Origin of the sequence: Brevibacillus sp. BC25, assembly GCF_000282075.1 — a bacterium.
Taxonomy (GTDB): Bacteria; Bacillota; Bacilli; order Brevibacillales; family Brevibacillaceae; genus Brevibacillus.
Genome location: NZ_AKIX01000003.1, coordinates 1 through 56,989 on the forward strand (window position 1 = coordinate 1; position 56,989 = coordinate 56,989).

Annotated in this window: 55 protein-coding genes and 2 riboswitches; of the genes, 38 read left to right on the forward strand and 17 right to left on the reverse strand. The window is 48.1% G+C overall.

Annotation, left to right across the window (positions count from 1 at the left end):
* Window positions 1-198 precede the first annotated feature (198 nt).
* Window positions 199-993 (forward strand): hypothetical protein, encoded by a 795-nt coding sequence (locus PMI05_RS00040; protein WP_007715584.1) that lies wholly within the window; start codon window positions 199-201, stop codon window positions 991-993.
* A gap of 620 nt (window positions 994-1,613) precedes the next feature.
* On the opposite strand, the gene PMI05_RS00050 is transcribed toward PMI05_RS00040, so the two are convergent.
* Window positions 1,614-1,982 carry a hypothetical protein gene (locus PMI05_RS00050; protein WP_007715586.1) on the reverse strand — a complete coding sequence of 123 codons (369 nt, stop codon included), beginning with the start codon at window positions 1,980-1,982 and terminating at the stop codon, window positions 1,614-1,616.
* Window positions 1,983-3,486: 1,504 nt separating this feature from the next.
* Between PMI05_RS00050 and PMI05_RS00060 the strand changes: the two genes are divergently transcribed.
* Together PMI05_RS00060 and PMI05_RS00065 are read left to right on the forward strand one after the other, a co-directional pair.
* On the forward strand, window positions 3,487-4,023 hold the full coding sequence (locus PMI05_RS00060; protein ID WP_039959865.1) for a suppressor of fused domain protein: 537 nt from the start codon (window positions 3,487-3,489) through the stop codon (window positions 4,021-4,023).
* A 17-nt stretch (window positions 4,024-4,040) separates the two neighbouring features.
* Complete coding sequence (locus PMI05_RS00065) at window positions 4,041-4,505, forward strand: NUDIX domain-containing protein (protein ID WP_007715608.1); 465 nt, start codon at window positions 4,041-4,043, stop codon at window positions 4,503-4,505.
* A 51-nt stretch (window positions 4,506-4,556) separates the two neighbouring features.
* Here the strand turns inward: PMI05_RS00065 and PMI05_RS00070 are convergent, their stop codons facing one another.
* Window positions 4,557-5,498, reverse strand: a complete 942-nt coding sequence (locus PMI05_RS00070) for a DMT family transporter (RefSeq protein WP_007715610.1) — start codon at window positions 5,496-5,498, stop codon at window positions 4,557-4,559.
* A gap of 146 nt (window positions 5,499-5,644) precedes the next feature.
* On the opposite strand from PMI05_RS00070, the gene PMI05_RS00075 reads away from it, so the two are divergent.
* The 3 genes from PMI05_RS00075 (at window position 5,645) to PMI05_RS00085 (ending at window position 9,249) form a co-directional block, all read left to right on the forward strand.
* The gene (locus tag PMI05_RS00075; protein WP_007715614.1) at window positions 5,645-7,081 is read left to right on the forward strand and encodes a PLP-dependent aminotransferase family protein; all 1,437 of its coding nucleotides are present in this window, start codon (window positions 5,645-5,647) and stop codon (window positions 7,079-7,081) included.
* 87 nt (window positions 7,082-7,168) lie between these two features.
* Window positions 7,169-7,708: an NfeD family protein gene (locus PMI05_RS00080; protein WP_007715617.1), complete on the forward strand. Its 540-nt coding sequence runs from the start codon at window positions 7,169-7,171 to the stop codon at window positions 7,706-7,708.
* Complete coding sequence (locus PMI05_RS00085; RefSeq protein ID WP_039959883.1) at window positions 7,708-9,249, forward strand: flotillin family protein; 1,542 nt, start codon at window positions 7,708-7,710, stop codon at window positions 9,247-9,249. Before PMI05_RS00080 ends, PMI05_RS00085 begins: the two co-directional genes overlap by 1 nt.
* 63 nt (window positions 9,250-9,312) lie before the next feature.
* Here PMI05_RS00085 and PMI05_RS00090 read toward each other — a convergent pair whose 3' ends face one another.
* Window positions 9,313-10,065 (reverse strand): polysaccharide deacetylase family protein, encoded by a 753-nt coding sequence (locus tag PMI05_RS00090; RefSeq protein WP_007715623.1) that lies wholly within the window; start codon window positions 10,063-10,065, stop codon window positions 9,313-9,315.
* Between the two features lie 188 nt (window positions 10,066-10,253).
* On the opposite strand from PMI05_RS00090, the gene PMI05_RS00095 reads away from it, so the two are divergent.
* Complete coding sequence (locus PMI05_RS00095; protein ID WP_007715626.1) at window positions 10,254-11,657, forward strand: aspartate kinase; 1,404 nt, start codon at window positions 10,254-10,256, stop codon at window positions 11,655-11,657.
* On the opposite strand, the gene PMI05_RS00100 is transcribed toward PMI05_RS00095, so the two are convergent.
* Complete coding sequence (locus PMI05_RS00100) at window positions 11,588-12,094, reverse strand: M67 family metallopeptidase (RefSeq protein ID WP_007715634.1); 507 nt, start codon at window positions 12,092-12,094, stop codon at window positions 11,588-11,590. The genes PMI05_RS00095 and PMI05_RS00100 overlap by 70 nt on opposite strands.
* Before the next feature lie 51 nt (window positions 12,095-12,145).
* Between PMI05_RS00100 and PMI05_RS00105 the strand changes: the two genes are divergently transcribed.
* The 5 genes from PMI05_RS00105 (at window position 12,146) to PMI05_RS00125 (ending at window position 16,067) form a co-directional block, all read left to right on the forward strand.
* The gene (locus PMI05_RS00105; protein ID WP_007715636.1) at window positions 12,146-13,003 is read left to right on the forward strand and encodes a DUF72 domain-containing protein; all 858 of its coding nucleotides are present in this window, start codon (window positions 12,146-12,148) and stop codon (window positions 13,001-13,003) included.
* Between the two features lie 19 nt (window positions 13,004-13,022).
* The gene (locus PMI05_RS00110; protein WP_007715638.1) at window positions 13,023-13,847 is read left to right on the forward strand and encodes a sulfite exporter TauE/SafE family protein; all 825 of its coding nucleotides are present in this window, start codon (window positions 13,023-13,025) and stop codon (window positions 13,845-13,847) included.
* Window positions 13,848-13,871: 24 nt separating this feature from the next.
* Complete coding sequence (locus tag PMI05_RS00115; RefSeq protein ID WP_007715643.1) at window positions 13,872-15,326, forward strand: bifunctional UDP-sugar hydrolase/5'-nucleotidase; 1,455 nt, start codon at window positions 13,872-13,874, stop codon at window positions 15,324-15,326.
* A 47-nt stretch (window positions 15,327-15,373) separates the two neighbouring features.
* Complete coding sequence (locus PMI05_RS00120; protein WP_007715645.1) at window positions 15,374-15,613, forward strand: DUF6154 family protein; 240 nt, start codon at window positions 15,374-15,376, stop codon at window positions 15,611-15,613.
* A gap of 151 nt (window positions 15,614-15,764) precedes the next feature.
* Window positions 15,765-16,067: a YunC family protein gene (locus PMI05_RS00125; RefSeq protein WP_007715663.1), complete on the forward strand. Its 303-nt coding sequence runs from the start codon at window positions 15,765-15,767 to the stop codon at window positions 16,065-16,067.
* Between the two features lie 72 nt (window positions 16,068-16,139).
* Here PMI05_RS00125 and PMI05_RS00130 read toward each other — a convergent pair whose 3' ends face one another.
* Window positions 16,140-17,153 carry a DUF2804 domain-containing protein gene (locus PMI05_RS00130; RefSeq protein ID WP_007715666.1) on the reverse strand — a complete coding sequence of 338 codons (1,014 nt, stop codon included), beginning with the start codon at window positions 17,151-17,153 and terminating at the stop codon, window positions 16,140-16,142.
* A gap of 158 nt (window positions 17,154-17,311) precedes the next feature.
* On the opposite strand from PMI05_RS00130, the gene PMI05_RS00135 reads away from it, so the two are divergent.
* The gene (locus PMI05_RS00135) at window positions 17,312-18,406 is read left to right on the forward strand and encodes an HD-GYP domain-containing protein (RefSeq protein ID WP_007715669.1); all 1,095 of its coding nucleotides are present in this window, start codon (window positions 17,312-17,314) and stop codon (window positions 18,404-18,406) included.
* On the opposite strand, the gene corA is transcribed toward PMI05_RS00135, so the two are convergent.
* From corA to PMI05_RS00145, 3 genes are read right to left on the reverse strand one after another with little or no spacing between them, the layout of a single operon-like run.
* The gene (gene corA / locus PMI05_RS00140; protein WP_007715672.1) at window positions 18,407-19,342 is read right to left on the reverse strand and encodes a magnesium/cobalt transporter CorA; all 936 of its coding nucleotides are present in this window, start codon (window positions 19,340-19,342) and stop codon (window positions 18,407-18,409) included.
* Window positions 19,305-19,481: a hypothetical protein gene (locus PMI05_RS30600; RefSeq protein WP_007715675.1), complete on the reverse strand. Its 177-nt coding sequence runs from the start codon at window positions 19,479-19,481 to the stop codon at window positions 19,305-19,307. The genes corA and PMI05_RS30600 overlap by 38 nt, the downstream gene beginning before the upstream one ends.
* Window positions 19,482-19,528: 47 nt before the next feature.
* Window positions 19,529-20,209: an NAD(P)H-binding protein gene (locus tag PMI05_RS00145; protein ID WP_007715677.1), complete on the reverse strand. Its 681-nt coding sequence runs from the start codon at window positions 20,207-20,209 to the stop codon at window positions 19,529-19,531.
* 118 nt (window positions 20,210-20,327) lie between these two features.
* Between PMI05_RS00145 and PMI05_RS00150 the strand changes: the two genes are divergently transcribed.
* Entirely contained in the window at window positions 20,328-21,119 is a 792-nt protein-coding gene (locus PMI05_RS00150; RefSeq protein WP_007715679.1) for a hypothetical protein, read from the forward strand.
* 123 nt (window positions 21,120-21,242) lie between these two features.
* Complete coding sequence (locus PMI05_RS00155) at window positions 21,243-22,559, forward strand: globin-coupled sensor protein (RefSeq protein WP_007715684.1); 1,317 nt, start codon at window positions 21,243-21,245, stop codon at window positions 22,557-22,559.
* 30 nt (window positions 22,560-22,589) lie between these two features.
* Here PMI05_RS00155 and PMI05_RS00160 read toward each other — a convergent pair whose 3' ends face one another.
* The gene (locus tag PMI05_RS00160) at window positions 22,590-23,057 is read right to left on the reverse strand and encodes a cysteine dioxygenase family protein (protein ID WP_007715697.1); all 468 of its coding nucleotides are present in this window, start codon (window positions 23,055-23,057) and stop codon (window positions 22,590-22,592) included.
* Between the two features lie 401 nt (window positions 23,058-23,458).
* On the opposite strand from PMI05_RS00160, the gene PMI05_RS00165 reads away from it, so the two are divergent.
* The 4 genes from PMI05_RS00165 (at window position 23,459) to PMI05_RS00180 (ending at window position 27,301) form a co-directional block, all read left to right on the forward strand.
* Window positions 23,459-24,601, forward strand: a complete 1,143-nt coding sequence (locus tag PMI05_RS00165) for an MFS transporter (RefSeq protein ID WP_007715699.1) — start codon at window positions 23,459-23,461, stop codon at window positions 24,599-24,601.
* 70 nt (window positions 24,602-24,671) lie between these two features.
* A complete protein-coding gene (gene yunB, locus PMI05_RS00170) occupies window positions 24,672-25,397 on the forward strand; it encodes a sporulation protein YunB (RefSeq protein WP_039959870.1) in 726 nt (241 codons plus the stop codon).
* Between the two features lie 213 nt (window positions 25,398-25,610).
* On the forward strand, window positions 25,611-26,255 hold the full coding sequence (locus PMI05_RS00175; protein ID WP_007715705.1) for a hypothetical protein: 645 nt from the start codon (window positions 25,611-25,613) through the stop codon (window positions 26,253-26,255).
* A 164-nt stretch (window positions 26,256-26,419) separates the two neighbouring features.
* Window positions 26,420-27,301 (forward strand): LysR substrate-binding domain-containing protein, encoded by an 882-nt coding sequence (locus PMI05_RS00180; protein WP_007715708.1) that lies wholly within the window; start codon window positions 26,420-26,422, stop codon window positions 27,299-27,301.
* On the opposite strand, the gene PMI05_RS00185 is transcribed toward PMI05_RS00180, so the two are convergent.
* A complete protein-coding gene (locus PMI05_RS00185; protein WP_007715711.1) occupies window positions 27,298-28,287 on the reverse strand; it encodes an aldo/keto reductase family protein in 990 nt (329 codons plus the stop codon). The genes PMI05_RS00180 and PMI05_RS00185 overlap by 4 nt on opposite strands.
* A gap of 192 nt (window positions 28,288-28,479) precedes the next feature.
* On the opposite strand from PMI05_RS00185, the gene PMI05_RS00190 reads away from it, so the two are divergent.
* The 12 genes from PMI05_RS00190 (at window position 28,480) to PMI05_RS00245 (ending at window position 42,874) form a co-directional block, all read left to right on the forward strand.
* On the forward strand, window positions 28,480-29,475 hold the full coding sequence (locus PMI05_RS00190; protein WP_007715713.1) for an ABC transporter substrate-binding protein: 996 nt from the start codon (window positions 28,480-28,482) through the stop codon (window positions 29,473-29,475).
* On the forward strand, window positions 29,472-31,658 hold the full coding sequence (locus PMI05_RS00195; RefSeq protein WP_007715716.1) for an ATP-binding protein: 2,187 nt from the start codon (window positions 29,472-29,474) through the stop codon (window positions 31,656-31,658). Before PMI05_RS00190 ends, PMI05_RS00195 begins: the two co-directional genes overlap by 4 nt.
* A gap of 7 nt (window positions 31,659-31,665) precedes the next feature.
* Window positions 31,666-33,045, forward strand: coding sequence for a sigma-54 dependent transcriptional regulator (locus tag PMI05_RS00200; RefSeq protein WP_007715719.1), 1,380 nt, complete (start codon window positions 31,666-31,668; stop codon window positions 33,043-33,045).
* Window positions 33,046-33,203: 158 nt separating this feature from the next.
* On the forward strand, window positions 33,204-34,136 hold the full coding sequence (locus PMI05_RS00205) for a c-type cytochrome (RefSeq protein ID WP_007715722.1): 933 nt from the start codon (window positions 33,204-33,206) through the stop codon (window positions 34,134-34,136).
* Window positions 34,137-34,283: 147 nt separating this feature from the next.
* Window positions 34,284-34,943, forward strand: coding sequence for an HAD family hydrolase (locus PMI05_RS00210; RefSeq protein ID WP_007715723.1), 660 nt, complete (start codon window positions 34,284-34,286; stop codon window positions 34,941-34,943).
* 76 nt (window positions 34,944-35,019) lie between these two features.
* A riboswitch (FMN riboswitch) is annotated at window positions 35,020-35,168 on the forward strand.
* A 112-nt stretch (window positions 35,169-35,280) separates the two neighbouring features.
* A riboswitch (FMN riboswitch) is annotated at window positions 35,281-35,425 on the forward strand.
* A gap of 133 nt (window positions 35,426-35,558) precedes the next feature.
* Window positions 35,559-36,665, forward strand: a complete 1,107-nt coding sequence (gene ribD / locus PMI05_RS00215) for a bifunctional diaminohydroxyphosphoribosylaminopyrimidine deaminase/5-amino-6-(5-phosphoribosylamino)uracil reductase RibD (RefSeq protein WP_007715725.1) — start codon at window positions 35,559-35,561, stop codon at window positions 36,663-36,665.
* 19 nt (window positions 36,666-36,684) lie between these two features.
* Window positions 36,685-37,341 (forward strand): riboflavin synthase, encoded by a 657-nt coding sequence (locus tag PMI05_RS00220; protein WP_007715726.1) that lies wholly within the window; start codon window positions 36,685-36,687, stop codon window positions 37,339-37,341.
* A gap of 16 nt (window positions 37,342-37,357) precedes the next feature.
* Window positions 37,358-38,557 carry a bifunctional 3,4-dihydroxy-2-butanone-4-phosphate synthase/GTP cyclohydrolase II gene (locus tag PMI05_RS00225; protein WP_007715729.1) on the forward strand — a complete coding sequence of 400 codons (1,200 nt, stop codon included), beginning with the start codon at window positions 37,358-37,360 and terminating at the stop codon, window positions 38,555-38,557.
* 15 nt (window positions 38,558-38,572) lie between these two features.
* On the forward strand, window positions 38,573-39,037 hold the full coding sequence (ribE, locus tag PMI05_RS00230; protein WP_039959874.1) for a 6,7-dimethyl-8-ribityllumazine synthase: 465 nt from the start codon (window positions 38,573-38,575) through the stop codon (window positions 39,035-39,037).
* A 126-nt stretch (window positions 39,038-39,163) separates the two neighbouring features.
* Entirely contained in the window at window positions 39,164-40,666 is a 1,503-nt protein-coding gene (locus tag PMI05_RS00235) for a spore germination protein (RefSeq protein ID WP_007715733.1), read from the forward strand.
* A gap of 4 nt (window positions 40,667-40,670) precedes the next feature.
* Window positions 40,671-41,759, forward strand: a complete 1,089-nt coding sequence (locus tag PMI05_RS00240) for a GerAB/ArcD/ProY family transporter (RefSeq protein WP_007715735.1) — start codon at window positions 40,671-40,673, stop codon at window positions 41,757-41,759.
* A complete protein-coding gene (locus PMI05_RS00245) occupies window positions 41,756-42,874 on the forward strand; it encodes a Ger(x)C family spore germination protein (RefSeq protein WP_007715737.1) in 1,119 nt (372 codons plus the stop codon). The genes PMI05_RS00240 and PMI05_RS00245 overlap by 4 nt, the downstream gene beginning before the upstream one ends.
* Before the next feature lie 22 nt (window positions 42,875-42,896).
* Here PMI05_RS00245 and PMI05_RS00250 read toward each other — a convergent pair whose 3' ends face one another.
* From PMI05_RS00250 to PMI05_RS00260, 3 genes are all read right to left on the reverse strand, one after another.
* Window positions 42,897-44,429, reverse strand: coding sequence for an aldehyde dehydrogenase family protein (locus tag PMI05_RS00250; RefSeq protein WP_039959876.1), 1,533 nt, complete (start codon window positions 44,427-44,429; stop codon window positions 42,897-42,899).
* Between the two features lie 21 nt (window positions 44,430-44,450).
* The gene (locus PMI05_RS00255; RefSeq protein ID WP_007715741.1) at window positions 44,451-45,059 is read right to left on the reverse strand and encodes a TetR/AcrR family transcriptional regulator; all 609 of its coding nucleotides are present in this window, start codon (window positions 45,057-45,059) and stop codon (window positions 44,451-44,453) included.
* 104 nt (window positions 45,060-45,163) lie between these two features.
* Window positions 45,164-46,171, reverse strand: coding sequence for a M23 family metallopeptidase (locus tag PMI05_RS00260; protein ID WP_007715743.1), 1,008 nt, complete (start codon window positions 46,169-46,171; stop codon window positions 45,164-45,166).
* 205 nt (window positions 46,172-46,376) lie between these two features.
* Between PMI05_RS00260 and PMI05_RS00265 the strand changes: the two genes are divergently transcribed.
* From PMI05_RS00265 to lipA, 4 genes are all read left to right on the forward strand, one after another.
* Window positions 46,377-46,928 (forward strand): DJ-1/PfpI family protein, encoded by a 552-nt coding sequence (locus PMI05_RS00265; protein ID WP_007715747.1) that lies wholly within the window; start codon window positions 46,377-46,379, stop codon window positions 46,926-46,928.
* A 136-nt stretch (window positions 46,929-47,064) separates the two neighbouring features.
* Complete coding sequence (locus tag PMI05_RS00270) at window positions 47,065-48,192, forward strand: DNA repair exonuclease (RefSeq protein ID WP_007715750.1); 1,128 nt, start codon at window positions 47,065-47,067, stop codon at window positions 48,190-48,192.
* Window positions 48,189-50,384 (forward strand): ATP-binding protein, encoded by a 2,196-nt coding sequence (locus PMI05_RS00275; protein ID WP_007715753.1) that lies wholly within the window; start codon window positions 48,189-48,191, stop codon window positions 50,382-50,384. Before PMI05_RS00270 ends, PMI05_RS00275 begins: the two co-directional genes overlap by 4 nt.
* 101 nt (window positions 50,385-50,485) lie before the next feature.
* Window positions 50,486-51,388, forward strand: a complete 903-nt coding sequence (gene lipA, locus PMI05_RS00280) for a lipoyl synthase (protein ID WP_007715756.1) — start codon at window positions 50,486-50,488, stop codon at window positions 51,386-51,388.
* A gap of 70 nt (window positions 51,389-51,458) precedes the next feature.
* Here lipA and PMI05_RS00285 read toward each other — a convergent pair whose 3' ends face one another.
* Window positions 51,459-52,466: a YhcN/YlaJ family sporulation lipoprotein gene (locus PMI05_RS00285; RefSeq protein ID WP_052006399.1), complete on the reverse strand. Its 1,008-nt coding sequence runs from the start codon at window positions 52,464-52,466 to the stop codon at window positions 51,459-51,461.
* A gap of 79 nt (window positions 52,467-52,545) precedes the next feature.
* Here PMI05_RS00285 and PMI05_RS00290 point away from each other — a divergent pair, with 79 nt between their 5' ends.
* Entirely contained in the window at window positions 52,546-53,211 is a 666-nt protein-coding gene (locus PMI05_RS00290) for a YutD family protein (protein ID WP_052006400.1), read from the forward strand.
* 68 nt (window positions 53,212-53,279) lie between these two features.
* On the opposite strand, the gene PMI05_RS00295 is transcribed toward PMI05_RS00290, so the two are convergent.
* The 3 genes from PMI05_RS00295 to glpX all read right to left on the reverse strand — a co-directional run bounded on the left by PMI05_RS00295 (window position 53,280) and on the right by glpX (window position 55,130).
* Entirely contained in the window at window positions 53,280-53,720 is a 441-nt protein-coding gene (locus PMI05_RS00295) for a hypothetical protein (RefSeq protein ID WP_007715763.1), read from the reverse strand.
* A gap of 153 nt (window positions 53,721-53,873) precedes the next feature.
* Window positions 53,874-54,143, reverse strand: coding sequence for a DUF3055 domain-containing protein (locus PMI05_RS00300; protein ID WP_007715766.1), 270 nt, complete (start codon window positions 54,141-54,143; stop codon window positions 53,874-53,876).
* Between the two features lie 12 nt (window positions 54,144-54,155).
* Complete coding sequence (gene glpX / locus PMI05_RS00305; RefSeq protein ID WP_007715768.1) at window positions 54,156-55,130, reverse strand: class II fructose-bisphosphatase; 975 nt, start codon at window positions 55,128-55,130, stop codon at window positions 54,156-54,158.
* 395 nt (window positions 55,131-55,525) lie between these two features.
* Here glpX and PMI05_RS00315 point away from each other — a divergent pair, with 395 nt between their 5' ends.
* Both PMI05_RS00315 and PMI05_RS00320 read left to right on the forward strand, forming a co-directional pair.
* Window positions 55,526-55,960: a DUF86 domain-containing protein gene (locus tag PMI05_RS00315; protein ID WP_007715770.1), complete on the forward strand. Its 435-nt coding sequence runs from the start codon at window positions 55,526-55,528 to the stop codon at window positions 55,958-55,960.
* 111 nt (window positions 55,961-56,071) lie between these two features.
* Window positions 56,072-56,701 (forward strand): metalloregulator ArsR/SmtB family transcription factor, encoded by a 630-nt coding sequence (locus PMI05_RS00320; protein WP_007715773.1) that lies wholly within the window; start codon window positions 56,072-56,074, stop codon window positions 56,699-56,701.
* Window positions 56,702-56,989 lie beyond the last annotated feature (288 nt).

Here is a 56,989-nt window from a genome sequence, read left to right on the forward strand (position 1 = left end):
AGTTATTGGCCAATAGCGGCGACTGCCGCACGTCGGAGCAGCCGCTTGCGGATCTCCGAATGTCTGTCTTTTCTTTATAGAATTTACAACTTAGAGACAACTGAAAGATACTTTTAACATATGACCGCTATATTCTATTAACTGTAACAAGGGGTTCATGCACAAACCAAAAACAAAAAATTTTAGGAGGCATTAATTATGAATAAGAAAAGTATTCTCGTTTTTTCAATGGCACTAACAATTGTAGGCGGTGCTACAGCAGCTGTATTTGCAAGCGAAAACGCGGTTAATTCTACTAAAAACAAGGTCGTAGCAGTGGCAAGCAAAGCAGGAAATGGCACAAATCAAACCAACACAAATCTTGTAGCCAAAGCAGCAAATGGAAAGATTAGTGATGAAGAAGCGGTAAAAATTGCAACCAAAGCGCTAAAAGACTATATGGGGCTTGACGCGAAATCATTTGGTGAGGCGCGTGTTAATAGAACGAACGCGCAAGAGGATTTTAAGTTCTTTATGGATTTATATTCAAAAGAAGATGCAGCTGTATTAAAAGAAAACGCCAAAAAAGATACTGCAAATGTTATCGTGGTACAGTTTGTTCGTGCTGAAGACTTAAATCAGACAATGGCCGCTTCTAATCGTATTGTCATAAATGAAAAAACAGGGGAAATTGTTTCTTTAACTGCTTTCACTAATGAAGATCGAAGCTCAGAGACAACCATCGATGATGCTAAAGTTAAAGCTGCGGTTATCAACTTTTTTGATAAACAACAGAAAAATGTTGACGAAAATACGATGAAGGTTAGTAAGACTGCTAGTTCCGGAACCGTACGTGTTCTTTGCAATCTGGAAGATGGAAGGGATGTCGATATGACAATTAGTCTGAAGAATTATTCAGTATCAAGTTATGATATTAATTATGATAGACTAATCACTCTACCTTCCGTAGAACAAGATTACCGTGAGAATTTCAGAGATTTGAAAGTGAACTAAAAATTATAAGATGGATAAGATGGAGTAAGTGCCCGAAATGGTACTTACTCCATCTAACCAGTTCCCCTCTCCTGACTAGGTCCTTTGAGTTGAATCGTATATAATAGAGCACATTTCACCGTACTCATCCTCGTCTATAAATGCCCCTTCAACAAGTCCCCGCTCCGACAAGAGGTACAATTCGTAACCAGCGATTTTGCTACTTCCGATTATCTTCGAGAAGAAGTGAATATTCTAAACCCATAAAACTAGCTACAGAGAGCTCTTCTTCGTTTATGACCTGAAATCGGTAATTAGCAGGAGACAATAGCGCCTGATTATCAGCTTCTGTCAAATTTTCTTTTAGCTTTAGCTGTTGTGAAATCGTATACCGATTCTCTTTACAGTGTTGTGCGTGAATATGATCGAGATAAGAAGCATGATAATTTTTGGCCAATGTAAAAAGCCCCGACACATAAATGCCGGAGCAGTCTTCTTCTCTTTTTCAAAGCTAGAAGCATTTCCTTTGCTCCTTTATTTTATTGTCTCGTAAACATTCAAAAATGCAGAAAAAGAAAAAATAATAAAGAGAGAAGCTTGAAAACTTAAAGCTTCTCCCTGCCTCCTATTATTTACCTGCGTTAGTCATCATCTGCATTTTCATTGGCAGTTGGAGTCAACAAGATAAACAATACGAAGATAATCAGGAACACAACAGCCCATCTAGAAAATGATTCTGTAGGTCCAGTTCCTAGTTCTCTTACTTCTTGAGGCGGATTAGTTGCAGCGTTTAATAGAGCTGTTGGGTCCGTTACATCAATAGTTGGAATATTAGGTGGCACTACATTTTGAAAGGCACCTGAGTTTAAAAATCCACCTTCATTTAAGGTCTCATTAGCAGCATTTACTAAAGCAAAAAAAACAGCCTCTTGATTGTTTTCATTTGCTATAAATTTTTGAAATCTTTTTTGTGTTTGCTTAAAATTTGGTTTTAGTTTTTTCTTTGACATGATTTTTACACCCCCTTTAGTTTGTTTCGATATATCGTATGTTTAAGAAAATAGCTTGGTCAATTATATAAACCTATTTATGATTGAGAGAAAAGCACAAATATTAACTATTAACCTTGCCGAAACAAGAGCTGATAAAGACAGAATACATTGGAAAATTTGTGAAAGCCGAATAGATCGAAAAGCGCTCCAGAAAGTCGGTTTTTTCCGCAGTCGAGTCCTTAACTGGCACCTTTAGAGGATCTGCCGGGTTCTTCTCCAATACTCCCAACTCGTGAACAGCGTAATGAAAAATGCTCTTCATCACGGACTGGTATTTCAGACAAGATCCGAGTGAATATTTTGGGTGGCCACTTTTGTCCGTTTGGTCCACATAATCCTGTATCCATCACGGAACAAAAAAAGCCCCACCCTATAGCACATTCATTAAGGGTGGGAGTGGGAAGCGTTACTCTGCCTACGGCTCACTCTTTAGGGATTCAATCCAATCAGCATGACAGGTATCGCATAATAGTTCATCGCGATCCTGCTTACCTTGGAAAAACGTGATTTGGCGGATGCTGTCGGTTTCACGTTCACAGTAATAACAGCGATATTTCCCCAATTCGTTTCCTCCTTGAAGAGTTTTCAAGAGTAACGATAAATATCTTCCCCATCTAAGTTGTTATCTAACACACTAAGTAATTTTCAAGTTAGCAAAAGCTCAATTATGAAAAATGGGGGATAAAAATGGAAACTTGATTAAACTTGAGTCTAACGTAATGCTTAATAGGGCACCTGACAAATGTGATCACAAATCTCGTGAGATCTCCACCGACGGCAACGATAGTAACACTCTTCATCCAATCGTACTCTTGGTCGTATATAGGGGAGACATATCGTTTCACAATCTTCTTGAGGCGGACTTACCCGTCTACATTCAGTCATACATTCGTCATAGATACTAGGAGGTTGACGAAATTCAGCCAATCGACCATTTACTTTCTTGAAAGACTTAGATTTTTTCTTTTTCAAAAAATATCACCGCCTTATATGGAGCTAAGACAGTGTACTAAGTGAATTATCCTTTTGACTGAACAGATGTTCTTGGTTAGCCAAATTGGACGTAATGGTTTCTGGACGGTCATCTTCGTGGGATGAGAGCCTTTTTGGATATCGATGTACAGGCTATAACCACAATCAGACATAGACTCAATTGGAATCAAGTCAATGAATCCGTTAAATTTGTTTACTACTGCCGTTACTCTATCAATTTGTGGCTTGGAAAAGGCCCTCGGAAAAACCGGGGGCTTTTTTGTGCGTGTTGAAACATGTACATTCGCTCCACACAATGATAAAATGTTCGTATATACAAGATAACACTGTCCAACATCAATGAAGTATGCCTACGAATCCGGGCATGCTTTTTTCGGGCGAGCACGAACCATTTCACAAAGATGCAGTTGCTCTTCTATGAGCAGGCAGCCGTAGAGGTTTTCATACTTTTTGGAGCGGGGTTGCACATATGATAGTGGTAAAGCAATTAATGGATCATTGCCACCGCTTTTTTGGGAGTCAAGGCGAGATGTATCAATCCGAGGATGCGGATATCCTGATTGCCGTCTATCCGGCTACGCGCAAGCGAGGGTGGTGGACGTATGCCACGCTTGAGCTGCACAAGACGGGGGCAACTGAGTACCTCATCTACTCCTATCAGTTTGAGCAAAGAATGATCACGCATTTGGCAAGAGTAGCGGCCCAGGTGATTCGTCAGTGGGAGAGCCAAACTACCCGTATGGAGTCTGGGAGCATCTTTTCGCTCGGGGATACAATCGTGGAAAAATCGGTTTTGAATCATATGGTACTGACCCCTGCCTATTATGAAGAGGCTGGACTTGAATATTATACAAACGGCAAGGACGTAATCAGGTTCATGATGCTTCATGCAATCGCGGATTCTGAAGCAAAGTTTTTGGAACAATATGGACTTATGGCATTACAGGAATGGTTAGCACACTCCGGTGTCGATTCCCTGAATGTTACGCGTACGCCTGCCATCTGAGAAGGGAGCGAGCGAAAATGTCAGCGATTCGCTTGAGAGTCACCGTAGTAGTGGAACACGAAGGGAAAGTCCTCCTCATCCGTGAACAGACACAACGAGGCATCTTTTACAACCTGCCAGGGGGAATCGTAGAATATTTAGAAGCGATTCCAGATGCGGCGAAAAGAGAAGTGATGGAGGAGACCGGACTCCTCGTGGAAATGGAGCGATTGATCTGGATAGACGATCGGATCGATCAAGAAGGAAACGGCAAACATACAGTCGGAGTGGGAGTTCTGGCGAAGCTCGTCGGTGAAGAGACAAACCCTACACCAGGTGGTATCGTCGATGAAGAAATCGAATGGGCTGGCTGGGTCACGCTAGAAGAGTGGAAACAACTGCCGAACGACCACAAAACACGCCCGGATCAAGTCAAGCAAGTATTATCCGATCCCACTTATCAACCGATGTACTTGGGAAATATGCTGAGCCAAGCAGAATAAAAACAAGAGACACCGCCCTTTTCCTAGTGGAGAGGAGCGGTGTTTTTTTACTTACGCTTTTTGCTGAATGGAAGCTTTTCTTCCTTTTGCGACAGCCAACACGACAATGACAGCTGAGAGAACAGCACCGAGTGTCAATGGCTCGGACAGGAGCAGCCAGGCTGCGATGATCGATAAAAAGGGTTGAAGGTATTGAATTTGACTGACCTTGGAGACGCCGCCGATTGCGAGTCCGTGATACCAGGCGAAAAAACCGAGAAACATACTGATTACGCTAATATAGCCAAAACCGATCCAGACAGGCCAAGTGGCTTGTTTTAATTCTGCGAGCAGAGGACCGGCGAGCGGAACGACGAGAAAAGGAAAGGCGAAGATCAATGACCAACTGATGACCTGCCAACCACCCATTGTCTTGGAGAGTTCACCGCCAACTGCGTATCCGATCGCCGCACTGATGACCGCCCCGAGCAAGGCGAGATCCGCCCATTGGAGGGCACCAAAGCCAGAACTGATCGCGTAGGCGATAATCGTTACACAAGCGATCGCACTAGAAATCCAATACTTTCGGAGGGGGCGCTCTCCTGAAAAAAATATCGCTGCGCCTGCCGTAGCCAATGGTAATAGTGCAATGATGACTGCGCCGTGGGTAGCAGGCACTCTCTCCATCGCCCAAGACGAGAAAAACGGGAAGCCCGCTACTACGCCAGCAGATACGAGCAACAGTTTCTTGGTCTCTTGCCAGGTAGGAAACGGTACTCGTTTGATGCTGAGCACCAAAGCTGCCAGTACTGCTGCGATCAACGCTCGTCCCAACCCTGCCGAGAGGGGAGAGAGCACGGTAACAACCACCTTCGTTACAGGCAAGGTCAAGCTGAAGCTAAGCACCCCGATGAAGCCATACAGCAAGCCCATTTTCTCTGTATGCAGCAGTTCAGGAGTGGTTGACTGTTCTTTTTGTACGTCTTGCTTCTTGATCGGAAGCTGTCCGCTCATCCGAATCCCATCCTTTATCGAATAAAAGTTTCTGTTGTTCCATCTTAGAGGCGAACGATCATGAAAGGTAGAGCCAATTGGCAGCAGGAGCAGTAAGCCAATTTGTCGAAAGTGAGGAAAACAGCAAGTGTGGAGGACGGATCAGGATGGAATGGAAGCCGGACAAAGACGAGGGAGCTCCGATCTATATGCAAATCGCCAAAGAGCTGGAACGACAGATTGTGCTAGGAGTGCTGCCCCCGGGTACATCTTTGCCGCCGGAAAGAGTGTTGGCACGGCGCTTTGGCGTCAATCGTGGGACGGTATCGGCAGCGTATGAGGAATTGCGGGCCAAAGGTATTTTACAATCGTGGCAAGGGAGCGGTACTTGGGTCAGTCGTGATCTGTGGGGCGTCAAACAAATGCCAAACTGGTATACCTACACGAATGGGGGAGCTTTTTTGCCAGCCTATCCACTCGCGAAACGAATTCAGGATGCGTGCTTCGATTCCTCGATCATTAATTTGGCAAAGGCAGAATTGGCAACGACGATGATCCCGTCATTCATCCCAACGGTGCCGGGGGAAGAGAACGAGATCAAGCTTGAGCTGGGCTACGCGCATCCAAAGGGGGAGCCGCGTCTGCGTGAGGCACTGGCTGTGCATTTGCACGAAAACTACGGCATTCACGCTTCTCCCGACGAAATTTTGGTGACGTCAGGAGCGCAGCAGGCACTGCATCTCATTACACTATGTCTCTTGAATCCTGGAGATGCAATCGCAATGGAAGGACCCTCTTATTCGTATTCTCTTCCCTTATTCAGTTCAGCTGGCCTGCGTTTATTTCGCTTGCCGATGGATGAGGATGGTATTGTACCTGAGGCTGTCTACGCCTTGCATCGGGAGCATCGCATTCGCATGGTTTTCGCGAACCCGACCTATCATAATCCAAGCGGGACGATTTTAAGCGAGGCACGACGAGCCCAGTTGCTCGATATTTGCCAGGAGCTACGCTTGCCACTTGTGGAGGACGACGCTTACGGTGCATTGACACTGGCTGGAAGCCCTAAACCTCCCAAGCCGATCAAAGCCATCGACAAGACAGGTGCTGTTCTGTATGTCGGGAGCCTTTCGAAAACGATTGCGCCAGGCTTGCGGATTGGTTGGCTGGTAGGACCAAGATCAGTCGTAGAAAGACTAGCCGATGCCAAGCAGCAAATGGACTTTGGAACGAGCAGCGTATCCCAGCAATTCGCCCGGCAATTTGTTGAGCGAGAGAGCTGGAACAATCAGCAGGAGCGTATGTCTCGTTACTTATTGGCCCAGCAACAAACGATGGTACGCGCTATGCACAATCATCTCTCCGATTACGCAGTATGGAATGAGCCGGGTGGCAGCTATCATATTTGGTGTCGGTTGCTTGCTCCCAGGGACGAAAAGGAATTGCTGGATGATGCGATCAGAGAGGGCGTCGTATTTACACCTGGTAGCGTCTATGGAGCAGAAGCGGGCTGGCTGCGATTGACCTATTCGTGGGAGTGTCCGGCGAATATCGAGGAAGGAATTCGTCGTATTCAAAGAGTCCTTCAGCGGAAAAAGCGATAAGAAAAGGGATTATTTCCTTATTTATGAAACTAATTCCCATCTCACTCGTATGCACTATAGAGGCAATTTTAGAAAGGGGGGACAGTCGTGGACGTACTTGAAACCGTCTACATGGTCTGCCTTGTACTTGGTCTAATCTACACGGTCATCTCGCTGGTGTTTGGCGATACGCTCTCAGATTGGCTGGGACATCTGCATCTGCCTTTTGCACAGCCCATTTTGTTGGTCAGCGGCATGACTGCCTTTGGCGGAGCGGGGTATTTGCTATCTCGTTACACTTCGCTTGGTACGCTTGTCGTGTTGATGTTGGCTGCTGTCATTGGCATCGCTTTGGCTCTTGTCTCGTACTTCCTGTGGGTAAAGCCTATGAGCCATGCGGAAAATTCCACGAGCTATTCCATGAGTCAACTAGGAGGAAAGCTGGGGGAAGTCGGGACGACGATCCCTGCAGAAGGACTGGGAGAAGTGCTGCTGCCAATGATTAGTGGAACTACTTACCATATGGCGGCGAGTCTTGAGGGCGGGATTATCCCGCAAGGAACCCGTGTCGTCGTGGTCGAGGTGCGTGACCATGTCTTGTATGTGATCCCCTTTTACACTGAATCTGGCGAAGGAGATGAGAAATGATGGTAGATCCCGGTATTTTGACGATAGTAGGTGTTGTCGTCGGAGTCTTTCTCGTTTTGGGCATTGCCTTTTGGGCCCGTTACAAAACAGTGGGTGCAGATGAAGCTATGATCGTAACGGGTAGCTATCTCGGCTCGAAAAACGTACTCAGTGACGAATCAGGACGTAAGATGAAGATCGTCCGCGGAGGCGGCGCATTTATCCTCCCTATTTTTCAACAAGCAAACTTTCTGAGTCTTCTGTCTCATAAGCTGGACGTATCGACGCCAGAGGTATATACCGAGCAGGGCGTTCCTGTCATGGCAGATGGCGTAGCGATCATCAAGGTAGGCGGTTCAATTGAAGATATCGCGACCGCATCCGAGCAATTTATGGGCAAGAGTGACGAGGCACTGCGCGGAGAAGCACAGGAAGTACTCGAAGGCTATTTGCGGGCAATCCTCGGCAGTATGACGGTAGAGGAAATTTACAAGAACCGTGAGCGATTCGCACAAGAGGTGCAATCGGTAGCGACAAAGGATTTGAAGAAAATGGGGCTGTCTGTTGTCAGCTTCACGATCAAGGATGTCCGGGACAAAAACGGCTATTTAGCTGCCCTTGGAATACCGCAGATCGCTGCAGTGAAGCGCGATGCGACTATCTCGCAGGCTGATGCGGACAAAGAAGCGCGGATCAAGCAGGCGCAGGCAGAGGAAGAGGCCCGCAAGGCTGAGCTGCTGAAGGAAACGAACATTGCCGAAGCAGAAAAGGAAAAAGAGCTGAAGGTAGCGGCGTTTAAGCAAGAGCAGGACAAAGCGAAGGCGAGCGCAGACCAAGCCTACAAGCTGCAAGAAGCTGTCGCCAAGCAGCAGGTTACAGAAGAAGAGATGAAGGTCGATCTCGTCCGCAAGCAGAAGGAAATCGAGCTGGAGGAAAAAGAAATTCTTCGCCGCGAAAAGCAGTATGATGCGGAAGTGAAGAAAAAGGCCGACGCAGACCGCTACTCTGTGGAACAGGCGGCAGAAGCGGAAAAAGCGAAGAAGCTGAGAGAAGCAGACGCGATCAAGTACCGCATTGAAGCGGAAGCAAAAGCAAATGCTGAGCAGAAGCGTCTGGAAGGTTTGGCGATTGCCGAGGCTGAAAAAGCACGTGGTAGCGCTGAGGCAGAAGTCACGCGCCTCAAGCTTGAAGCCGAGGCAGAAGGGAAAGAGAAGCTGGCTGAAGCATTTGAAAAATTCGGTCACGCGGCTGTACTCGATATTATTGCGAAAATGCTCCCTGAGCTGGCTGAGAAAATTGCCGAGCCAATAAAGGCAATCGATAAGGTAACGATCGTGGATGCAGGAGGCGGTCAGGGAGATGGCGTCAACCGTCTGAGCGGGAATGTTACGAAGCTGATGGCCCAGCTGCCTGAGATGCTGAAAGACGTGTCCGGTTTGGATATGAATAAGATGATCTCGGACTTTATGCAAAAGGGTGGTACCGTACCCACACAGCAACAGCCTGTACCCGTAAAAGTTCAAGTAGAGACGGATTCTATTTTGGAGAACGAAAACAAATAATCAAATCGATCAGAAGAGAAGTGCCCCTTTAATAACGAGGGGCACTTTTTCATGGGAAGAAAATCAAGGATAGTCTACCTGCTTCGCACGTCCATATCCTCTCAACAATTCGCTGACCGTTACGAATTTATACCCTCTATTTTTCAGTTCAGGCAATATTTGTTCGAGAGCTTGAACGGTCTGTCTGCGATTGCCTCCATAATCGTGAAATAGCACGATGTCTCCATTCCGAGCGTTGTTCAAAACCTTGTTGACGATTTTTTTTACACCGGGATCGCTCCAATCACGTGTGTCTTGATGCCACGACCACATGATCACGAGAAAACCGGCTTGCTTGGCTGTATCGACGACTTTCTCGTCATAATACCCTCCCGGAGGACGAAAGAGGGTGGGACGAACCCCTGTTGCTGAATAAATCGTCTCCTGCGTTTTTTGCACCTCTTCTAACAGTCGATTCCCTGACAGCTTTCGAATATCTGGATGACTGTAAGTGTGATTGGCAATTTCATGTTGATGATTCACGAGAGATTTGACGATTTCCGGGTACTGGCTCACACGATTGCCAACGACAAAAAAGGTAGATTTCGCTTGATATTGCTTCAGCAGCGCTGCGATCTGAGGAGTGTATACCTGATCAGGGCCATCGTCAAAGGTAAGGGCAATCACCTTGCTCTCTGTCGGCACTTCCCAAACGATATCTCCTCTTGTTTCGTAATACTCACGATTTTTTTCCCGGATGGCATTGGCTGTCTCGCTGAAGGAAGGGGCAAGAATAACAGCTAGCAAAAGTGGGAGAAAGAGGATATGCTTTTTCATTCGTTCACCTCGTCACCAGAGACTTTCCTGCTAGGTAGCTGTACATAATGATGTACTCCCCGTTACTATGCGACAAATCTTGATGATTATTCCTGTGTGTCCTTGCGGAAAAGACACTTGTTCTTTTTGTGTGGATAAATTAAGCTAGTAAAAGCAGAAAACGTGAGAGTTAGATGGAGGAATCAATCATGAAGGTAGCAAAATTTGGGGGAACATCACTGGCGAATGCCGAGCAAATAAAAAAAGTATGCCAAATTGTTTTGGCGGATCGGGACAGACGATTCATTGTTGTATCGGCACCTGGGAAACGGCACAAGGAAGACACGAAGGTTACTGATTTGTTAATCGCCTATGCTGAGCGATTTTTGGCTGGGGAGCCTACAGCGGAAGCGAAACAAGCAATATTCTTGCGCTATCAGGAGATTGTGGCAGGTCTCGGGCTTTCTGCCGAGATTGGTCAAGCGATTGAAGAGGAGCTCGGGGAGGTTCTCGCAAACAAGGCGGGCTTGTCCAAGGAAAGATTCATGGATGCGGTCAAAGCTGCGGGAGAGGATACATGCGCCAAAGTTGTCGCTCGTTATTTGCAGAGCTTGGGCGAGGTGGCGACCTACATCAATCCAAAGGATGCAGGAATGCTGGTTACGGACGAAGCAAGCCATGCTCATATCCTCCCTGAAGCGTATGCCAAATTGGCGACATTGCGAGAGCGGGAGGGAATTGTCATTTTCCCTGGCTTCTTCGGCTATTCACGTTCCGGTGATCTGGTTACTTTTTCGCGCGGTGGCTCGGATATTACGGGATCGATTTTGGCTGCGGCGGTTCAGGCAGAGGTCTACGAGAATTTTACCGATGTCGATTCTGTATATGTGGTCAATCCGAACCTGATTGCCGATCCGAAAAAGGTGACAGAGATTACGTACCGAGAGATGAGGGAGCTGTCCTATTCCGGTTTTAGTGTGTTCCATGAGGAAGCGTTGATTCCCGCGTATCAAGCAGATATTCCCGTATGCATTAAGAATACGAACAATCCGTCTGCGCCTGGTACGATGATTGTGGCCGAGAGAGGATCTGCTACAAACAGAGTGTCGGGGATCGCAAGCGACGGCGGCTTTTGCAGCATTTACGTCAGCAAGTATTTGATGAACCGCGAAATTGGTTTTGGTCGCAAGCTGCTGCAAATTCTGGAGGAGGAAGAGCTTTCGTACGAGCATACTCCATCTGGAATTGATAACATTTCTGTCATTCTGCGAGAGCGCGATCTCACGGAAGAGAAGGAACAGCGGATTGTGGAACGCATCCGCCAAGAGCTGTTCGCTGATGATGTCGCTGTTCAGCATAGTCTTGCACTCGTCATGATTGTCGGGGAGGGTATGCGTCAGTCTGTGGGGACAACAGCGAGAGCCACTGCTGCGTTGGCTGCTACGAAAATCAATCTGGAAATGATCAATCAGGGGTCATCGGAAGTAAGCATGATGTTCGGGGTAAAAGCCGAAGAAGCAGATCGTGCTGTGATTGCTTTGTATCAAGAGTTTTTTGGAGCCGAAGAACCAGTAGATTCCTCATCGTCCCAAGCCTCTTCTGTTAGTGTGTAGTCGCGTACTTCAAATGAGCCGCTATTTCCATCCTGTACCCATTGATAGACACACCATTCTGGCTGTGCGGCTGCGAGTCCTACAATCCAATAGCTGAGCGTGGGATAATGCCAGCCAGCTATGTCGTGTATAGAAGGGATTGGCGGCGTATGAGGGTGTGTATGCAAGACACCCAACCATTGAAGATTGTGCTTGCGGATGTGCTGCAAGGCTTGAAGAAACGTTTGCCCATCCCAAGCGAAAACGTGCTTGTCGGGTGAGACGGGCATCGGCACACAGGCCGTAATTGTTGCTCCACGACCTGCGAGCAAAGCAGAATACTCATAAGGAAACGCCTCTTGTGCTTCGGCCAAGAGGCGTTTCGCTACTTTTTTCGTCAGGAATATTTTGTTATCCTTAATCGCAAAGGGTTCACCCAACCAAGCAGGATTTTTCATTCGGCTTCCGTCCTTCTTCTCTATTCGGCCATGTTTGGAGGTTAGCATTCGATGACTACGATACAAGTGGGAGTTTGCGGCTGGGGCGATCAGCACGAATTGTACGTTCAAGGTGTACGCAATCGAGACAAGCTGTCCGTATATGCCAGCCACTTTCCAATTGTAGAGGTGGATAGTTCTTTTTACGCTATTTTACCACAGCGAAATTACGAATCGTGGGTGAAGGATACACCTGAACGATTTGGTTTTATCGTCAAGCCTCATCAAGGGATGACGGGGCATCAACGGGGGGACGCTTCGGGAAGCAGACGGGAGTTGTTTCGTCAGTTCGAAGAGAGCATTCAGCCAGTCGTGGAGGCTGGCAAGCTCAAAGCGTTGTTGTTTCAGTTTCCACCGTGGTTCGATTGTACCCGAGAGCATGTCCAGTATGTGACCGCTTGTCGCCAAGCCATGCAGGCGTATCCGTTTGCGGTGGAGTTTCGCCATCAAAGCTGGTTTGAATCACGGTATTCGGAGCGAACGCTGGATTTCTTGCACAAGATCGAAGCAACACATGTCGTGTGTGATGAACCACAAGTCGGAAAAGGCTCGGTTCCGATTGTTCCTGCCGTGACGAAGTCATCCTTGGCGTTGGTCCGCTTTCATGGGCGCAACAAAGCGGGATGGCGAGATCCCGGAGAGGGACAAAATTGGCGGGATGTCCGTTATTTATATCGATACAGTGAGACAGAGCTTGCAGAGTGGGTTGAACACATCAGACTGCTCGAACGGGAAGCGGATGAAGTCTGCATTTTGTTCAACAATAACTCTGGAGGAGATGCAGCAGCGAATGCGAAGCAGTTTTCGGAGATGCTTGGCCTTGCACCTACTGGTCTGAATCCTCGTCAGATGGACCTGTTCTCCACGTAGCAAGAAAGAAGGGGAGTTCATGCTTGTAGCAATTGCCATCTTGTTTGTCATCATCGGAGTCGTGGCTGGCGTCATTGGCAGCATCGCGGGTCTGGGTGGTGGGATTTTTTTCGTGCCTGCTCTGCTGTATTTTGCGAACTGGTACATACCTGGATCGATGAACCCGCAAGTAGCAGCGGCGACTTCGCTGATCGTGATCGCGGTAACCGCCCTTTCTTCCTCGCTTTCTTATCTCAAGCAAAACAAAGTAGATAAGCAGAGTGCCCTGCTCTTTTTTATCGGGAGTGCACCAGGTGCTATTGTGGGCGTGTATCTTAATACATTACTAGCAGTGGAGGGCTTTTCGCTGCTGTTTGGCTTGTTTCAGCTCTGCATGTTCATCGTATTGATGGTCAAAGACAAAATCAAGCCACGCAGCATCGAGTGGGAAGTCCAACGCCACTTCATCGACAACGAAGGAAATGAATATGTGTACGGGTATAGCAAATGGTCCGTAATTACGATTGCCTTCTTTGTAGGGATTACCTCGTCGCTATTTGGCGTGGGTGGCGGAATCCTGATGGTTCCAGCTATGATGATTCTGTTTCGCTTTCCGCCACACATTGCTACGGCTACGTCCATGCTAGTCATCTTTTTATCAGCGGTGGTTGGATCAATCACGAATATCTTCCACGACAACGTACACTGGCTGTATGCAGCGATGCTCGCGCCAGGAGCTTGGGCTGGCGGAAAGGTCGGAGCGATTATTGCCAGTAAAATGAAGGGGCGCACCATCGTGCTGTTCTTGCGTGTTCTGATATTGGGAATTGCCATACAAATGATCGGAGAAGCGATTTTTGGATAATCAGACGAGAGGGAGGGGAAAGTCGTGGCTGACACCTGTACCTTACATATTTTGCACACGAATGATTTGCACAGCCATTTTGATACGATGCCGCGAATTGCAACCTGCCTGAGCATGAACCGAGAAGAGTGGGAGAGCAGGGGAGAGCATGTGCTGACGGTCGATATTGGGGACCATATGGATCGCATGGATATCCGATCAGAAGCGAGTTTTGGGAAAACAAACGTCGAGATCATGAACAGAAGCGGGATTCAATACGCGACGATCGGAAACAACGAAGGCATCACACTCCCAAAAGACAAGCTGAATGAACTGTACACAGATGCGCGCTTCACGATCATTACGGGCAATCTGTTTGAACCGACAACTAATTCTGTCCCGTCTTGGGCCGTACCATACACCATTCATACCGTAGGCGAGCTGCGGCTGGCGATCTTGGGAATGACGATTCCCTTTGGCCCCGCTTATCAAAGTATGGGATGGGAGATCAAGGAACCGATCCCGATTTTGCGTGAGCAGATTGCGCTGCTTCGCTCGTCTGTGGATGTTGTCATTTTGCTTTCGCATCTCGGCTATCAGACAGACTGTGTGCTGGCAAAGGAAGTCGATGGGCTGGATATCATTTTGGGCGGACACTCTCACCGGACGCTGCCTCATGGAGAACGCTTAGGCGGTACCTTAATCACACAAGCGGGACGATTTGGCGAGTATGTCGGTCATGTAGAGCTCGTCTGGGATAGGACTCATAATGGCATCAAAGACGTGCGCGCAGAGCTTTTTCAGACAGAACAGTATCAGGCAGACGAATCGTTGAGCCTGTTTATTGAGAGTGAAAAAGTATGGGCAGAGAATCGTTTGTTTCAGCCGATTGTTCAACTGGAGCAAGACATGCACATAGGCTGGACGGAGGAGACCCCCTATGGTTCCTTCATTGCAGCAAGTATTCGCAAATGGACGGGTGCTGAGATTGGCATGGCCAATGGAGGGCTGTTGCTTGCTGATTTGCCGCGGGGCAGCTTGTCTTTTGCCGATCTGTTGCACAGTATTCCCCATCCGATCAATGCCTGCGCGGTCACGATTACAGGCGCGCAGCTCACCACTATTCTGGAGCAAGCCATTCAACCGGAAATGGTTCATCGAGAGCTGCGAGGGTACGGTTTTCGCGGCAAAATAGAAGGCTGGATGTGTGTGGACGGATTGCACATTCGCTACAGTGAAGATGACCAACCGCAAATTATCCAGATTGAAGTCAACGGGCAACCACTTGATCGCGAGCGTCTGTATCGAGTCGGGACGATCGACATGTTTATGTACAATCGCATGTTTCCCGATTTGCTGCTCGGCAGTGAGGTTACGTTTTTCTTGCCAGAGATGCTGCGTGAAGTGCTCGCCAACACATTAAAGGACCAACAGATGCTGCAAAATGCGTTTCTTCCACGTTGGGAAAAGATATCGTCAACGTCAAAAAACCAATCGTAGAGACCAGTTTTTCGGGAATGCTATCGAAAAACGGGAGGAGACGAGCGATGCGCTTCATTGATGAAGTATACGAGCTGTACAGAGGACATTTTAATGGCGATGAAGAGGATATTACAGCAGTTGTCGTCGGCATTCTCGCGGAGCAGTCTCGGGATGATTTGCTGGACTTGGTCGAGGAAATGGACGAGGAAGAGCTGTTTCACATGCTCGCGACGTATATGATTGAAGTCATGAAACGAAAAGTCGCGATGGAGGATGAGCATTTTCCGACAAGCGTCATGCATTAAAATAAGATCAAGTTCAAAAAGTTAGCTTTTCAGGACTACATCGTGATCAAAAGATAACTTTTTGAACTACCTTATGGAGACCTCACATTTTTCTTCTGAGCGTCATAGGATGGTAACGCTAACAGACAGGAGAGAAAAAGGAGGAATCTTGATGGTCGAGGTAGTGCCAATCCACTTTCCAGAGGGGACGGCAATTGCTGTCACCGTTCGTTTGCCCAAGACGACGCTATTGGCTGTAACGACCGATCATGGCTACATCATGTGTGGAGCACTGGATGTGGGGCTCTTAAACGAGAGGTTAGCAGCAAGGGAAATTCTTGCCGGTCGTGCGGTTGGGGTCAAGACCATACAGGAATTGCTGGATGCGCCGCTGGAGTCTGTGACGACGACAGCGGAGGAGAAGGGGATTACTGCTGGCATGATTGGTCGGGATGCTGTCGTGAAAATGCTGTAAACAACAAATGGTTTGCCTATAGAAAAAACCTTTGTCCCATGACAAAGGTTTTGTAGTTTTCTCGGGACTTGTTTACCAACGGGCTGATTGTTCTTCACAGATTCCGATCTTGCTTTGCACCGCAATCGTTTTTCCATCAGGTGTTGAGAGCGTCCCGTCATAACGGCCGATTACTTGATGCAGAGTGGTCCGCACCAATGCAAAATTTTTGTGCTCGGTTCGAGCAAAGAGCGGCGTAAAGGTGAGGCGTACCGCAGAAGATTCTTCACTCGCGAGCGTCCAAGGGAGCATCCGGTTGTCAGGATCGTAGGAAAAACGAATTTGTTCACTCAGCTTGTAGAGGACGCCATCGATCATCAAGGCATTTTCCGTCATACCCGTTCCGTCCGTCCAGCCTCTACCAAAGTTAAAGCCTGCGACACCCTCCTCGTGACGGAAAGAGCAGGTCGTCCAGTTCCAACGAGTGTGATACGGCCAAACGCCACGTCCAAAATCCAGACTGGCAAAGGCATTCTGCCGATCAAGCAAATAGGTTTTCCCGTTATAGGCAATGGTGCCGTGCACAGGCCGGGCCGTTTGCTTCGATGTGAACTGAAAGCGCTCCGCACTCCACGGAATCACGACATTTAAGGACTCGGATGGCGGATCAATCACGATGGCGAGCGAGAGAGTTTTATTACCGGGACAAATGGCAGATGCTTCTACGCTCGTTCCGCTAGCTCCTGGTTGAAAGGAGACAGAGAGCTTGCGACTCGCAAAATGGCAAGGCTCATCTACGGTTGAACCCAGTCGAATCCCTGCACCAAAAGGAACCGTTACGGCATTGTCAGCGGTTTCCCCTGTCGCTAGATCAATAAAATGGACAAAGACAATGCCAGCGTAATCCAGATTGACCATCGCAATCGACATCGCACATTCAGGCGCGGTGATAAACCAAAAATTCCATTTTTTCCGGCGAAGCCAATGTCCGCTAAATTGGCAGTCATGCAACGGATAACGGGACCAGCCAATCGCTTCCGGAAGCAAGCGGCCATCCTGATCACATAATGAAAGAGGCTGCGTCAATTCTTTTTCGATAAGCGACATACGATCATCTCCCTTACAAACAAGGATTCTTCCAGACAAACTCGTCTCCAGTGTCTTTCCTCGTAGACATAAAAAGAAAATCTAGAAAAAATTTCATGTAGAATCAAGTCGAATCACGCTATAATAGGGATACCCTGAGGAAAGGCGAAGGAAAGGAAATGCGACTGAAATCCATTCAAAAATGCCAGCCGGGTGATAAACTGGCTCGTTCCATCTATACAGAGAATGGAACGATTCTCGTTGGCGCCGGAGTAGAACTAACCCAACGAATGATAACTCGACTTAAAAACAAAAACGTGAACAGTCTCTACATCCAAGACAAGCGCACGGATGATATCGTTGTGGAGACAGTCATTTCCGAAAATACTCGCAGACAAGCAATGTCCATGATTCACGATACATTCCGAACCGTTCATCAAGTCCCGGACAAATGGCAGCAGCTTTTTTCGGACAAGGGTTTGGGACGTAAGCTGCGGGATGTCATGCAAACCGTTGCGGATGAATTAAACAGCAATGATTCAGCCATGAATTTATTGGCAGATGCTTGCGCCTTCGACAATTACATATTCACGCACTCATTTAACGTTGCCTTGTATAGCACAGCTCTCGCCATAAATACCGGCTGTTCGGAAAAAGATGTGTTGGAGATTAGTATTGGCGGTATGCTCCACGATATTGGAAAAGTGCATATCCCAGACAACATTTTGAAAAAGCCGGGCCGCCTTACACAAGAAGAATATGAAATCATGAAAAGACATACGGAGATCGGTTTTGAAATGCTGCGCCGGCAAGACGACATCCCTTTGCTTGCAGCCCACTGCGCTTTTCAGCATCACGAGCGCTGGGATGGCTCCGGTTATCCACGGCACCTGAAAAAAGAAGAGATTCATCCGTTTGGTCGCTTGATGGCAGTGGCTGATGTATTCGATGCCCTGACGTCGCATCGAGTATACCGTCGAGGAATGCTCCCTCACGAAGCGATGGAGGTGCTCTACTCCGGTTCAGGCAAACTGTTTGACCATATGTATGTAGAGGCTTTGCGAAATACGATTGCACTCTACCCTGTTGGTCTGACCGTCAGCCTGAACAATGGTATGTCTGGTGTCGTCGTCGATTCGAACAAAGGAATGCCGAGCCGTCCGATCGTCAGAGTCTTGGTGGATGAAGAAGGTCGGGATATCGAGCATCCCTATGAGTGTGACTTGTCCAAAATGCTGACGCTCATGATCATCGCCTGTGGAGATTTGGTATAATCAGAGCCAGTCCTTCTTTTTGAAAATGATAAACATCGTCGTGCCGATGGCAGCCATACATCCCAGCACGATGTAATAGCCGTAGGGTGAACGCAGCTCGGGCATCACATCAAAGTTCATCCCGTATATACCCGTCACAATCGTCAACGGCATAAAAATCGTCGTTAGGGCGGTAAAAACACGCATAATATCGTTGGCTCTTCCGGCAAGCGCCGCTTGATACGCTTCGCGCAAGTTTCCGATGAGCTCGCGAAAGGCTTCAAAGCTCTCTACAATTTTGCTGGCATCTTCTACAATATCGCCAAAGTACTTCCGCAGATAAGGTTGAATCAGCGGGAGTTCTTTTTTATGTAGGGCGTCAATCAAATCCCGCTGGGGAACGAGCATTTTACGGGCGTACAAGATTTCACTGCGCAGCCCGATAATTTGATCCAGATGGGATTTTTTCGTGTGCATCAAAATTTGTTCTTCCAGATCTTCAAGCAGGTCCTCAATTTTTTCAGTCACATCAAAATAACGATCGACAATTTGATCTACCAAGTAGTACAGAAACGCATCGGGGCGATTGACTTCTTTTTCCCGGATGATCGACAGCATGGTAGTGAATTCGGGGGCCTCCTGCTTCGTTACGGTGATAATGGTACTACTGCCCAAAAAAATATTGATCTCCCGCAAGAAGATATCATGATTGTGGAAGGTAATGCCATTGATGACCATAAAGTAATGATCATCGTAATGTTGCAGCTTGGGCCGCTGTTCTTCCTCGTCGATGCAGTCCTCGACAGCCAGATGATGCAGTCCGAACAGCGGCTGTAAAATATCCAAATCGAATGGAGCGGCATGAATCCAGTAAAACCCGTTCACAGGTGGAGTAGCAGCCTCTTCGATGTCTTCTATCTCAGTGATGATTCCGTTTTGTACGAGTCTGATCTTCATGATTGATTCTCCTGCAAGTGGATTCGGTTGCGGCAGGTAGACGGGGCCAGATTTGTGTGAGAATCAGTTCATAAGCAGAACGAAGTGCTCGGCGGCTAGGCGGAGCCTGTGATGCACGCTGTTGCTTGGGAATCGTCATGTAAGTTCGCCTCCTCGATGAAAGCCTTCATCCTATACGTATGAACGTCACCTTGTCCTTTTTCCCGCTGCGGCTAGCTGTGGTAATTCTCTTGATTCGTATTCATGTGCACCTGCCAGTCCAAGAGAGGCGATGTGATGCATGGCCCCTGCGACATCGATTGCTGTGACAGGTTGATAGGCGCGTAACGGCCCGATCCAGAGAAACGAGAGTGAGTGTGATAGCTTCGCACCGAGCTCTTCCGATCGACGGTGTTCCTGTCGCGCACCTAGTAAAAGCGAGGGGTGGAACAAATGCAGACTCGGAAGCGCCAACTCGCGCAATGCTTCCTCCAGCTCACCTTTTACACGGTTATAGAAAAAGACGGATCGGCTATATGCGCCGATTGCTGTGATGATGAGAAACTGGCTGGCTCCTTCTTCTTTTGCCATACGAGCTATTTCGAGTGGGTACTGATAATCCACTGTGCGAAACGCCTCGCGACTTCCAGCCTTTTTCATGGTTGTCCCCAAGCAACAATAGATGTCTGCTCCTTCTAAAAAGGGGCGGCAATCTCCCAACTGACGAAAGTCAATGACGACTGTCTGCAAGCGAGGATGCGTGAAAGGGAGCTCGTTGCGGACGACAGCGATGACTTTTCCATATGCGTCATCTTCTAAGAGAAGCTGTAGCAATGCACGACCGACGAGTCCAGTCGCTCCAAATAATACCGCACGTTTTATTGCCATAGTGTTCCTCACTTTCTACGATCCCTCTCTCTTATTTTACCGTTTAGGACGGTTTGACCAAAGCCATTTTTTGCATACTACAGATAACCTGAACAGATGAAAAGGTGGATGTGTCGACATGTGGACTAGCAAGAGGGTAGGTATGATCGGCTGTATCGTATGGATGTTGGCAGGAGCTGGGTGGGGACAAGCCGCTTTTGCCCTGGAGGTGAGAGAGGTACAGCCGCCTCCGACTGTATTTGAGGAAATCCAGATCAAACGGCAGGATGTGACAGGCGATGGTCGGCCGGATCTCGTTACGTTGCTAGGAAAGAGATTTGCGGCAGACAGTCCTTACTTCGAACACTTGAAAATCATGGTTCAAGACCCCGTTGCGAAAAAAACAACCTTTTTTACAACACCGTATGGCGCTTATCAGCCGGAGATGTTCTTCTGTGATTTTACAGGAGGGGGTGTGCAACAAATTTTACTTCAGGCACCGACTGGAGGCAGTGCAGGGACGTCTGAGTTTTATTTGTTCGCAGACAAGGACAACAAGCCGGCGATTCTGCCAGTTCCGCAGCCCTTGACGATTTCGGGCTCCTATCAGGATCATTATAAAGTGCCATTGACGATTAAGGAGACGGGGGAGACTGTCGTTCTCGATTTGTCTGATCGCAAAAAAATCTATGAAGAAAATGGTGTATACAAGAACGGGAAGCTGGTTTCTCCAGTAGAGGTCATGCCTAACACGTTCAGCGTACTCATGCCCATCGATGAGAACCGCGATGGCATCTGTGAATTAAAAGGGGAACAGAGAGTCAGTGGTGTTGCCAACGCCGATACGATCGCGTATGTGGAGTCGTACTGGAAATGGGACAAGACAAGCTGGAAGCTGCAACGGGTAGTTGTGAGGAAAGCGGAAATGTAGGCGTAGCTAGGTTCATACAACCGCCCATGGACAAGCTGGGCGGTTTACACCCGTTTGTAAAGGGGTATATAATTGAAAGGATATTCCAGAGATATATGTACTCGGATAAAAGGAGTTCAGGCTATGAGCACATGTCCGTTTTCCACCTTTTTTGGGTTGAAAAGGAAAGGAAAAAGTGAATCTTTTTTTCAGGGGGGGAAGGAAAAAGGGGAAGTGCATATTGTAGGGAAAAGCACCCTCGCAAAGCAACTAGAAATGATCAACCTGACCGAAGAAGAACTGTCCATTGTGAAAGCACTTCAGCCACTTATCATTCAAAATATTGACGCTATTGTCGACTACTTTTATGCCAGTATTGAAAAAGAACCACTTTTAATGAAGATTGTAAATCAAAACAGCACGATTGAGCGGTTGAAATTAACGTTGAACCGTCATATCTCCGAAATGTTTAGCGGACGCATCGACAGCGCTTACATTGAACAGCGCAGTAGAATTGCGGTTATTCATATGCGAATTGGCTTGGAACCAAAATGGTACTTGAGTGCATTCCAAAACATGATGGTTGCCTTGATTGATCTCTTGCAAAAAAATATCGCGGACAAGGATGAATTCGTACAAGCCCTCAAGGCAGTCACGAAGATTCTCAGCATTGAACAGCAAATTGTGCTGGAGGAATATGAAAACGAGCATGAAAAGGCGCGGCAAGTGGAACAAGACAAAAAGGACGAGCTGCGAATCCTCCTGACCAATTCTGCGCATGAGTTGGCAGCGGTCTCTGAAGAAAACAGCGCGTCTGTTGTGCAATTGACAGAACAGTCGAGAGAAGTGCTTCGTTTTGCTGAAAATGGCACGGGCTTTTCCACGAAAGCACAAGACCTGTCCCGTGAAGGCAAAGAAAAGCTGGAAAAACAACAGGAGCAAATGTGCTTGATTCAGAGCAGTGTCAAGCAAATCGCGGAAGAAATGAACGCGATGGAGGCAAACGCAGAAAAAATCCAAGGGATTGTAGAGGTCGTGACAGCAATTGCTGAGCAGACGAATCTCTTGGCGTTAAATGCTGCGATTGAAGCAGCACGTGCTGGCGAACAGGGACGCGGATTTGCCGTCGTAGCCGATGAGGTACGTAAGCTGGCAGAACAGACCAAAAAGTCGGTTTTCGGTGTGCGTGAGCTGATCGAGAAGACGAATCAACAGACAGTGGTCCTCTCGTCTGTCGTGGTAGAAATTCAATCGCTGGTCCAATCGAGCACTGCGGTAGTAAACGAGACGAATGCCTTTTTTGAAGGAATCATGAGCGCTGTCTCAGACAGTAAAGAACAGAGCTCACGGATTCAGCGGGAACTGGAAAACTTCTTCAAAGTCATGGAAGATATGAACCAAGCGGTGGCACAGGTAGCCAGCTCTGCGGATGAGCTGTCGGAAATAACAGAAAACCTGTAAAAAAACAAAAATCAGTATGAAGTTTTCGGTTCAAAGGGAACAATATTGGCGGCAATTACGCAATGGAGGACTGTAGACGTTTACGGAAACAACCGGACTTTGTCCATTGTTGCGAATGGCGTGAATTTCCCCAGGCTCTACAAAATAGTATTCACCCGTGCTGACATGAGTTGTTTGTGCTCGTTGTACTTCACTTTCATTATTCGTTTGGACATAAATCATATTTGTTAACGTGCCTGAGACTACCAATTCCCATCCAAAAGAGTCACCGTGATTATGTGGAATGGATTCCTGATTTGCCGGCAAATGGATCAAGACAACCTCTACATGTGGCGTGGAGAATAATACTTTGCGTCCATAGGGCAGGTTTAACGGCTCCGGGATGTATGGACCGAGTTGTTCCATGCAGGGAGACAAGGAAATGAGAGCGTGTCTAAGCTGGGCAGGAGTAGGCGAAACGAGGGAGCCAAATGCTTGTTCCAGACGTTCCTGATTCATAAATAACCTCCCAAACGAAAGTCATACTCCCTACACCATATGATCAAATTTCAAGAGTAGTGATAGCCTGAGCTCGTCTAAAAGGAAATTATTTACCATTATTATTACATTGTAAATCAACAGGATTACTTGAGTTTAAGACGCTTTTAGAGAAAAAGCGTCTTTTTTGTGCTATCGACAATCAGCTGACTCACCACCTATTATGGAAGTACGGCAACAAATGCCGTACAGGACGATTTGGGGAAGCGTCCCCCTTCGGAATGGTTCGAGAAACATAGGCTTTTTCTGATTTTCATTCAAGAGGAGGCATGCGCATGTCAACTGCCATAATCAGTGTACGCACCCACTAGAGGGGGGCGTTGATTCAAACCACCTGTCATGATCGGGAGGTTTGGATGTAGATGAATAAGAAATGGTATTTGTATGTCAATGCGTTGTCATCATTGGGATCACGGATGAATTTGATCGCGTGTAGCGCGTTGATTTTTACATTTGAACATAGTGCTTATTGGTTGACCGCTTTTTTCGTTGCAAGACAACTAGGAGGGATGCTGTTTAGTCCCTTGGCAGGCATATTGGCTGATCGAATGGACAGAAGGCGCACCATGATCGCAAGCGACATGGGAGCAGGTCTTGCTATTTTGGCCATCGCTTTTTATCCGACGCCGTATGTATTAATCGCAGCGACTTTTCTCAATGGAATGCTGTATACGTTGTTCCATATTAGCTTTCAGGCATCCTTGCCACAAATATTTGGGAGTGAGCAACTGGTTCAGGTCAATGGATTAAAGGTCAGGCTGGAGTCATTGGTAGGCATCATGGGCTTCATGCTGGGAGGATGGCTGACAGATCACTATGGTTATACAATTGTGATCGCCTTGGATGTCGCCAGCTTTCTTTTCTCTGCATGGATTCTGACGAGACTTCGTTGGGAGGAGAAGGGGGGCAATGCGCTAGCTACGTCAAAAGCAGCGAGCAGCTTTCGTGTCACCCTTCGTTACTTGAGGGATACACCCGTGCTTCTGACAATTAGCCTGTTAGCTTTTCTCGTATCGCTGAGTACGTCTGCGTATAATTACGGGTTGCCTTTTTTGGCGGATCAATTGCGTGGTAGTGACGCTACCCTGCACGGATTGATGTGGACGGCGATGAGCGTCGGAGGCTTGATTGGCTCCTATGTGGCAGCTCGTTTGCAGGTGAAGCTGGTGAATGGAATGCTCGTCGCATATGCTGTTTTTTCCGTGGCGATTGTAGGGGCATTCGCGGCAAACCATGCTGTGTCTGTGCTATTGCTCTTGATTTTCGCGGGTCTATTTTCCGGCGCAGCACAAGTTTATGAGAGCACACTTTTGCAACAAGCCCAAAACGAGCTGCGCGGCAAGGTGATGGGGGTGCAGGGGCTCTTGAGTCGAAGCGGGTACTTCGCTGGTTTTCTCATGGCCCCATTCTTGGCAGGTGCCTTTACTTTATTTGGGATGCTGGTCTTTGCCCAATTGATGTTTGCCGCAGGACTGATCGGATTTGGCTTGTATCTCGTTTTTTAAATAGAAAACTGCCTCCCGATACACGTAGTCTTTTTTCCACCTTCTAACCATAGGATGTACCAGTTGGGAGGTGTCGGGATTGGCCGTATTTCGACCCCGTCGGCGTTGGAGAAACCCGCTTTCACGTACGAAAGCGTTTTTGATCGCGTTGGTTATCTTTTTTGTTTTGACGATACAGACACTTGTGTTTTTGCAAAATCGATTGGAGCCTACTCTCTTGATTTTGGCTACGCAAAAAGCCGAGCAATTAGCGAAAGAAGCGATAACAGATGCCGTAACCAAGCGGATTTCGCAACAAGGCGTCGACTTCAATCAGATTGTCAAAATCGAGAAGAACAACGAGGGGCAGATTCAGGCGTATCAGTTCAACTTCAAGGAATATGCGAGAATCGTGGGCGAAACAACAGCGAGAGTCCAGAATAAGCTCCAAGAGTTCGAGCAAGAAAAAGTAGACCGCACGATCCCGCTTGGTTTGGCTACCGGGAACTCCTTTTTGGCATCAATGGGGCCGAATTTGCCAGTGACTTTCGTGCCCATCGGCTCGGTCAAGACCAAGCTGGAGACAGAGCTGAAGGAAGCAGGCATCAATATGGTGCTGGCGACGGTATATATTTTCGTGGAGGTCGATCTGCGCATCGTTATCCCTTTTGCAACTGAGGAGCAGACGGTCACGACGAAAATCCCGATCACCCATTCCTTGATCATTGGCGATGTACCGACGTATTTGTACAACAGCTCGGAAGGCAAGCCGGATGTGCCGCGGATCCCTGGGGATACACCGAACAGCACTCCGTAATCGCGGAATAGGAAAAAGCGGCAGCGCTTGGCTGTCGCTTTTTTTGTGTGCACCCAGCATGGATTGTCATTCCTAAACGGCTTTAAATGATGAAGGTGATGGTGTTGATTTAGGCCAGTTTGATAAGAGAATAGATGGAAAAACAATAAACAAAAGGCTACATTGGATGATACAGGTAAAATCCTTCGAGAATAAGCTTGAGGTGGAAATTTGATGAATATCACTACGATAGTTGAGGGCATATGGGGAAAGAAATGGTCTCCATCAGAGGATATGGAACGAGATATAGAGTGTGATACGGCTCTCTTAGATCATAGTCATCTAGTGGCGGAACGTTTCCCGCAAAAAAGTTTTAATCTGGATAGATTCCCCTTGCAAATAAAAAATCAAACTGTTTTTGAACAAGTAAATATCTTTTTTGACATGACGAATGATAATCCTACCCTAATTCAATCCTATCTAAGAGAAGAAGAGAAATTTAAACAGGTATTCCGTAAACTTTGGGTGTACAATTCAGTTTGGATTAAAACAGCATTACCTAATGTAAACGTGGAAATAGCAGCAGATGCTCTAGATAGTGACAATAAAAAAATAAGGGTTAAAGAAATTCATTCACAATTGAAAGCATCTGGTAGTAAGAGTATCAAAATAAATAATCTACATGATTTTGAATTATTCCTTGAATTAGGGCTTCGTGAGAAAGTCTCTACCGTGTTTATATTTGAAGATATGAAGATTTGTGTATGGTCAAATTTTGATTTTTCGTTACCCTTGTATTCGGATGATGATAAATACACTGAGCTACTCCAAAGGATTTGTACTACGGAGGGAATATATTTGCGCTCATTAACTGATTGATCATTTTAGAGCAAATAATATAGAAAAAGCGACAGCGCAATGCTGTCGCTTTTTGGCGTGAAGGAACATGAAAAAGAGAAAGTTTGACACGAATACGATTAACGAGCAAAAATGGTTGGGGCTATGAATTGAGGAGATCACTTATAGGAAGGAAAATCGCGTCTATGGACTTGAAAAAACTACACTACTTTATTGCAGTAGCAGAGGAACTGCATTTCAATCGCGCTGCGAGTAAACTGAATATGACGCAACCACCGTTGACTCAACAAATTCAAAGTCTCGAGGAAGAACTTGGCGTACAGCTGTTGGAGAGGACCAAGAGACAGGTTCGTCTTACGGCAGCAGGCGCGATTTTTTTGGATGAATCCAGAAGAATTGTTTCCCAGTTGGAACAAGCCGTTACGAGAACAAAACGGGCAAGCCAAGGAAAAATTGGACATTTGTCCATTGCATTTGTAGATTCGGCAGTGGGCGATATGTTGGTTCATGTCATAAAGGGATTTCGTGAGCGTTTTCCAGAGGTGGAGCTGTCTCTATTAGAAATGACATCTGCCGAACAACGGAAAGCTTTAGAGGATGGGAAAATTGATATTGGCTTCCTGCGTGTGGCAGAACCGTCCATCCATATCACTTCTCGCTTGTTTACCAACGAAACACTTGTTGCCGTACTGCCCAAGAATCATCCCCTTGCTTTACAGCCAGCCCTTTCTGTACAGGCATTAGCGGACGAGCCCTTTATTTTGTTTCCGCATCGGATGGGGACTTCTTTTCACGACTTCATTTTAAACTTTTGCAGGCAACATGGATTTTTGCCTCGCGTCGTGCAGGAAGCTGTTCAAATGTATACGATTGTGAATCTGGTAGCTGCTGGTATAGGTATCTCCATTGTTCCCTCATCGGTAGCTGTTTTCCAACGCAGTGATGTTGTATTCCGAACTTTTATCGAAGAGCCACCTCCAGTCCCACTCTATGCCGCTTGGAAAACAGAGAGAAGCGAGCCTGTTCTGGCAAACTTTCTGGATGTGATGGAAGAAACGACATCTTAGCCTGTTTTCTTAGGGTCAAACTCTGCTACGCCAGCTAATAGATGATTGATTTGCTGCATGACCTGCGTATCTAGTTTGACTCCTGCAGCTTTGACGTTTTCTTTGATCTGTTCGGGGTTCGAGGCGCCAATAATAGCGGAGGATACATGCTGGTTTTGAAGAACCCATGCAACGGCAAGTTGCGGAAGCGTCAAACCAGCTTCTTGTGCGATCGGCTTGATTCGCTCAATTACCTGAAGAACTTCTTTTTGCAGCCATTGTCCGACCAGTTTATCGAAAAAGGGAGATCCAGCGGTTGAAGCCGCTCGGGAGCCCTCGGGTATTGGCCTGTCGGGTGTATATTTTCCGGAAAGAATGCCTTGCGCCAGTGGTGACCAGACAATTTGTCCGATTCCTTCACGCTCGCACGCTGGTATGACCTCGGCTTCAATCACACGCCACAGCATGGAATACTGAGGTTGACTGGCTACGAAGGGAACCTGATATTCCTTTGCCAAAGCAGCTCCCAGCTCTATTTGCTCTGCCGTCCATTCACTTACCCCTACATAGAGAACCTTTCCCTGCCGAACCAAATCGGAAAAGGCCAAAAATGTTTCTTCCAGCGATGTAGTTGGATCAAAACGGTGTGCATAATAGACGTCAATGTAATCCGTTTGCAATCTGCGAAGGGAAGCGTGGCAGGCTTCCATGATGTGTTTACGGGAGAGACCCCGATCGTTTTTTCCGGTACCGGTCGGATGAAAAACCTTCGTGCACAACTCAATACTTTCACGACGAATCCTCTTTAAAGACTCACCCAAAATCGCTTCCGCTCTCGTTTCCGAATACACATCAGCAGTATCGAACGTGGTGATTCCAGCGTCTAATGCAGCATGTACGCAGGCTTGTGCTGTGGTGTCATCTACTTGAGCACCGTGAGTGATCCAGTTTCCCAATGCAATCTCGCTTACGGATAAGCCGCTTTTGCCAAGTCTCCGATATTCCATGGAGTCCTTCCTCCTTCCAAATTTAAACAGATTATAACAAGTGTAATTAAATATGAAAAATATATAAAATGATCATGATTAATATGGAAATCATATTATTTGGACCAAACCGTATTCATTGACCAAGGTTTGTTAATTATTCACATTTTCTGCAATCATTTGCCGCTATGATGAGAGTTGGATGTGATAACTATGAAGAAACAAAGGAAAGTCCTTTTTCTCATCTTGTTAGTGGCAGGAACTCTGCTCGATTGGTCCAGTAGTCAGCAAAAACAGGACGTGGATCTTTACACGATAGGAATTGTGATTGCCAATGAGGATAGAAAAGATAAAGTAGCTGGATTAAAGGCTGGATTGCAATCGTTAGGTCTCAGTGAAGGAGCACGTGTTCAGTATGTGCCCGTTTATTTGAATATGGTTCAGACGCTAGAAGAGGAGAGCACCCTTGTCCAGGACTTGATTTCAAAAAAGCCTGATGTAATCGTAACGACAGGGGCACACGAGACCTTTTTGATTCAACAGGCGTCAACGACGGTTCCCATTGTTTTTATTGGTGTCGCCTCATTGGTCGAGCTACCCCTTGTTGAGACCGAGGGGACGGTTACGTGTGGAATCAGCAATGGACAAATGAATGTGATTGGGAAAAGATTGGAGCTGACAACTCGTTTGTTGCCTGATGCCAAGCGTATTCTGATCATTGCCGATTCTCATGCTCCTACGACAGAGCAAGCTATCGTAGAAGCTAGGTCAGCTGCTTCCTTGCTTGGTGTTCGCTTGCACGTGAAGCAGGTTGCTTCCCCGAAAGACTTGGAGCAATTACTCAGTACGCTCTCTCCAGGGGAATACGACGCCATGCTTCCTTTACCTAGCTACGTTCTAGAAGACGCGATTACTGATTGTTTGCCTCTTTTGATCGATAAGCAATTGTTTGTCATGGGCTCTTACCCCGAGCAGGTGAAGGCTGGTTTGTATGCCGCTTACGGCGTTTCTTTTCATGCACAAGGCATGCAGGCTGCTCATATGGTGGCTCGGGTGTTGGATGGAGTCCCTCCTACCGATCTGTCAATCGAATGGCCGGATGACATACGGTTAGCTGTAAATGCCACTTCCCTGTCCAAGCTTCCCATTACCGTAACCGATCAACAGTGGTCACTGGCACAAGAATGGTATGGAGTGAGGAACAAATGAGGAGGAGCAGACTACCACGCATCAATCGACTGAAGACAAAAATGCTCCTGTTTGGGCTATGCATGTCCATCATCCCTTTTCTGATTCTTGGTTATATCAATTTGCTTACCAGTAAAGATAAGGTTCGAGAAGAGGTAGATAGAGCCAATCAGATCTACGTGGAAAATACGTTGGCGCAGTTAGATATGCTTTTTTTACATACGTCCCAATCCATGCAAGTGGTTCAGCAGCGTTTTCTCAATGAACGCCCTAATGATGAAGATGCTTATTTCTTGCTGAATACGTTATTGAAAACTTCTCCTTACATGGAGGAAGTTGCGCTTTTTAATCAGGATGGAGAGCCGCAGTATTTGCTGAATCGTTGGAAACATCAAAAGCTGGACACGCCCAGAGAGCGAGACAACCAACTTCTTTCCGCGATCCAGTCGGGAAAACCATACATCGGAAGCATTGTCCGATCAGCAGAAGGGAAGCTGCTGGTAACTATCGCGATCCCTCATGTATCTGCTAACGGTGTAAAAGGCGGCATGTACGTAAAGCTCAATGTAAAACAGTTACTCGAACAAGTCACACTGCGAGCTCGATATGAAAACGAGGCCTATTTGTTCGTCACAGATGGGAAAAGCGATAGGTTTGCCGATCCGTTTATGCTGGGCAAGCCTTCTGATGGCTCTTTGACCTATTATGAACAAGCGGTTCCTCCCTCGTGGACACTACCAGATCAAACTGACAAGCCTGTTATCCGTACGTATCAAGCTTCCAATGGAGATGTCATGGTCAACTATGCCATGCGCTCTTCTGTCACACATTGGGTCATTATGCTGGAACAGTCGAGCCAAACGGCGTTTGCTGCCTTTTCAAAATTGGAACAATCTCTGCTCTTTACGACCTTATTCATTGCACTTATCGTTCTGGGGATTAGCATTGTGTTCTCTGTCTCGTTTAGCCGATTAATGGAAAAGATCGAATCAGCTGTGCAAAAAATCGCAGGTGGCGACTTATCCGTACGAATACCAGTAACGACTTCAGATGAAATTGGTAGGTTAGCAGCGTCCTGCAATGAAATGGCACAAAGTCTGGAGACGAAGACCAATCAGCTTCTCGAAGAAAAGAAACGGCTTGATCTCGTCGTCAGTGGCATGGGGATGGGGTTGATTCTCGTAGATGAATCTTTTCGTATTCGCTGGATTAACCAAACAGCGTCGGCGTGGTTCCAGGATGCAGCTACTCTTCTGGGAAAAGACTGCCATCAGACGATTGGTCAGCAATTCAGTTCATGCAGTAGTTGCATGCTCCGAACGAGGCAAATGGTAAACCAAAAGCAGACTGACCTTATTTCCTCCAGAGTCGATCAGGATGGACGTGTCCGTTCTTATCGACATCAGGTTTTCCCTCTGCATCCGGAGAAAGAGTCGTCTGCTTTTCTGGAGGTCATCGAGGACATCACGGAGAAACGAGAGCTAGAAGCCGCTATCGCGCAAGCAGACAAGCTCGCTGCTATTGGACTCTTGGCGTCGGGCATCGCTCATGAAATCAATAATCCATTAGGCATTCTGTCGTTGTATGGACAAGACTTGCGAGACCGTCTAGTGGACGAGGATATTCGAGATTTGCAGGACACAGGAGAGCTTACCCAATACTTGGACACGATGGACAAACAAATTAACCGTTGCAAGGAAATCACGACCCGATTGCTGCACTTTTCGGGGAAATCACCAGTTACCGTAGAAAAAGTAGATATTCATCAAGTCCTATCAGACATTCTCATTCTTTTGTCCCATGAAATACGTGTCAAACAGGTAACGGTAAGCCAGTCTCTGTTGGCCTCTGCTCCGTTTCTTCTCGCTACGCCTGGACAACTTCAGCAGATCTTGCTCAATCTGTTAACCAATGCGCTGTACGCGACCCAGGAGCGAGGAAATATTGAGATAGCAACTGATTCTCCATCAAATGATCGACTCCGTCTGTGGATCAGAGATGATGGATGCGGTATACCTACAGCAGATTTGCCACATGTTTTGGAGCCCTTTTATACAACCAAGCCTCCTGGAAAAGGGACTGGTCTCGGGTTATCGGTCTGCTACGGGATTGTGACGAATTTAGGTGGAGAAATCGAGATCGAAAGTACGCCGAACAAAGGCACGACTGTTACGGTCATTCTGCCGTCGGCAAAGGGGAAATGAACAAAAGATGCAGGCAGACACACGTATACTCATCGTTGATGACGAAGCAGATTTCCGCCATCTATTAACCAGTCGATTAAAGAGAAAAGGATATACCACGCTGGAAGCATCTGACGGAATCAGTGCACAGAACCTAGTAACCAGTGAAACGATTCATGTCATTCTGCTTGATTTGAAAATGCCCGGGATGGACGGTCTCTCCTTTCTGCAATGGTGCAAGGAAACCTCTCCTGCCATTCAAATCATTGTTGTGACCGGACACGGAACTATCGAAACAGCAATCGAAGCAATGAAACGCGGCGCTTATGATTATTTGACAAAACCTTACAATCTCAATGAATTGGAGGTTTTGATTTCCAAGGCCGTCGAAAAACAGCAGTTGACCGAGGAAAACCAACAGTTGAGAGAAGCTCTATCAACAAACGGGAAAACGACGTTTCAAATCGTTGCGGAAAGCCCGAAGCTAAAAGAGGTCCTAGCAACGGCCAAGCGAGTAGCCAGTACGGATTTTCTCGTTCTCTTAAAAGGGGAAAGTGGAACAGGGAAGGATGTCATTGCGAGACTCATTTATGAATGTAGTGAGCGAGCAACAGAGGCATTCGTACCAATCAATTTAGGGGCGATACCAGAAACGATGCTGGAAAGTGAACTGTTCGGGCACGAAAAGGGAGCCTTTACTGGCGCAACTGCTCAGAAAAAGGGACTGGTAGAGATTGCCCACCTGGGGACGCTCTTTCTGGATGAAGTAGGGGACTTGCCTTTTCCTTTGCAGGTTAAGCTGCTCCGTTTTCTGGAAACCGGCGAATTTCGCCGAATAGGTAGCCCGATTCTGCACAAGGTGGATGTTCGTATCATTGCTGCTACCAATGCCGACTTGGAAAAGAAAGTGGAAGAAGGAACGTTCCGATCCGATCTTTATTTCCGGCTGCATGTCATGGATATAACGGTTCCACCTCTCACCAAGAGAAGAGAGGACATTTTGCCACTGTCGGCTTTCTTTTTAAATCGACTCAAGCGTAAGTATCCAGTCAAACCGCTTTCTGTGAAAGCGCAGGCAGCTCTTTTGGCCTACTCATTCCCGGGGAATGTTCGGGAGTTGGCTCATATGATCGAACGTGCTGTCGTTTTGGCAAAAGGAGAGGAAATTGACGACAAGGATCTCTTTCCTCACGAGCAGTCAGTACCTCACACCCCGTCAGATCGAAAGCTCATTTCATCAGCAGAAACTGGGGAGGAAGAGGAATTTTTACTGAAAAATGTAGAGCGAGAACATATCAAGCATGTGCTGGACGTTCTGCAATGGAACAAGACCAAGACAGCGGAGAAGCTGGGGATCAGCGTACGTAATCTGTACCGAAAAATCGAAGAGTACGAGCTGCGACCGTGACATTTTGTCGCGTACTGACCATGACATTTTGGCATGGTCTTTTCTTCTTCTTGTTGTTTGGAAGCGTCAAGCCGTTCGTTCTCCTGCTTTTATGGTTTGGCACGCCTCTTGCTACTCTTATCTAGTGAATGCACGATCAACATGGAGGAGTGAGACCTATGATCAAAAAAGAGAAGACAGGCTGGAAGAAGCTGTCTATGGTAGTAGTGGCGATGCTGGTCTTTGCAGGCTGCGCTACACAGCTGACCGCTCAACCCACCCCAACAGCGAGTGAGGCCAAAGATAAAACAGCGAGTGGGGCATCTGGAGCAATTAGTTTAGATTCCTACACCCCGCCTAGTATGGACAAGGTGCCAGAAGGGCCATTGGGAGAATCGATTAAGTATGGACATAAGTTAATGAATGAAACGAGCACAGTGATCCCTGAATACACAGGGAATAAGCTCTCCTGCTCCAGCTGTCACGGTAATGCAGGAATGGATGCTACCTCTCCTTTAACGGGTGTCACCGCAGTCTATCCCCAGTACATTCCAAGGTCTGGCAAAGTGGTTACCATTGAGGATCGCATCAATGGTTGTTTTCAACGAAGCATGAATGGAAAGCCATTGCCTTACAACAGCGATGAAATGAGAGCGATGGTAGCCTATCTGTCGTATATCTCAACAGATGTACCAGTAGGAATTAAAGAGCGCCCGTGGATAGAGAAAAATGATATGAAGAGCGTACCTCAACCGAATGTGGCAAATGGAGAAGCCCTCTTTCAAAAATCGTGTTTGCAATGCCATGCAGCTGATGGTTCAGGAACAGGACCAAACTCTGGACCAGCGCTATGGGGGGATAACTCCTTCAATATTGGTGCAGGTATGGCCCGAATTTCCAAAGCTGCTGGCTACATTCAGCGCAACATGCCTTTAGGGGAAATGGGCGGTATCAAGCAAGGGTCGTTAACGGATCAAGAAGCAGCGGACCTAGCAGCCTATATTTTGTCCAAGCCACGTCCGGACTTTGCCAAAAAGGCACAAGACTGGCCAGCTGGAGGCGTTCCAAAGGATGTACCGTATGAAGTAGATAGCGCCAAGAAGAAGCAATAGGAACTCAATAGCTAACCCCAAAAAGGGGCTGTCCCAAAAGTTATTAAATGACTGAGGGATAGTCCTCTTTTTGATAAAATGGAAGTATCATCCACATGGGTGAACTCTTGAACCAGCATGGCGTATTGTCAAAAAAGGAGGCGCAAAATGAGCAGAACCTTTCAAAAAGGAATTATTTTCGATATGGACAACACCTTGCTGCAATCCAGGATCAATTTTGCCGAGATGAAGCGGGCCATTTTTCAGCTATGGGTGGATAATGGGATCGTTTCTCCAACACTTGAGTGGGAAAAGCATACCGCATCGCAGCTCATTGAGATCGGACGAAAAGCGGAGCAGATGACGAGAGAGCTGGAGCAAGCGATGTGGGATGCGGTAACCGAAATCGAGAAAGAAGGGATGCATGGCGCTGTGTTGGAGCAGCACGCGGTAGAAGTGCTAGAGGAGCTGAAGAACCGCTATCAGCTGTATATCCTGACCAACAACGCCTATGCCGCCGCAGAGGAGGCGTTGAACGAGACGGGAATCGCCTCTTACTTTGACGAAATCGTAGCCCGCGAGCAGATGACGACCTTGAAGCCATCTCCATCGGGCATTCACTATATTCGCAGCTGCAAGCCGGATTGGCCTGTTTCGGCTTGGACGATGATCGGGGATTCGTGGATCGATGGTAAGGCGGCCTGCGACGGACAAGTCGCGTTTATTGCCTATCAAGGGAACGAGCAGGACATGGAGCAAAATGGTGTTGTGCCAAAGGCATACATAAATGATTTGAAAGAACTCTTGACCGTTCTTGAAAAGTGCTAGCAAGGGTGAAGTGCATTTCCCCAATAAATGATTACAGACAATAGCGAAAAATGTGCTATACTTTGCCTAACTGAATACCAGCCTTCAGGGTAGGGTGCAATTCCCGACCGGCGGTAATGACGAACGCACGTCTGAGCCCGCGACTCGCTATCGTAAGCAGTTGATAGCGACTGACTTGGTGCAAATCCAAGGCCGACGGTACAGTCCGGATGGGAGAAGGTATTTGGAACGGCCTGTTTCGCTGTTTTTTTCAAAAAACGGTAGAAACAAGGCTTCTTTCTGAACGCCCTGAGCATAATATTCATGGGCGTTTTTATTTTTCATAAAACTTCATAGCGACAATCTTCAGGGCAAGGTGAAATTCCTGACCGGCGGTAATGGCGTACGTACGTCTGAGCCCGCGACTCGCTGACCACGTTGGAAGCGACTGATCTGGTGAAAACCCAGAGCCGACGGTACAGTCCGGATGGAAGAAGATTTTTCTGCTTTCTTCATTTGTTTTTTTGAAAAACGGATGAGGTAAGGCTTCTTTCCCTATGCCCTGAAACGCTCTGAGGTTTCAAGGGCTTTTTGCGTTGTGCTTGGCTGGAATGATGGAACAGAGAGGAGTGCGGTATGGAACAGGACAGCAAGTACATGGATCTGGCGCTGGAACTGGCACGATCGGCACGAGGCCAAACCAGTCCGAATCCCATGGTCGGAGCTGTGATTGTGAAGGATGGAACCATCGTGGGAATGGGAGCGCATCTGCGGGCAGGAGAGCCCCATGCTGAGGTACACGCACTACGGATGGCTGGGGAAAAAGCGCAAGGCGCGACCGTGTACGTGACACTGGAGCCTTGCAGTCACTACGGAAAAACACCGCCGTGTGCAGAGGCGTTGATCGCAGCTGATGTACGTCGTGTCGTTGTAGCGACACTCGACCCGAATCCACTGGTGGCGGGAAGAGGAATGGAGATGCTGCGGGCAGCAGGGCTGGAAGTGGCGGTGGGCGTGAGAGAAGAGGAAGCGAAGGCGCTCAATGAAGTCTTTTTCCATTACATCCAGACCAGTCGTCCATTTGTGACGGTAAAGACAGCCAGTACATTGGACGGGAAAATCGCTTCGTTCACGGGACACAGTCGGTGGATTACTGGAGCAGAGGCTCGGGCAGAGGTGCATGAACTGCGCAGGCAGCACGATGCGATCCTGATTGGGGTTGGGACGATTCTCGCTGATGACCCACTGTTGACGGCACGCAAGGAAGAGCAGCGTTTTGGAAGCCAGCCAGTTCGCGTGATTTTGGACAATCATTTACGGACGCCGCTGGATGCCCGTGTCGTCCAGAATGCAGATGCGAAGACATGGATCTTTACAACAGATGCAGCCTCTAGGGAAAAGCAGGAGCTGCTTGCGGCAAGAGGAGTAAAGGTCATCACGACGGAAGCGCCAATTCGCGTGGAAAAGGTGCTGGATACGTTGGGAGAACTGGGGATTACCTCGTTGCTAGTGGAAGGCGGGCAGGAAGTCAATGGCTCCTTTTTGCAGGCGAGAGCGATTCAAAAGGTCGTGAGCCATATCGCGCTAAAGCTGATCGGGGGAAGCGGTGCGCCCTCGCCATTCGGTGGTCAAGGCTTTGCGACGGTGGGAGAAGCGGTACAGCTGACAAATGTTACTGTCACACCGATCGGGAAAGGTGATGTACAAATCATCGGGTACCCACAATGGGAGGATCAGACGTAGCAAGTGAGGAGGAGAGAGCATGTTCACGGGACTGGTCGAAGAAGTGGGCGTGTTGGAAGCGATTCAAGGGAACGAGCAGGCGAGTCGACTGGTCATCCGCGCACAGCAGGTACTCGAAGGGGTAAAGCTCGGGGACAGTATCTCGGTCAATGGCATTTGCCTTACGGTTACTTCTTATACGAATCGTCAGTTTAGCGTCGATGTGATGCCAGAGACGATGAACAAGACAAGCTTGCGGCAATTACGCAGCGGACAGCGAGTGAATTTGGAGAGAGCGATGCGGCTGGGGGACCGTTTCGGCGGGCATATCGTCTCCGGACATGTAGATGGGACTGGAATGGTCGCTTCACGAGAGGTGAATGCGAATGCAGTCGTGTTTCGGATTGAGGCCAAATCACAGCTGTTGAAGTACGTCATTGTCCGTGGATCGATTTGCATAGACGGCATCAGTCTCACCGTGGTGGACGTAAACGATAACGGTTTTACCGTTTCGATCATTCCGCATACGCTGGCGAATACGAGTCTTGCAGACAGACGACCTGGGGACTTGGTGAATCTCGAAACAGATGTCATTGGCAAATACGTGGAGCGTTTGTTAGGTTATCAAAACCTTGGCGGTACAGAGAAATCTGGCGGGCTCAGTCTAGCCTTTTTGCAGGAAAACGGCTTCGCGTGAGAAGGAGGGAGAAAGCATGTTTCATCGCATAGAAGAAGCATTGGAAGATTTGCGTCAAGGCAAGGCGGTCATCGTGGTAGATGATGAGGATCGGGAAAACGAGGGAGATTTTGTCTGCATGGCCGAAGCGGCTACGCCTGAAATGATCAATTTCATGGTTACACATGGGAGAGGACTCGTTTGCGTACCGGTGACAGAAGAGCACGCAACTCGTTTGCAGCTCCATCCGATGGTGAAGTCCAATACAGACAAGCAGGGAACGGCTTTTACCGTGTCCATCGATGAAGGCAGTACTCATACAGGGATATCCGCTCATGAGCGCTCTCAGACTGTCTTGGCGATGCTTGATGATCAAAAGACCGCAGAAGATTTCCGCAGACCGGGACATATTTTTCCGTTAATCGCGAAGTCTGGCGGTGTATTGCGCAGAGCAGGACATACGGAGGCGGCAGTTGATTTGGCTCGCTTGGCGGGGGGCATACCGGCGGGAGTCATTTGCGAAATTATGAACGAGGATGGCTCCATGGCACGTCTGCCGCAATTGGTAGAGATCGCACGCCGCTTTGATCTCAAGCTGATTACGATTGCAGACTTGATAGCGTATCGGATGCGGACGGAATCCATGGTGAAACGGGAAATCGAAGTGCAGCTTCCGACCGCCTACGGTGATTTTCGGATCGCCGCCTACACGAACGAGCTGGATGGCAAAGAGCATGTCGCTCTCATCAAGGGAGAGATCGGACCGGATGAGCCCGTTCTCGTCCGTGTTCACTCGGAGTGCTTGACAGGAGATATTTTCGGCTCTCATCGCTGCGACTGCGGTCCACAGCTGCACGCTGCATTGGAACAGATCGAAGCGAACGGACGCGGCATTTTATTGTACATGCGCCAAGAGGGCAGAGGCATTGGCTTGATTAATAAGCTGCGTGCCTACAAGCTACAGGAGGAAGGCTTGGATACGGTTGAGGCCAATGAAAAGCTAGGGTTCGCCGCTGATCTGCGGGATTACGGTATCGGTGCGCAAATCTTGCGAGATTTAGGCGTGCAGCGCATGCGGCTTTTGACCAATAATCCACGAAAAATCCGCGGGCTTACCGGTTACGGATTAGCAGTAGAAGAACGGGTGCCGCTTCAAATGCCAGAGCATCTGCACAACAAACAGTACCTATCAACAAAACAAGAGAAGCTGGGTCACCTGCTTCATCTACACGGATAAGGAGAGGGAATGAGCATGAAAACTTTTGAAGGACATTTGGTTGGAACAGGTTTGCGTGTAGGGATTGTGGCAGGACGTTTTAATGAATTGATCGTAAGCAAGCTGGTCGGAGGGGCTCTCGATGCCCTAAAGCGTCATGGCGTAGAAGATGAGCAGGTAGACGTGGCTTGGGTACCGGGGGCATTTGAAATTCCGTTGATCGCTAAAAAAATGGCGGAATCCGGTCGCTATGATGCGGTTGTTACATTGGGAGCTGTCATTCGTGGGTCCACTCCGCACTTCGATTACGTCTGCAATGAGACCGCAAAAGGAGTTGCGTCCCTATCTCTATCGACTGGGATACCTGTTATTTTTGGTGTTTTGACGACAGACAATATCGAGCAAGCCATCGAGCGAGCGGGAACAAAAGCAGGCAACAAAGGCTGGGAAGCAGCAACAGCAGCGATCGAAATGGCTAATTTATCTAAGCAGTTCGCCTAAGCAGTTCATATGGAGAACGAGATATTTCAACGGGGGCTTCGGCTCCCGTTTTCTATTTTTTTGGATAAAATCACCACGGACAGGTCAAAGTAAGAAAGATTTTCCTGAATAAAGGGGGGATCTAGCGTGAAGCCGACTGATTGGTGGAGAACGCAAGTAGAGGCCATACAAGCAAAGCGGCGCATCGGTTCGGTTCAAGCGCGGCGAAGCGAACAAATTACACCGGATATGGTAAAACAATGCATGCAAAACGTGGATGACCTCAGCAGCTTGTCATTGAAGATGAATGACGAAGAGGTACACGTTTTTTTTCTCGATACGCTGGTGGATGTGTCCCAGATTTATGAGAATGTCTTTCTTCCATTGCAGCGTTCTGATGGTAAAGATCCGATGCAGGCGCTCCCTTTTTCACAGGAATGTCTTCTCGATGATATGGAGACGTTGATGAGTAACTTGCTACGCGGTCATACCATCTTGTTTTTCCTGGAAAGGGATCTCATTCTGCATGTGAATACTTTTCAGGTCCCGCATCGTTCTATTACGAAATCCGAGACGGAGGCGACCGTCCTTGGACCGCAAGACTCCTTTGTTGAAATGCTGGAGATTAATTTGTCTTTGATTCGGAGAAGACTGGCTACGCCTCATCTGAAAGTATCAAGCTACACGATTGGCACCCAGGCACAGAACAAGGTAGCTGTGATTTATTTGGACAATATCGCAAACGCGGAAAATGTGGAGCGCGTGAAAAAAAGGATCGACAATGTTATTTACCACGGATTTGTCGGGATGCCTATATTGAAGCAAATGCTGGAGGACAAGCCGTACTCTCCGTTCCCGCAGTTTGGCTTGACGGGGCGGCCTGACAATGCAACAGCAGCTTTATTGGACGGTAGAATCGTGATCATGCTGAATGGCAGCCCGGATGCCGCAATCTGCCCGACTTCCTTTCTGGAGATGTTTAGCAGCCCCGAAGACTTTTACAATCGATGGTCAACGGCAAGCTTGCTGCGGATGATTCGCTTTTTCGGTTTATTTATCACCATTATGCTCACATCCAGTTACGTCTCTGTCTTGACGTATCATCCGGAAATGCTTCCCCCTGCTTTACTGACAATTTTGTCTGAATCACGTAGTCGGGTGCCTTTTCCGCCCGTGATCGAGGTGCTCATTATTGAGCTCGTCATCGAGATCCTGCGGGAAGCGGGGATACGCATGCCGACTAAAATCGGACAGACAATCGGTATCGTTGGCGGTATCGTGATCGGGACAGCCTCTGTACAAGCGGGGTTAGCCAGTAATATCTTGATCGTCCTTGTTTCCGTATCGGCACTGCTTTCTTTTGTGCCACCCAATTTTTTGATGAGTAATGCGATTCGGCTCGTTCGCTATGGTTTCATCTTGATGGCAGGTGTATTGGGCATGTACGGCCAGCTACTGGCACTGGCGTTTTTATTCGCACACTTGCTCAATCTGACATCACTCGGGACGCCGTACATGGCTCCGGGGGTTCCGCGTCAATGGACCGATTTGATGAATAGTCTCGTACGTGCACCATTAAGGTTTATCGTCAATCGAAACCGCATGTCCCGGGCAAAGCAAAAGCATGTCCGGCCAGTTGGGGAGGACTAGGGAGATGGATAGAGGGAGAATTCACAGCCTGAATCCGATCCTGGTAATCGGATTGATTATGAATACGATGGTGGGGGTTAATTTACTTGGACTGGCTCATCATGCAAGCAAAATGGGCTACAATCTGTGGTGGTCTCCGATTTTGCTGGGATGCATCGTCAGCCTAACGCTATTTCCGATGATGGCCTTGTGCCGTCGCTATCCAGAGGATAATCTTTTTCGGATTCACGAAAAGCTGTTGGGAAAATGGCTGGGACGCAGTTTCAATATCCTGATCATCGTCTACGCCATTCTGAACGTATCTACCGCCAATGAAGGATACGTTAGGCTGGTGCAAACCTCCATGCTGAGCAATCAGACAGTCACAGTGCCCTTGCTTGGATTGACATTGGTCATGGTCTACATTACAAACGGCGGCATCAAATTGATCGCGCGTTTTTGCCTGCTAACGTTCTTTTTTACGGGCTGGATGATTTTTCTTTTGCAGTACGGATTTCAAAAGGGAGGAATGATGCATATTTTTCCTCTTTTTAATACAGATTGGCGAAGTATAGCCGAAACGGTGCATAATTCTTACGCGAGCATGCTTGGGTATGAATTGGTCCTGTTTTTCTACCCATATATCCAAGAGAAGAATAAGGCACACAAACATGTGCTGATTGGGGTATGGATCGTGGTTTTGTTGTACGTCATGATCTTGATCACAAGCGTAGCTTATTTTTCCGAATGGCAAATGGACAATCTCATTTATCCCGTTTTGAATTTGTTTAAGGCTGTAGAGCTGTCTTTTTTGGAGCGGATCGAAAATCTCGGGATTGGTCTTTGGGTCTTCCTCATTCTCAGTACGAGCACGGGATACTTGTGGGTTGCCCGTACTGGCCTTGAAGAGATGGCAGAAAAGACTCGGCTGTGGCATCTGCTTTTACCGACAATCATTTCGTTTCTATTCATTGTGGGGCCATTATCTGTAGAAAAACAACGCTATATTTATGACAAGGTTTCTGTTTATATGGCCTATGGATTGATCTTGTGGCCGATTATTTTGTTATTGCTTCATTCCTTGAGGTTCGGTAGAGGAGAGCGGGTATCATGAAGAGGGCGAGCTGGTTCATTGTTACGGTTATCCTCATGCTCAGCCTTTGCGGTTGTGGGGGCGAACTCGAACAGCCAGCACTGGAAGACATGGCCATGATTGGGGTTATGGGCTTCGATTATGTGGATCGTGAAAAGATACATGTCACTGTATCTGTACCAGTTCCCTCCAAAAATAAGGAGTCCACGCAGGTGTACTCGACTTATGCCTCGATGACGAGCGAGGCGATGCTGAATTTCGCGACAAAAGCAGAGAGAACCATGTCCCTCTCGCAATTGCGTGTGATTTTGTTCAGTGAAGAATACGCCCGAAAAGTAGGGATCGGAAAAGTCATCCTTGATCTCTATCGCAATCCGATTGTAGGAGAAAATGTATACATTGCCATCGTAAAAGGAAAAGCGAAAGATGTCATCAAAGGAACCTATAACCACAGGCCGGAAATCAACACGTATTTGAACAACCTGCTCCGTCCGCGAGTGGAAACGGCCTTTTCGTCTTTTGCGACCATTCACGATTTTGTTTTTATGATGACCAGCAACACGATGGACCCTAATGTTCCTTATCTCATCCACAGTGACGGAGAGGTTCAGATCACCAAGGCGGCCCTTTTTCGAGTAGACAGGATGATCGGAATGTACTCACAGCGAGAGGGGAAGCTGGTTCAGGGGTTTCTGGGTAGAGAACGCTTGCCTCGTATGAGCTTCGAGTTCCAGCACGAGACGAAGACAGGTAAAAAACAAACGGAAAAGGTCGTCTTCGATTTTGTGCGGGCAAAAACGAAAGTAAGGAGCAAAGGCAGCCTGAAAAAGCCTGTCATCAACATCGAGCTTCGGGTAAGAGGGATGCTGGTGGGCTATTCAGGCAGCAAGGATTTGGAGAAGCGGGCTCAATTTCGGACCATGGTTCAAGAGCTTGAGAAACGGATTAAAAAGGAAAGCATGGAGATGCTGGTACGTTTTCAAAAGCAAGGGGTCGACCCGGCGCAGCTCGAAGAGAGCATTCGCCAAAAATATTATGGCAAGTGGACACGCGAAACGGGTCTCGCCCTTTATAAAAAAGCGAAATTCAACGTCAAGGTTCATGTGGATGTAGTCGGCTTTGGTACACTGAAATAAGGGTAGCAGCATTCCGGCGTGGTTAGAACAGACGCTTGAATTCGCGCCAGATTGCGCCCAAAGTCCGGCGATTTACGTTTTGGAGCTTGCCGTACAACAGGTTCGTCAAACCAATAAAGGTGAGCTCCTGATCTTTCGTATACGGATACCAATTGAACTCACGCTTGCGTTTGCCCGGATCATGGATGACAGAGATGCTGTGCGTAAAGGCTTGCAACCCTGAAGGTCCGCGATAACGGCCGATGCCACTCTGTTTGACCCCGCCAAAAGGAAGATGGGGATTGGCGTAGCTGATAATGACGTCATTGATGCACACATTGCCGCTGTCGAGCTGACGAGCTATTCGATCCGCCTTTGTTTTATCGGCTGACCATACCGAGGCATTCAGCCCGTACGGTGAGCTGTTAGCCAGGTGAACAGCCTCTTCTTCGGTTGCAAAAGTCATGATTGGCAATACTGGACCAAAGGTTTCTTCCCGCATGATTTTCATGTCAGATGTCACGTTTGCGAGAATGGTCGGCGCGATATACATGCTGTCAGTGGAAGGAAGTCCTCCGGTGACTGCGGTCGCGCCTGCAGCAAGTGCTTCGTTCACATGCTCGCGGACAATGCCGATTTGTTGGGAAGACGTCATCGAACCGACCTCGGCCTGATTCGGATAGCTTTGGCGCAATGCTTTTGTCTTTTCGGTAACCAGCTTGAGAAATTCAGGATAGACCTTTTCATGGACAAAAAGCCGTTCGACAGACATACATACCTGTCCGGAGTTCGTAAAAGCCCCCCATACCGCGCCATTTGCTGCCCGTTCCAAATGAGCGTCTTCAAACACAATCATCGGGTCTTTTCCGCCCAGCTCCAGTTCTACCGGGATCAAATGCTCCGACGCTGCCGCCATAATTTTTTTGCCTGTCGCGACAGAGCCTGTGAAAAATATTTTATCTGGGCGAGCAGCTACCAGCGCCTGTCCAGCTTCGCGTCCTCCATGCAGGACGGTCACGACTCCATCCGGCATAGAGACAGCGGAAAACACCTCTTCAATGAGAAGTCCGGTAGAAGCAGTCACCTCGGAAGGTTTTAAAATAACGGTATTGCCTGCTACGAGGGCAGATAATACGGGAATGATGGCGAGCTGAAACGGATAATTCCACGGAGAGATCACCGCGACGACACCTATTGGCTTGTAGTGGATATACGATTTCTTCGGCCACAGCACGATAGAGGTTGGTACCAGCTGATCGGCCAGCATCTGATAGGCATGTTTTTCATAAAAACGAATCGTGTCGACAGTGACGAAAATTTCGGTCATGTACGCTTCCAATGTAACTTTTCCGGTAGCCTCACTAATTTTTCGGGCGATTTCTTCGCCGTGATCGACTAAATAGTGCCGCAACCGTGTCAAATAGTTCAGACGCTCGGCCAACGATGTAGTGGACCAAGCTGGAAAAGCAAGACGCGCACGTGTCATCGCGTCTTCTACTTGTTCTGGAGTTACTTCCTGTAAAGAGCCAAGCAGCTCACCAGTGGCGGGATTTTTCATGGACATGACTGCCATCATGATTCACCTCGATTCAAGAGATTAGGATTCAGAAGAGAAGAGTGTATGCATCAAATGAGCAAAGCTCCGTTCAAAACGGGCAATCGCTTCTTCCGGCTTCTGTAAATCATCGAGCAAAAATTGAAAAAGGAATCCGTCGATTGCAGAGTAAATGAGTGAGATTGCGGAGTCTTCGTCGGTGGTCAATGAGGATTGTTCTTCGCGCTGCAACCGTACGAGCATACGAGAGATGAGCTGATGCAGACGGGACCGAATCACTTTTACCTGATCACCAAACGCAGGAACGTACATGGCCTGTACCTGCAAGTCATACCAGAGCCGATGCAACTTCCGATCCTCTTGTAGACTTCGGCACAAGACACGGGCTAGAGCAGCTGACCATTCGTCAGATGGAGCTGCGAGCACTTCGCGTTCCAATTCCTCGATAAAGCGTCCTTTGTAGCTAGAGATTACAGCGAGCAAAAGCTCTTCTTTGTTTGCAAAGTAATAATGCAGAATGCCGAGTGAGACACCAGATTCCTTGGCAATGTCGCGCAAGGAAACATGTGCATACCCTTTTTCAGCCAGACAAGCAGTCGCTTGCTCAATCAAAAATGCCCGTTTTGCTTCGGCTTTTTTCTGGGTAGTCACTTTCTCACCTCTTTTTTGGACGACTGTCCAGTTTTTCTGTTTTTATTGTATTTTTACGGACGATTTCTGTCAATGAAAAGAGCTGCCCAAAAAAAGAAGCGGCTTCATTGCCGCTTCTTTTGCCGCTCCCAGCGTCGTAAATACGGATAAGGATCAAATGACCAATCTGCGCCACCTGTTTCGCGGTACATACCGTAGTGCAGATGGGGAGGGAATTTGCCTGAGGTGCCAGGCTTCCCATATCCGGAGCTGCCGATATATCCGATGACTTCTCCTGGCTCCACAATGTCACCCGGCTTCATTCCCTTTTTAAAGGAGGACAGATGTGCAAAGTAATGGTACACATTGCCCATGTCACGCATGCCGATTCGCCATCCGCCATACCTGTTCCAGCCGATTACCTCAATGACTCCGTAGGCTGTGCTGAGTACAGGGGTGCCGTGACTCGCAAAAATATCGGTCCCCTCGTGGATACGACGCCCACCCCAGCCGCGCGGAGCACCCCATGTACTACGGTAGCTGTATTCGTACCTCGCGGGGATAGGAAAATGCCGCTCATCTAGGTCCAGATGTTGATACTTTGCATACACCTGCGCGAACTGCCTGATCGTCTTCACGGAACGATCCCGCTGGTAGTACGACCAGAGACCAATTTGCCAATCTTCGTGGGAGAAGCCGTATTGGGATAGGTAGTGAACCAAGGTAGTGAGTGCATCGAGATCGTTATGACGATCTGCGACACCATCGCCATCTCCATCGATTCCGATCCCTTTAAAAAAATGGATGGATACCGGATTCGTATCCTCTGCATCAGGATTGAATGCACCTGCCCAACGTTCGCTTGGAATGTCCACAGCTGTTAGCCGCGAAACGTTTTCTTGCTCCTGCTTCTTCCGGCGTATTTTCATGGTTCGCTCGTATTGATCAATGGCCGCTAAATAATTCCACGGAATGCCGTACATCGATTCCAAGCGCAAAAAAACTTGCAAGCGCTCTAGAAGAACCGGGTCTTGCTCATTGGCGGACGGAGCAACTCCGGCGACGGATTCTAGTGGTGAAATAGCTGCAACCACGCACAAGCTGATCTGAATGATTAGGCGGAAAACTCGCATGCCGTCTCCCTCCTGCCTCGTAGTCTTTTGTTGTAGTTTCTACCAGTTGGAGTGGATTATCCAAGATACTTTTGGAAAGCTTTTTGGCTGTTGGCGAGGAAAGTTTTGTAAATTTGCAGGAAAGGAGGCAGGAGCACACCGTACAGCCAAAGAATTGAAATCAGGAGGAGTGATTCCTTAAAAATCGACCTGAGGAGGCTGTGTGATGAGCAAAAAAGTGTTGATTGTAACAGGCGACGCTGTAGAGGCACTGGAGGTTTTCTATCCGTATTACCGCTGCTCGGAAGAAGGGTATGAAACGGTCATTGCAGCACCAAGCGTGAAAACCCTGCACACCGTTTGCCATGATTTCGAAGCACACAGTGAGACATACACAGAAAAGCCAGCTTATCAGCTTCCCGCCCATGTTGCATTCTCAGACATTAACCCTGAAGCGTTTGACGCCTTGATTATTCCCGGTGGACGAGCACCTGAGCATATCAGGCTCAATGAGCACCTGAAGCCGATTGTGGCGCACTTTTTCGAGACGAACAAGCCAGTCGCAGCCATCTGCCATGGCTCTCAAGTATTGACCATTGTTCGCGAACACTTAGCTGGACGTGAAATCACAGCTTACCAGGCATGCAGACCTGATGTAGAAGCGTGCGGGGCGATCTACCAAACAGAAACGCTCCATGTCGATGGCAATCTTGTTTCCGGACATGCATGGCCAGACTTGCCAGGCTTCATGCGTGAATTCCTCCGTTTGCTCAAGTAAAAACCAAGTCCTCCAAACTTCCGTCATTGCTGGCGGAAGTTTTTTCGTTCTGACAGATGCTTTTCATCCAGCCTTTTCCTCTGTATCATAAAGGGAAAGTATGTTCGTCTGTTTCATGTGAGGAGTGGATTTGATCGTGCTGTCATTTATTCATACAGCGGATGTCCATCTGGATGCGCCGCTTCAAATGTTGGGGGAGCGATACGAGCTACGTCAGGATGATTTTCGTCAAACGATGAAAAGAATCGGTGACCTCGTTCGGGAAAAGGAAGCAGACTTCTGGCTCATTGCCGGAGATTTGCTCGAATACCACGGGGGAAGACGATCAACTGCGATGTTTTTACGTGATCTTTTTGCCAGCATCGCACCAATCCCTGTCGTGATCGCACCTGGCAATCACGATCCGTGGCGAGCGGATTCGTTTTATCAAACATTGGAATGGCCAGGGAACGTCTACTGGTTTACACCGGAGTGGGGTGTGTACGAATTTCCCGAAAAGTCGTGTGTAATCTACGGCTGGGGCTTCGGGCAGCCACATGTGTACGAGTCGCCACTCGATACGTTTCCAGGCAAATTGGAAGGGTATGCCCATCATCTGATGGTTCTGCATGCTAGTGTGCTTTCCAATTTAGGAGACGAAGAGCATCATCCGTATGCGCCTGTTACCTTGCAGCAGCTCGTACAGACGGGCATGGACTATGTTGCGATGGGACACATCCACAAGCCGGAGCAATTCATGCATCCCGTCAAAAAACAACCGCTCGCAGCTTACCCAGGCTCTCCAGAAGGATTGACGAGTAAGGAAGTGGGAGAACGAAATGTTTTGTATGGAGAGCTGGATCATGATGGCAGATTGCAGCTCACGGAGATTCCTGTCCAGTCACGTAAAATTCGAAAGCTGGAAATCGAAGGGAAAGGAGTCGAAACCACTGAGCAGCTCATTGACCGGATGGAGCAGCAACTCGCAGAGGAACAGGATTCCGATCTGATGTACATCACGCTGACAGGGGAACGTGCTGCGCATTTTCAGCCTCCCTTGTCCGTCCTTCAACAGCGATTTTCCCGTTTTTTTATGCTGCAGCTGACAGACCGGACCTGGCCTGATGTAGATGAGGACAAGCTGATCGCAGAGGGTGGTGTCTGGGGGAGATGGCTTTCCAAGCTGGCAGAGGCGGAGTCCCGTGCCCAAAATGAGGACGAGCGAGAAATCGTCAGGTTAGCCAAGCAAGAGGCTTTGGCGCGGATTGGAGGGACCATTCGATGAAAATTGAGGAGCTAGTGCTGGGGGGCTTCGGAAAATGGCAGGATGCTACCTTTCGTTTTGCTCCAGGCATCAATCTGTTTTATGCCCCCAATGAGTCAGGAAAATCAACGATCCTACAAGGTATTTTCGCTGCCTTGTATGGAATGAAGCGCGATTACGTCAAATCAGCAAGATACTTGCCTGAATATGAAAAATACCGTCCGTGGCAGAGTGGTGCGTACGAAACGATCATTACGTACAAATTAGCGGGCAAAACCTATCGCCTGCATCGTCAGTTGACGAAGGAACGGGAGGAGGCGCGCCTCTTTTTGGACCCCGAATGGACGGAAATGACTGAGCTTTATTTGGAAGACAGACGCAAGGAACGGAATTTTATCGAAAAGCATACGGGCCTTACACGCAGTTTATTTACGGATTTGACGTGGATCAGGAGGGAACCGCTTCAAGCGGCTGAGCATTTGATTCCGACTTTTACGACTGCGGAAGAAGCCAATCCGGCTGTCCAACAAATTTTGGCGGAGCTGGATCGGGAGGTTGCGGTCATCGGCAAGAAAGAACGGGCCGAAAATACACTTTTGGGAAAAGCCGCTACGAAGGTGGCGCAAAAAGAGCAGGAGAAGGAAAACGCAAAGGCAGCATGGCGAACGATCAGCCAACTGACGCTGCAAATAGCGGAAGCCACAGAAGAATGTCAGCAATTAGAGCAGCGGCGCAGCCGATTGCAGCAGCGTCTAGAGCGCTCAACCGGACAAGCAAAAGCGTTGCAGGAACGCTGGCAACGAAGTCATGCTCCTGTCAGTCAACAAGACTGGGCGTGGTGGGAGCAAACAGCTCGCTCTGAGGCTGAGTTGGCTATTCACGAAGAGGCAAGACGTGGCTTCACTGAGGTAAACATGCCGACAGAAGCCGTACAACTGAGTGATGACCAGCTCATACCCTTACAACACGATTATGAAAAAGGCACACAATTGCTCAAACAGCGAGAAGCTTTGCATATTCGTTTGGCGACATTGGCTGTATCGGCCCTTTCTACAAGTCCGCGAAGTACAGCCTCACGCAGCACCCGACAAGGCAATCAGGCGAAAAGAAAGAGGGGAGCTGCACTCATGTGGGGCGGAGCAGGGATACTGTCTGTTCTCGGGTTAATCGGTTTCGTGAGTGGGCATCCCGTTCTGGGAGGAATTTCTGCGACTGCCGCTTTGTTGCTGTTCGGCTTTGGGGTTTTCTTGCTGCGAGTAAAAGGGAGTACGGGCGGACTCAAACAGACAGCAGATCATGATGCGGTACAGGAAAGTCAAAGGGTACAAGAAGAGATCGCTTCGCTCGATGCTGAACTCACCACACTCGTTCAGAAATGGGGGGCGAGTAATTGGGATACATTTTTGGAAAGACGGGAAGTGCTACTGAAAAGCACACGCAAACAACAATCTGAGCAGCTTTTATCGGAGATGGCCAAAACGAAGCAGGAGGCCGATCTGTCTGCAAGCTGGGGGGAGGCACTTCGGACCTTCCTTGATCAGGAAAAAAACGCGCTTGAGACCGAGCAAGGCAAATTGCGTATCGAAATGGTGGAGATTGAGGCGAGACTGCAGGAGCTACGGGAACAAATGGCCAGAGGAAATGGGGAGATGGCGGTTCATGAGAGCCTGTCATTATCTCGCGCGACTGATGAGCTTGAGGAAGCGCAGGCAACACTTCGTCAGCTGCAAAATAAGCGAGATGCCCTTCAGTTGGCTCGGGAAATGCTGCAGGAGGCAGTAGGGGAATGGCGGCGGGATAGCACACCTGCTGTGAACCAGCAGGCTTCGGAGATCATCGAGCATATTACAGGGGGAGCGTATCGGGATGTCAGACTCGATCCCCGTGACGGATTTGCCGTCCGTTTGCTGGAACCCACCAAGCAAATAGTGCTCGAACAGGACCAATGTTCCACTGGGACCATTGATCAGCTATACCTTGCCCAGCGTTTGGCCTTGGTGCATCATGCCAAGCAGTCGGAGCCATTGCCGCTGTTTTTCGATGATCATTTTGTCCATTATGATGAAGAGCGCCTGCGTCGAACACTTGAATATGTAGCGATGTTGGCACAAGAACAGCAAGTGTTTCTTTTCACCTGTCATGAACGAGAGCTGCGCATGCTGGAGCCATTGCTTCGTCAAGGGAACCGCCATGCCGTGCATCGGATCGGGTAATTGTTTCCGGGGGAGGAAAGAGGTTGCCCCTCTGAAATCCAACCTCTATAATGGAGATTGTTATTGTCTTGTACCATGATGTCACATGAGGAGTGAGCCCTATGACGCAACGCAAGCCGGAGTGGCTCAAGATCAACCTTGTTTCAGGATCAGAACTAGCCAGCTTTAAAGAGCTTAAGCAAACCATGCGCACGAAGACGCTACATACCGTTTGTGAAGAAGCAAAATGCCCCAACATTCATGAATGCTGGGCAAGCGGTACAGCAACTTTCATGATTTTGGGTGATATATGTACCCGTGCCTGTCGGTTTTGTGCAGTAAAAACTGGACTACCGACGGAGCTGGATACAGCTGAACCAGAACGTGTAGCAGAAGCAGCAGAACAAATGCGTTTGAAGCATGTCGTTGTTACTTCCGTTGCTCGTGATGATTTGGCAGATGGAGGCGCACAGATTTTTGCCGATACGATTCGTGCGATTCGTCGTAGACTGCCGTTTGCCTCCGTAGAAGTATTGATTCCTGATTTTATGGGGAACTGGGATGCGTTAAAAGTGGTCATGGACGCAAAGCCTGACGTATTAAACCACAACATTGAGGCAGTTCGCCGAATGTCAGATCGCGTACGGGCAAGAGCCAAATACGATCGGACGTTGGAACTGTTGAAAAAGGCGAAGGAATTCCAGCCGAGCATTCCGACGAAGTCCAGTCTGATGCTTGGTGTAGGCGAGACGATGGAGGAAATCATCGAAACGATGGATGACCTGCGTTCTGTCGACGTCAACATCATGACGATTGGCCAGTATTTGCAACCAACCAAGAAGCATTTGAAGGTAGAAAAGTTTTACCATCCAGATGAATTCGCTCGCTTGAAGGATGAAGGTATGAAGCGTGGCTTTAGTCACGTGGAGTCAGGGCCATTAGTACGCAGCTCATACCACGCTCACGAGCAGGCGAGTGCTGCGAAGGAAACGATTGCAAAAGAATCCATGCCGAAAGCGCAATAATAAGTAACCCCCTCAACCGCCCTATACGAGCGGAAAAGAGGGGGTTTTTCACTACATGGGGGAGAGGGCTTTAGCGACTGGTTGTAGCTTTGTGTGTTGCCTTCACGTTATGGGATGTTCCACCCATACGCTTGATAAGCGTTTCAATGCTTTTCGCATCTTCTGTACGCGCTGTACTCACGTTGCTGGAGCGACTTGCTACACGAGCGATTTCTTGGATGTCATTCGGATTATCGGTAACATACACTTTGTAATAGCGTGGTGAAACCGATTCGGCGTTCATTTTTGCTTGTTTTTTCGCTGTGTGCGCATCTGCTCCTTGTGTGTGCACACCTACAAAAACTTCTTTATCCGTTACCAAGACTGTAGAACGCTGAACGCCAGGGCAACTGGCAGTGACATTCCCTACAGCTTTTGCCAATGCATCACGGTCTACATAGACGTTTGTTACACTGGCGGTTTTCATATGCTGACGGTCAGTCTGCGCATAGCCCATGCGTGGCATTCCGGTTTGCATGACTCCTGCTCCACCGCGGTTCCAAGCATGCTGTTGATAAATGGAATGGTGTCTTCCAGTCGGAGTATTGTAAACACCTGCTGTACCCATACCTGTTGTACCCATACCAGCTTTATGATCCGTAAAGGCATTGTACGGTCTCATACCGCTTGTGTAGGCGTTGTAGTTGTTTACATTTGCATGTGGATAGGTACCATTTGGATATACACCATAGTTAATCCCAGCATTGTTGGTCAGTCCCATACCATTACGGACGTGGAGTCCATCACGTGTTCCATCACGTGTTCCGTCATAGTTGCGGACATGAAGCCCGTCGAAATTAGTGGTGTTTGTACCGTTGTAATTACGAGTGTGATGATACCCGTCGATGTTCGTCGAGCGCATGCCATCGTAGTTACGGACGTGCATCCCATCAAAATTTCGAACGTGCGGAGCAGACTGGTACGACATCGTCTTGTTCGGATGCGTGTAGTTAGGCGCAGCATTGTTGGTACAACCAGAAGCCAAGAGCACAATACCTGCAATTGCAGGATACAACCATGTCTTTTTCAATGGTAACACCCCCTACACGATAGAATGTCCAAAGGCACAGGTCAGTTATCGTGGGAAATTTAGCTCATGTTGCGTGAAATATGATAAGATGGACGTAGTATACATGCGTAAGGAGGAAGCGAGTTTGATTCGCACGCAAGCCGGTACTTATGAAGTCATGGAAGTAAATCGAGACGGCTGGAACCTTGAAGCGTTCAAGGAGCGCTATAGCGACATCCTCGACAAGTACGATTATATTGTAGGGGACTGGGGCTATGGTCAGCTTCGTCTTCGTGGGTTTTATACTGACGCTAATCGCAAAGTACCGTTCGAGCAGCGGATCGCCGCTTTGGATGAGTACCTGCATGAGTTCTGCAATTTTGGTTGTCCGTACTTCGTTTTGCGCAAGGTAAAAGCAAACGTTGGCAACGGGGACGACCAAAGCGGGCAAGACGAAGCTGCCTTTGATGTCATTATTGATATTCGTCAGGACATTCCTCGTGAAGAGGGTGGCTCTTCGCCCTATGTAGAGCGAAAAGAACGCAGACGCTATCACCCGCGTCAAAATAAACAGGATCGCCAGAACAATGCTGGCGCGGATCGCAATGGGGCAGGGAGAAATGAACGCGGGGAGAAGCCAAAGTTTCAAAAGGATCGACCCGATAAAAACGGCAAGGACTCCAACTCACGAGAGCGCCGTCCCAATCAATTGAAACCCAATCGCGAACGCGATAAAGTCCCAACAGGACCAAATACACCAAAGCGTGAATCCTAAAAAATGAATCAGAATAACCGAAGCATAAAAAAGAGCCCTGTATGTCAGGGCTCTTTTCGTTTTTCGATCTAAAAACCGCCGGGTCCCCCAAAACCACCAGGTCCCCCAAAACCACCAGGTCCCCCAAAACCACCGGGTCCACCAAAGCCACCGGGTCCACCAAAACCACCTGGTCCACCGAAGCCACCGGGTCCACCAAAACCACCTGGTGCTCCACCCCAACCAGGCCAGCCCCATGTGGGCCAATAGCCAGGCCAGCATGTATTGCATCCCCACCAAGGATATGGTTGTGGGACGACAACGACCTCAGGACCTCGTCTTCTACGGAAAAAGACTGGATGAGCCTGATCTTCTGGAATGTATTGAAAATCCTGGTCTGCTGAGTAATAAGGTGGCTGGTCATATTGTGCAGGAACAAATTGGTTTTGATCGTATTCGTTTTGCTCATATTGAGTTTGATCGTATTGGTTTTGGTCGTAAGAGCTTTGGTCGTATGGATAAGATTGCATGATGCGATTCGCACTCCTCTCGGTATCTGTCTGTGCATCTGTGCAGTAGCAGTATACGAGGCATACGCCTGTAAGGAGCATTGTCCAGAAGGAATTGGGCGGGGGCTACAAATAAAAAAAGGAAGAGCCTACAATCGCTCTTCCTTTGGTGAATTAAATGGCTGCTTCCAAAAATGATTTCAATTCTTCTGCTTCACGCTCGTTCAAGTTGAACGCGAATTCCAGATAGCCTTCTTCTTCCAGATCATCATGTCCAATAATAGCGGAGCGTCCATTTTGAATGTTGATGACAATCGCCTTCCCATAAAAACGGCTGGTCGTTGTAATCGCGAGGTCAAAACGCGTAGCTTCGCCCGTGAAGCTGACAAAGCGCGTCCGAGTATCCTCAGCCTCGTCGTACAAGTAGAACAAATCATTTGCCATATAGGTGTCCCTCTACTTCCATAAAAGATTTGGTTTGTGTTCGGTATTGTGTACAGCGCGGACAAATCGAATGGTTTTGGTTTTAGCACGCATGACGATCGAATGAGTTTCCACCATATCATCACCGAGATAGCGCACGCCTTGCAACAGCTCTCCATCAGAGACGCCTGTTGCCGCAAAAATGGCGTCGTCCCCTTTGACCAGATCGTTCAGCGTCAAGAGCTGCTCTGGATTGTCTAGCCCCATTTTGATGCAGCGCTCGCGCTCGCTGTCGTTTTGCGGCTTGAGCTGGGCTTGCATGTCGCCACCCAGGCACTTGATCGCCGCGGCACTGATCACGCCCTCTGGCGCACCACCGATACCCAAGAACAGGTCAATCCCTGTATGCGGGAGACAAGCAGCAATCGCAGCACCCACATCGCCATCTCCAAAAAGCTTCACTCGCGCACCCTTTTCACGAATGGCGTCAATAATCGCCTGGTGGCGGTCGCGTTCCTGAATAATGACCGTCACATCTTGCACGCGCTTGTTGTTTGCTTTTGCTACAACCTCTATCATTTTATCCACGGGATCGTAAAGGTTGATTAGTCCGGCAGCACGTTTGCCGACGGCCATTTTCATCATGTACATGTCTGGTGCATGCAAAAGTGTTCCACGATCACCGATGGCGATAACAGACATGGCATTGTTGTGACCCTTGGCGACAATCGTCGTTCCTTCTAGCGGATCAACCGCCACATCTACCTCAGGACCGCCTGCTTCCGGGTTACCGAGCTTTTCACCGATATAGAGCATGGGGGCCTCATCCAGTTCACCTTCGCCAATGACGACGGTACCCCTCATGTTGATCGTATCAAACATGGCGCGCATGGCGCTGGTCGCTGCTCCATCTGCTTCATTCTTTTTCCCGCGTCCCATCCAGTGAGAAGAGGCGAGTGCAGCCATTTCCGTTACCCGCACAATTTCCAGAGCCAATTCGCGTTCCACAGTGTGTTCCTCCCCTTATGCTTGCCGGCAAAAATTCACCCCATCATTGTAACATAAAGTTATCACCGATTCGTCTTTTCAGCACCGAGAAAGTGGCGAGAACCTGAAAAGGAGGAGCGGAGTGTAGGGGATCTACATGAGCACCGGACTTTGAAAGGTGAACGTCACTTTCGATGTCGAATAATCCCCTGGTACAACTACGTGATCAAAAGACGAACGTGATTCGTGACAGGTCGTACAAATTTGGTATACTGAGGGATGAAAAGAGGTGAAACCGGTGAGCAATTCCTATTTGCAGGAAGGGGAATTGGTGCTTCTCGTCCTGGTGCTAACATTTGTGTTTACCGTTTACTACTCAAAACGCAAATCAAAAAAGCGAAAGTAAGGAGAAATATATGTACGACGTGAATACAAAACGAATCGACCAAGTATTGGAACATATGTCTCGTATGCTTGATCTGTTGGACAAGCTCAGCGAACGAGGAGCCGAAGCGGTTTTGGCAGATGAAGTTGCTGTTGTAGCGATGGAGCGAGCCCTGCACTTGTCTATCGAAGGAATAGTGGATGTCGGAAACGCGCTGATCGATGGATTCATTATGCGCGATCCAGGAAGCTACAGCGACATCGTGGAAATTTTACGGGATGAGCAAGTTATCACGGATGAACAGGCTTTGATCCTGACACGTGTAACTGATTTCCGCAAGCATCTGGTCAATGATTATACAACTGTGCCGGTCAATGAGATGTACAGCCTGGTAGAAGAGGCTGCCGGTACCATTCGCCAGTTTGAGCCACAGGTGAGAGCCTTTCTGAAAAAAGAACTGTTTTAAAAAGTGTTTTCAATCCATAACCAACGTAGCGGATATTTTATACAAAAGACTTTCGTTTGTTTACTAAAACGTCTTGATCCACTACAATAGGGAGAAAGGACGGTGATACGTATGACAAACGAAGGAACGTCCACTCGTGATCAAATCCTGCACATGCTCAAGGTCAAAGGTTCACTCCCTGTCAGCGACATGGCCGTCGAGCTAGGGATTACTGAAATGGCGGTTCGACGTCATTTGAACACCCTGGAGAGAGATAATTTGATCAAGTCTACGCTTGTTCGCCAAGCGATGGGACGCCCAACGAATGTTTATTCATTGTCGCAGGAAGCTGACGAACTGTTCCCGCGCAATTATTCTCATTTGACATTAGATTTTTTACAAGACATAAAGGAAATCGATGGTTTGTCCAAAATAGAGATGCTATTTAGACGCCGCGAGAATCGCTTGGAGGAGACTTATCGCTCCCACATGCAAGGTGACTTGGAAAATCGTGTAGCTAAGCTGGCCGAGCTGCAAAACGATAAAGGCTACATGGTGGAATGGGAAAAGGACGAAAATGGAGACGGCTATCGGATTCAGGAGTTCAATTGCCCAATCTCGCAAGTAGCTCGTGAATTCAACCAAGCGTGCAGCTGTGAGCTCTCCTTGTTCCGTCGGGTTTTGAATGCCAATGTCGAACAAACCACATGCATGGCAAAAGGCGGGGACAAATGCGTGTTTCACATCAAGGAAGCAAAATAAGCTAGCCATAACGAAAGTCCACTCGAGCTGGGTGGATTTTTTCTTTTGTTTACAAGATTTCCCCGGCACAGGATTCGGTTAGAGTCCTGTGCCTTTTTTTCTATAATCAGGCAGGCATTAAGTACCTTTTTGCTCCATTCTTTCAATCTTAATGTTGTTTTAACGTTTTCTTTATGTTGGACATCTACTATTTATAGTGTAAAAAACAATCAAACACACAAAAAACAACAGAAAGGCGGAATGTTATCAGGATAATACTGGTAAACTGGATAGCCGTCGTGACGAAAA

What these genes read in the sequence shown, in the direction of transcription:
- PMI05_RS00040 (WP_007715584.1), top strand. Translation starts at nt 199, where the DNA reads ATGAATAAGAAAAGTATTCTCGTTTTTTCAATGGCACTAACAATTGTA.
- PMI05_RS00050 (WP_007715586.1), bottom strand. Translation starts at nt 1,982, where the DNA reads ATGTCAAAGAAAAAACTAAAACCAAATTTTAAGCAAACACAAAAAAGA.
- PMI05_RS00060 (WP_039959865.1), top strand. Translation starts at nt 3,487, where the DNA reads ATGATAGTGGTAAAGCAATTAATGGATCATTGCCACCGCTTTTTTGGG.
- PMI05_RS00065 (WP_007715608.1), top strand. Translation starts at nt 4,041, where the DNA reads ATGTCAGCGATTCGCTTGAGAGTCACCGTAGTAGTGGAACACGAAGGG.
- PMI05_RS00070 (WP_007715610.1), bottom strand. Translation starts at nt 5,498, where the DNA reads ATGAGCGGACAGCTTCCGATCAAGAAGCAAGACGTACAAAAAGAACAG.
- PMI05_RS00075 (WP_007715614.1), top strand. Translation starts at nt 5,645, where the DNA reads ATGGAATGGAAGCCGGACAAAGACGAGGGAGCTCCGATCTATATGCAA.
- PMI05_RS00085 (WP_039959883.1), top strand. Translation starts at nt 7,708, where the DNA reads ATGGTAGATCCCGGTATTTTGACGATAGTAGGTGTTGTCGTCGGAGTC.
- PMI05_RS00090 (WP_007715623.1), bottom strand. Translation starts at nt 10,065, where the DNA reads ATGAAAAAGCATATCCTCTTTCTCCCACTTTTGCTAGCTGTTATTCTT.
- PMI05_RS00095 (WP_007715626.1), top strand. Translation starts at nt 10,254, where the DNA reads ATGAAGGTAGCAAAATTTGGGGGAACATCACTGGCGAATGCCGAGCAA.
- PMI05_RS00100 (WP_007715634.1), bottom strand. Translation starts at nt 12,094, where the DNA reads ATGAAAAATCCTGCTTGGTTGGGTGAACCCTTTGCGATTAAGGATAAC.
- PMI05_RS00105 (WP_007715636.1), top strand. Translation starts at nt 12,146, where the DNA reads ATGACTACGATACAAGTGGGAGTTTGCGGCTGGGGCGATCAGCACGAA.
- PMI05_RS00110 (WP_007715638.1), top strand. Translation starts at nt 13,023, where the DNA reads ATGCTTGTAGCAATTGCCATCTTGTTTGTCATCATCGGAGTCGTGGCT.
- PMI05_RS00120 (WP_007715645.1), top strand. Translation starts at nt 15,374, where the DNA reads ATGCGCTTCATTGATGAAGTATACGAGCTGTACAGAGGACATTTTAAT.
- PMI05_RS00125 (WP_007715663.1), top strand. Translation starts at nt 15,765, where the DNA reads ATGGTCGAGGTAGTGCCAATCCACTTTCCAGAGGGGACGGCAATTGCT.
- PMI05_RS00130 (WP_007715666.1), bottom strand. Translation starts at nt 17,153, where the DNA reads ATGTCGCTTATCGAAAAAGAATTGACGCAGCCTCTTTCATTATGTGAT.
- PMI05_RS00135 (WP_007715669.1), top strand. Translation starts at nt 17,312, where the DNA reads ATGCGACTGAAATCCATTCAAAAATGCCAGCCGGGTGATAAACTGGCT.
- corA (WP_007715672.1), bottom strand. Translation starts at nt 19,342, where the DNA reads ATGAAGATCAGACTCGTACAAAACGGAATCATCACTGAGATAGAAGAC.
- PMI05_RS30600 (WP_007715675.1), bottom strand. Translation starts at nt 19,481, where the DNA reads ATGACGATTCCCAAGCAACAGCGTGCATCACAGGCTCCGCCTAGCCGC.
- PMI05_RS00145 (WP_007715677.1), bottom strand. Translation starts at nt 20,209, where the DNA reads ATGGCAATAAAACGTGCGGTATTATTTGGAGCGACTGGACTCGTCGGT.
- PMI05_RS00150 (WP_007715679.1), top strand. Translation starts at nt 20,328, where the DNA reads ATGTGGACTAGCAAGAGGGTAGGTATGATCGGCTGTATCGTATGGATG.
- PMI05_RS00155 (WP_007715684.1), top strand. Translation starts at nt 21,243, where the DNA reads ATGAGCACATGTCCGTTTTCCACCTTTTTTGGGTTGAAAAGGAAAGGA.
- PMI05_RS00160 (WP_007715697.1), bottom strand. Translation starts at nt 23,057, where the DNA reads ATGAATCAGGAACGTCTGGAACAAGCATTTGGCTCCCTCGTTTCGCCT.
- PMI05_RS00165 (WP_007715699.1), top strand. Translation starts at nt 23,459, where the DNA reads ATGAATAAGAAATGGTATTTGTATGTCAATGCGTTGTCATCATTGGGA.
- PMI05_RS00175 (WP_007715705.1), top strand. Translation starts at nt 25,611, where the DNA reads ATGAATATCACTACGATAGTTGAGGGCATATGGGGAAAGAAATGGTCT.
- PMI05_RS00180 (WP_007715708.1), top strand. Translation starts at nt 26,420, where the DNA reads ATGGACTTGAAAAAACTACACTACTTTATTGCAGTAGCAGAGGAACTG.
- PMI05_RS00185 (WP_007715711.1), bottom strand. Translation starts at nt 28,287, where the DNA reads ATGGAATATCGGAGACTTGGCAAAAGCGGCTTATCCGTAAGCGAGATT.
- PMI05_RS00190 (WP_007715713.1), top strand. Translation starts at nt 28,480, where the DNA reads ATGAAGAAACAAAGGAAAGTCCTTTTTCTCATCTTGTTAGTGGCAGGA.
- PMI05_RS00195 (WP_007715716.1), top strand. Translation starts at nt 29,472, where the DNA reads ATGAGGAGGAGCAGACTACCACGCATCAATCGACTGAAGACAAAAATG.
- PMI05_RS00200 (WP_007715719.1), top strand. Translation starts at nt 31,666, where the DNA reads ATGCAGGCAGACACACGTATACTCATCGTTGATGACGAAGCAGATTTC.
- PMI05_RS00205 (WP_007715722.1), top strand. Translation starts at nt 33,204, where the DNA reads ATGATCAAAAAAGAGAAGACAGGCTGGAAGAAGCTGTCTATGGTAGTA.
- PMI05_RS00210 (WP_007715723.1), top strand. Translation starts at nt 34,284, where the DNA reads ATGAGCAGAACCTTTCAAAAAGGAATTATTTTCGATATGGACAACACC.
- ribD (WP_007715725.1), top strand. Translation starts at nt 35,559, where the DNA reads ATGGAACAGGACAGCAAGTACATGGATCTGGCGCTGGAACTGGCACGA.
- PMI05_RS00220 (WP_007715726.1), top strand. Translation starts at nt 36,685, where the DNA reads ATGTTCACGGGACTGGTCGAAGAAGTGGGCGTGTTGGAAGCGATTCAA.
- PMI05_RS00225 (WP_007715729.1), top strand. Translation starts at nt 37,358, where the DNA reads ATGTTTCATCGCATAGAAGAAGCATTGGAAGATTTGCGTCAAGGCAAG.
- ribE (WP_039959874.1), top strand. Translation starts at nt 38,573, where the DNA reads ATGAAAACTTTTGAAGGACATTTGGTTGGAACAGGTTTGCGTGTAGGG.
- PMI05_RS00240 (WP_007715735.1), top strand. Translation starts at nt 40,671, where the DNA reads ATGGATAGAGGGAGAATTCACAGCCTGAATCCGATCCTGGTAATCGGA.
- PMI05_RS00245 (WP_007715737.1), top strand. Translation starts at nt 41,756, where the DNA reads ATGAAGAGGGCGAGCTGGTTCATTGTTACGGTTATCCTCATGCTCAGC.
- PMI05_RS00250 (WP_039959876.1), bottom strand. Translation starts at nt 44,429, where the DNA reads ATGATGGCAGTCATGTCCATGAAAAATCCCGCCACTGGTGAGCTGCTT.
- PMI05_RS00260 (WP_007715743.1), bottom strand. Translation starts at nt 46,171, where the DNA reads ATGCGAGTTTTCCGCCTAATCATTCAGATCAGCTTGTGCGTGGTTGCA.
- PMI05_RS00265 (WP_007715747.1), top strand. Translation starts at nt 46,377, where the DNA reads ATGAGCAAAAAAGTGTTGATTGTAACAGGCGACGCTGTAGAGGCACTG.
- PMI05_RS00275 (WP_007715753.1), top strand. Translation starts at nt 48,189, where the DNA reads ATGAAAATTGAGGAGCTAGTGCTGGGGGGCTTCGGAAAATGGCAGGAT.
- lipA (WP_007715756.1), top strand. Translation starts at nt 50,486, where the DNA reads ATGACGCAACGCAAGCCGGAGTGGCTCAAGATCAACCTTGTTTCAGGA.
- PMI05_RS00290 (WP_052006400.1), top strand. Translation starts at nt 52,546, where the DNA reads ATGGACGTAGTATACATGCGTAAGGAGGAAGCGAGTTTGATTCGCACG.
- PMI05_RS00295 (WP_007715763.1), bottom strand. Translation starts at nt 53,720, where the DNA reads ATGCAATCTTATCCATACGACCAAAGCTCTTACGACCAAAACCAATAC.
- PMI05_RS00300 (WP_007715766.1), bottom strand. Translation starts at nt 54,143, where the DNA reads ATGGCAAATGATTTGTTCTACTTGTACGACGAGGCTGAGGATACTCGG.
- PMI05_RS00315 (WP_007715770.1), top strand. Translation starts at nt 55,526, where the DNA reads ATGTACGACGTGAATACAAAACGAATCGACCAAGTATTGGAACATATG.
- PMI05_RS00320 (WP_007715773.1), top strand. Translation starts at nt 56,072, where the DNA reads ATGACAAACGAAGGAACGTCCACTCGTGATCAAATCCTGCACATGCTC.